This is a genomic window from Winogradskyella sp. SYSU M77433 (assembly GCF_029911945.1).
In the GTDB taxonomy this organism is placed as follows: Bacteria; Bacteroidota; Bacteroidia; order Flavobacteriales; family Flavobacteriaceae; genus Winogradskyella.
This window is the reverse complement of sequence record NZ_JARYTG010000005.1, coordinates 1-57,671: the sequence shown is the minus strand read 5'-3', so window position 1 is coordinate 57,671 and position 57,671 is coordinate 1. Positions and strand designations below refer to the sequence as shown.

Below are 57,671 nucleotides of genomic sequence, written 5' to 3'. Positions count from 1 at the left end.
GGTTTTCAAATTTTTTATGAGCTAGTTGCATAAAAAACAAGGCTTCAGGGACATCGCTCTGTACACTACCTGGATCTATATGTTGCATGGGGATTTCAAGCATATGTAATAAGTAAATTTCAGCATTATGTTTTTTAGCTAGCATAGCAGCAACCTTTAAGGCATTCTCTGCCTGCTCAGAAAAATCTGTAGGGACTAGTATTTTGTTCATTTGTTTTTATTTAGTATTAGTCTTATAAATTTAAGAAAATAATTCAATTTAGGATTGCTTTGAAAAGCAATATAATTATTGTATATTTGCAGCGAAGTTTACGGAAATGAATACTTGAGGGGACAAAAAAGTCCCCTCTTTTTATACTGAAAAATGTTTAAGAAAAAAGTAGAAGACTTATTACAAAATGCCTTAAATGAAAGAGAAGATCTTTTTCTTATAGATTTCACGGTATCAAATGATAACGCAATTAAAGTTGTTATAGATGGCGATGATGGTGTTTTGGTAGAAGATTGTATCTATGTAAGTAGAGCTATTGAGCACAATATTGATAGAGAAGAAGAGGATTTTTCTTTAGAAGTATTGTCGGCAGGAGCAGCATCCCCACTAACATTGCCTAGACAGTATAAAAAACATGTTGGGAGAGATTTGGAAGTGAAAACTTCAGAAGGCGAAAACATGGAAGGAAAACTTGACGGTGTTGATGAAGAAGGTATAGTGCTAAAGTGGAAAACTAGAGAACCAAAACCAGTAGGTAAAGGAAAAGTAACAGTAACTAAAGAAACAAAAGTTGCTTTCAATAATATTAAAGAAGCAAAAGTTAAAATAAAATTTTAATTCACATCAATTATGGAAAATGTAGCGTTAATTGAATCATTTTCAGAATTTAAGGACGATAAATTAATCGATAGAGTTACGCTGATGGCGATTCTTGAAGATGTATTGCGTAATGCATTAAAGAAAAAGTATGGTGATGATGATAATTTTGATATTATTATAAATCCAGATAAAGGTGATTTAGAAATATGGAGAAACCGTATTGTAGTTGCTGATGGTGAAGTAGAAGATGAAAATCAAGAAATAGAACTTTCTGAAGCTCAGAAAATTGAACCAGATTTTGAAGTTGGAGAAGATGTTGCTGAAGAAGTAAAGCTTATAGACTTAGGTCGTCGTTCAATTTTAGCATTAAGACAAAACTTAATTTCTAAGATTCACGAACACGATAATACTAATATTTACAAGCAGTTTAAAGAGCTTGAAGGTGAAATTTACACAGCAGAAGTACATCACATTCGTCACAGAGCAATTATACTTTTAGACGATGAGGGTAATGAAATAATCCTTCCAAAGGACAAACAAATTCCTTCAGATTTCTTTAGAAAAGGAGAAAATGTAAGAGGAATCATAGAAAGTGTAGAATTAAAAGGAAGCAAGCCGGCAATCATAATGTCGAGAACCTCTCCTATTTTCTTGGAAAAATTATTTGAACAAGAAATACCAGAAGTTTTCGATGGATTAATTACAGTTAAGAAAGTGGTTCGTATTCCAGGTGAAAAGGCCAAAGTAGCTGTAGATTCTTATGATGATAGAATCGATCCAGTTGGTGCTTGTGTTGGTATGAAAGGATCTAGAATTCACGGTATTGTACGTGAGTTAGGAAATGAAAATATTGATGTTATCAACTACACTAATAACATCCAACTTTTTGTAACCAGAGCTTTAAGTCCAGCAAGAGTTACCTCTTTAAAGTTAGACGAAGAAAATATGCGTGCTGAGGTTTTACTAAAGCCAGAAGAAGTTTCTAAAGCTATTGGTAGAGGTGGTCACAATATTCGTTTGGCTGGTCAACTTACAGGTTACGAGATAGATGTATTTAGAGAAGGAGCTGAGGAAGATGTAGAATTAAAAGAATTCTCTGATGAGATCGATGAGTGGATCATTGAAGAATTCAGTAAAGCAGGTCTAGATACGGCGAAAAGTATACTAGAGCAAGATGTAGATGATTTGGTGAAGCGTACAGATTTAGAAGAAGAAACAATTTTAGAAGTTATCAGAATTCTTAGGGAAGAATTCGAAGAATAATTACCATTTTAATTATTAAAATGTTATAATAGCATTTTGAGATTGAAGGTAAACTATATTTAAGTTATATTACAGGCAATTTATGGCTCAAACAACAAGATTAAACAAAGTACTAAGGGAATTGAACATTTCAATAGATCGTGCTGTGGATTTTTTAGAATCCAAAGGCATTGAGATTGAAAAAAGCCCTAATACTAAAATTTCGCAAGAGGTTTATAACACGCTATCTGATGAATTTCAGACGGATGCATCTAAGCGTGAAAAAGCTCAAGAGGTTAGTGAAGCAAAGCTTAAAGAAAAAGAAGAGCTTCGCGAACAGCGTGAACGCGAAATTGAAGCAAAGCAAAAACAAGAAGCTGCTAAGCAACCTGTAGTAAAAGCTAAGGCAGATTTAACTGGTCCAAAACAAGTTGGTAAAATAGACTTGGATAAACCTAAGGCTAAAGAGGAGAAAAAGGAAGAACCTAAAAAAGTTCAACCTGCTGAAGAGTCAAAAGCCAAAGAAGAGCCAAAGGTTAAAGAAGAACCTAAAGTTAAAGAAGAGCCAAAAGAAACTCCAAAGGTTACTAAGGAAGAGCCAAAACCAGAGAAACCTAAAGAAACTCCAAAGGTTACTAAAGAAGAAAAGCCAAAAGAGCAACCTAAAAAAGAAGAAGCAAAACCTTCAGAGCCTGTTGAAGAAACGCTTAAAACTCAGTATAAAAAGCTGACAGGACCTGTTACTACAGGCCAAAAAATAGATCTTTCTCAATTCAATAAGCCGAAAAAGAAGAAAGAAGATAACAAACAACAAAACACTTCTAACGATAAAAATAAACGCAAGAGACGTCGTATCAGCAAAGGCGGAAATGACAGCGGAGGTGGAAAGCCTAATTTCGATAATAGAAGAGGAAATAATAGAGGACGAGGTAATAATTCCAGACCTAAAGTGGTTAAGGAAGAGCCAAGTGAAGAAGAAGTTCAAAAGCAAATCCGTGAGACTTTAGAAAAACTTCAAGGAAAGTCTAATAAAGGTAAAGGAGCTAAGTATCGTAGAGAAAAAAGAGATCAGCATAGAGAGCAATCTGAAAAAGAACTTCAAGCTGAAGCAGCAGAAAGTAAAACACTTAAGGTTACAGAATTTGTAACAGTAAGTGAGGTTGCAACTATGATGGATGTTGGTGTAACGCAAGTAATTTCAGCATGTATGTCTTTAGGTATGATGGTTACCATGAACCAAAGATTAGATGCAGAGACCTTATCTATCGTTGCTGAGGAGTTTGGTTATGAAGTAGAATTTGTAACTGCAGATATTGAAGAATCTTTTGAAGTTAATGAAGATAGCCCTGAGGATTTAGAACCTCGTGCACCAATCGTAACAGTTATGGGTCACGTTGACCATGGTAAAACATCGTTACTAGATTACATTCGTGAAGAGAATGTAATTGCAGGTGAGTCGGGTGGAATTACACAGCATATTGGCGCTTATGGTGTAGAATTAGATAATGGACAAAAAATAGCGTTCTTAGATACACCAGGTCACGAGGCCTTTACAGCAATGCGTGCTCGTGGTGCTCAGGTTACAGATATAGCTATTATTGTTGTGGCAGCTGATGATGCCATAATGCCACAAACAAAAGAAGCCATTGCCCATGCTCAAGCAGCAGGTGTTCCAATAGTATTTGCTATCAACAAAATTGATAAGCAAGGAGCTAATCCAGATAAAGTAAAAGAAGGCTTAGCTAATATGAATTTATTGGTAGAAGATTGGGGTGGAAAAATACAGTCGCATGACATTTCTGCTAAATTCGGTACAGGAGTAAAAGAATTACTTGAAAAAGTACTTTTAGAAGCTGAATTATTAGAGTTAAAAGCTAACCCGAACAAACGTGCTAATGGAACTGTAGTAGAAGCTTTCTTAGATAAAGGACGTGGATATGTTTCAACAATCTTAGTACAAGCAGGTACGCTTAGAGTTGGAGATTATGTTTTAGCTGGTAAGAATAGTGGTAAGGTTAAAGCAATGCACGATGAACGTGGTAATGATATTGTTGAAGCAGGTCCATCAACACCTGTATCGATATTAGGTTTAGATGGTGCTCCTCAAGCAGGTGATAAGTTCAACGTATTCGAAGATGAACGTGAAGCGAAACAAATTGCAGCTAAGCGTACACAATTGCAACGTGAGCAATCTGTGAGAACACAACGTCATATTACCCTTGATGAAATCGGTAGACGTATTGCATTAGGTGACTTCCAAGAGTTAAATATTATCCTTAAAGGTGATGTGGATGGTTCTGTAGAAGCACTTACAGATTCGTTCCAAAAACTATCAACTGAAGAGATTCAAGTAAACATTATACATAAAGGAGTTGGTGCTATTACCGAAAGTGATGTGTTATTAGCTTCGGCATCAGATGCGATTATTGTTGGATTTAATGTGCGTCCTGTTGGAAATGCAAGACAAACAGCAGATCAGGAAGAAATAGATATTAGAACTTACTCGATTATCTATGATGCTATCAATGACCTGAAAGATGCAATGGAAGGTATGTTGTCACCAGAATTGAAAGAAGAGGTTACAGGTACTGCCGAAATTAGAGAAACATTCAAGATTTCTAAAATCGGAACTATTGCAGGATGTATGGTGACAAACGGTAAAATCTACAGAAATTCTGGAATTAGAATTATTAGAGATGGTGTTGTAGTTTACACTGGTGAGTTATCATCCTTAAAACGTTTCAAAGACGACGTTAAAGAAGTTTCTAAAGGATACGATTGTGGTATGCAAGTTAAAAACTATAATGATATTGCTGTAGGTGATGTCTTAGAAGCATTCCAAGAAGTAGAAGTAAAGAAGAAATTAAAGTAATTTACAACTTCAATAAAAATAAAAAAGCGACCAATTTTGGTCGCTTTTTTATTTTAGACTAATCGTTAATCACGTTTTTAGTTATCTGTTTTAGGCTTAAGAATAATAGCTTTCATATATTCTTTTTTAATTTTTGCCCAAGCTCTGTCAGCTTCTAATCTAGAGGCGAAATTACCAACCCAAATTTTGTAGTTTGGGGTATTCCATACAATTTCTACAGGCCATTCGTCAAAAGCTTCTAGAAATTCACTTTTAATACTTTCTGCTTTATCCGGATCGTTGCTCTGATCAATCTGAATTTTAAAAATTTCAGCAGAAGTCTTAACGTCTTTTTTGTATTCTAATAGCTTATCAATGTCACTATCTTGAGAAATTTTAACGGTTCCTTCTTGAGCGTTTAACGCAAAAGAGAAAATGGTCATTAAAAATATGAGGCTTAAATATTTGGCTTTAAATGTCATAATTCAGTGTTTAATGCAAAGATATAGTATTCAACGAAAATGGTTTTAAAATGTTATTTAGAATCGATATAAATTGATTATTATCGTATATCTTAGATTTCCAAAATCCACTTTAAATGTTACTTTTGCAAGAGTTTTTATAAACATGTTTTGTTCTCAAAAAGAATGAAAAAATCGTACCAAAGTTTAGAAGATAATTCAACTAACAATATGAAACAGGTGATCTACCGTAATTTAACCTCTAAGATTCTTCATCTCGGTTTTATTTTATTACTTACGTTTTCAACATCACTTTACGCTCAGGATGGTGATCCAGCAAATGGAAAATCGTTATTCAATACCAATTGTGCTGCTTGTCACAAATTAGATAAGCCAATGACTGGTCCTGCTCTACGTAATGTTGAGACAAGACTTAGTGAAGAGCAAGGTTTGGATAGAGCTTGGCTTAATGCTTGGATTCGTAACAGTGCTGCTGTTATAAAATCTGGTGATGCTTATGCAAACAAGATTTTTAACGAGTACAACCAAACAGCCATGACGGCTTTTCCAACGTTATCCGATCAAGATATTTCGGATATATTAGCTTACACAGCTCAAGAGAAGCAGGATCCAGTTGATCCTTGTGTTGCTAATCCAGGTGGTCCTGGTTGTGATCAAGTGCCTACAGGTAATGGTGGTGTTTCAAATGATTTAATTCTTGGTGCTTTAGCATTGTTGTTTGCTTTATTGGCAATGGCGTTGGTTTTAGTAAATCGTACTTTAAATCGTTTTGCTGAAGCGAAAGGAATTGATGTTGTTGCAGAAACAAAACGTAAACCGCTTTGGAAAGCATTTGTTGAAAATCAGTTCTTAATATTGGTAACAGCGATATTTTTCCTATTGGCAAGTGCGTATTTTGTATATGGATATTTTATGCAAGTTGGTGTGGATCAAGGATACGAACCTGTACAACCTATACATTACTCACATAGAATACATGCAGGTGATAATGGTATAGATTGTAAGTACTGTCACTCTTCTGCACGTGTTAGTAAGACTTCAGGTATACCATCATTAAATGTATGTATGAACTGTCATAAATCTATTTCAGAAGTTGCGCCAGAAACTTTGGCGGAAGGAAAAGATTATGGTGTAGATTACAATGCTGAAATTCAGAAATTATATGATGCAGTAGGTTGGGATGGTACTGGTTATACAGGTGATTCTAAACCAGTAAAATGGATAAGAATTCATAATCTTCCGGATTTTGCATATTTCAATCACTCTCAGCACGTTTCTGTTGCAGGTATAGAGTGTCAGACTTGTCACGGTCCAGTGGAAGAAATGGAAATTATGTCTCAACACGCTCCATTAACAATGGGTTGGTGTATTAACTGTCACAGAGAGACAAATGTAAAAGTACAGGATAACGAATACTATACTAAGATTCATGAAGAATTATCTAAAAAGTATGGTGTAGATCAGTTAACCGCGGCACAGATGGGTGGACTTGAGTGTGGTAAGTGTCATTATTAATAAAAATTAAGAAGTAATTCAGAATTATATGTCATCAAACAAGAAATACTGGAAAAGTGTTGAAGAGCTAAACGAAAATAGCTCTATTGTTGAGACGCTTAGACAAAACGAATTTGTGGAAGAAATTCCAACAGATGAATTTTTAGGAGACAAAGAATCTCTAGAGTCTTCATCTACAACGCGTCGTGATTTCTTAAAGTACGTTGGTTTTAGTACAGCTGCAGCTTCATTAGCTGCCTGTGAAGGGCCAGTTGTTAAATCTATTCCTTATGTAGTTCAGCCTACGGAAATTATTCCTGGTGTTGCTAACTACTATGCTACTACTATTGCTGATGGATATGATTTTGCTAGTGTTTTAGTAAAGACAAGAGAAGGAAGACCTATTAAAATCGAAAACAATACGGATGCTGCTACTAATGGTATGGCAAACGCTAGAGTTAATGCTTCGGTTTTAGGGTTGTATGATAATCTAAGAGTGAAAGCTCCAATGAAAGGCGGAAGCAAAATTTCTTGGGAAACTTTCATGTCTGAAACGACTTCTAAATTAAATGGATTAAGTGATGGAAAGGCAATTGTGTTTTTAACACAAACGATGCCTAGCCCATCTACAAATAAATTAATTGCTGAGTTTGCTCAAAAATTCGGCAATGTGCGTCATGTAACTTATGATGCAGTTTCAGAATCAGCAACTTTAGATGCTTATCAAGCTAAATATGGTTCTAGAGGAATGGCAAACTACGATTTCTCTAAAGCTAAAACTATTGTTTCTGTTGGTGCTGATTTTATTGGTGATTGGCAAGGTGGAGGATTTGAGTCTGCTTATGCTAAAAACCGTATTCCTGAGAATGGTAAAATGTCTAGACACATTCAGTTTGAGTCTAACATGACACTATCAGGTGCTAATGCAGATAAACGTGTGCCTTTAACACCAAGTCAACAAAAATTAGCTTTAGCTAAATTATATAGCTTAGTTGTTGGTGGTGCTGTTTCAGTAGATTTACCTGAAAACGTTGCAAAAGCAGTTCAGTCTGCTGCAAGCGAAATTTCAAAAGCTGGAAGTAACGCAGTAGTTGTTACTGGTATTCAAGATGTAAATGCTCAAACTGTGGCATTAGAAATCAATGAGTACTTAAATAGTAAGGCTTTTGATCCTAAGACTACGGTTAAAACAAGACAAGGTAGCGATAAAGCAGTAACACAACTTGTTGCTGATATGAAAGCTGGTAAAGTTGGTGCTGTTATTATGAACGGTGTTAACCCAATGTATACATTACCAAATGCTGTTGATTTTGCAGAAGGTCTTGATAAAACGGATTTATCTGTTGCATTTTCTATGAAAGAAGATGAGACATCAACAAAATGTGATTATATCGCTGCTGCTCCACACTACTTAGAGTCTTGGGGAGATTTTGAGCTGAAGTCTGGTCATTTTTCAATGATGCAACCAACAATCCGTCCTTTGTTTGATACAAAACAGTTTCAAGAAGTGTTAATGGCTTGGACAGGAAACACAGGAACTTATAGAGATTATATAAAAACATATTGGACTAGCAGTGTCCTTGGAGGAGCATCTTTCAACAAGGCAGTTCAAGATGGTATTTTTGTAGCAGGTGGTTCAGTAAATGGATCAGCTACTATAGAAAGTACAGAGACAACATTAAAAGATAAAAAGGATAGAACTTTTGTAGGTGGAATTATTCATGATGTAGCTGTAGGTGTTGGTATTAAAGAAGAAGATAAAGATGAGTACGAAACTACAACAACAACTACAACAGTAAATACTGGTGATGAGGCTTCTGCAACATTATCTGGTGGTGCTGCCGCTAGAGCATTAGCTAGCTCTACTTCATCAAATGCTATGGAATTATCACTTTATACTAAAACAGGTATGGGTGATGGTCAACAAGCAAATAACCCTTGGTTACAAGAGTTTCCAGATCCTATTACAAGAACTACTTGGGATAACTACGTTACAGTATCTAAAGCTGACGCTAAAGGATTAGGTCTAGAAAACTGGAATGTAGCTAATGGTGGATTAAACGGTAGCTATGCTGATGTAACTGTAAATGGTGTTACAGTTTCTAAAGTGCCAGTTATCATTCAACCAGGACAAGCAAAAGGTTCTGTAGGATTATCATTAGGTTACGGTAGAGATGGAAAAGGTCTTAAAGATGAAATGAAGACAGGTGTAAATGCCTACCCATTATACCAAAACTTTAATAATGTACAAGAAGTAAGCATAAGCAAGGCTGCTGGAGAGCATGAGTTTGCTTGTGTGCAATTACATAATACCTTAATGGGTCGTGGTGATATCATCAAAGAAACGACTTTAGAGGTATTCAATACAAAAGATAAACATTATTGGAATGCCGTTCCTGAAGTTTCTTTAAATCATGTTGAAACTCCAGTAACATCTCCAGATGTTGATTTATGGGATGAGTTTGATCGTTCAGTTGGTCACCATTTCAACTTATCAATAGATTTAAATGCTTGTACAGGTTGTGGTGCATGTGTTATTGCATGTCACGCAGAAAATAATGTACCAGTAGTTGGTAAGTCTGAAATGAGACGTAGTAGAGATATGCACTGGTTGCGTATCGATAGATATTATTCTTCAGAAGAGTCTTTTGAAGGTGATAACGAAAAGAAAGACAATATTTCTGGTTTAGGTAGTTCATTGAGTGAGTTTGGTGAGATGGAACATCCAGCAGATAATCCTCAAGTAGCTTTCCAACCTGTAATGTGTCAGCACTGTAACCACGCGCCTTGTGAAACAGTTTGTCCTGTAGCGGCAACGTCTCACGGTCGTCAAGGTCAAAACCATATGGCTTACAACAGATGTGTTGGTACACGTTACTGTGCTAACAACTGTCCTTACAAAGTGCGTCGTTTTAACTGGTTCTTATATGCTCAAAATGATGAGTTTGATTACTATATGAACGATGACTTAGGAAGAATGGTATTAAACCCAGACGTTACTGTACGTTCTCGTGGTGTGATGGAAAAATGTTCTTTCTGTATCCAAAAGACTCAGAAAACTATTTTAGATGCTAAGCGTGAAGGAAGACCAGTTAAAGATGGTGAATTCCAAACAGCTTGTTCTGCGGCTTGTGGTAATGGAGCTATGATTTTTGGTGATGTAAACGACAAGGAGAGCAAAATAGCAGAATTAAAAGACGATAAAAGAGCATATCACCTATTAGAGCACGTTGGTGTAAAACCAAATGTGGTTTATCAAACTAAGGTGAGAAACATAGCAAAAGAAGCATAAATAAAAATTAAAGAAACACGTATATAATTATGGCGTCTCATTACGAAGCACCTATTAGAAGACCTTTAGTTACTGGCGAGAAATCGTATCACGATGTTACTGTAGATGTAGCAAGACCAGTAGAAGGCAAAGCCAACAAAGCATGGTGGATTGTTTTCGGTATATCTTTGGTCGCATTCCTTTGGGGAATAGGTTGTATTATTTATACCGTATCAACAGGTATTGGAGTTTGGGGTCTTAACAAGACTGTAAACTGGGCTTGGGATATTACTAACTTCGTTTGGTGGGTTGGTATTGGTCACGCAGGAACGCTGATTTCGGCAGTACTTTTATTATTCCGTCAAAAATGGAGAATGGCAATTAACCGTTCTGCAGAAGCTATGACAATATTCTCTGTTGTTCAGGCAGGTTTATTCCCAATTATTCACATGGGTCGTCCATGGTTAGCTTACTGGGTATTACCAATTCCTAACCAATTTGGTTCGTTATGGGTTAACTTTAACTCACCATTACTTTGGGACGTATTCGCGATTTCAACTTATTTATCTGTATCATTAGTATTCTGGTGGACAGGTTTATTACCAGATTTTGCAATGCTTAGAGATAGAGCTATTAGACCTTTCCAAAAGAAAATTTATTCTTTAATAAGCTTTGGTTGGTCTGGTAGAGCAAAAGATTGGCAACGTTTTGAGGAGGTATCATTGGTACTTGCAGGTTTAGCAACACCACTTGTACTTTCTGTACATACTATTGTATCGTTTGACTTCGCAACATCAGTAATTCCAGGTTGGCATACTACGATTTTTCCACCTTACTTCGTTGCAGGTGCGATTTTCTCAGGATTCGCTATGGTAAATACGCTTCTTATTATTATGAGAAAAGTATGTAACCTTGAAGATTATATTACAGTACAACACATCGAGTTAATGAACATTGTAATCATGATTACAGGTTCAATCGTAGGTGTGGCTTATATCACTGAGTTATTTATTGCTTGGTACTCTGGTGTAGAGTACGAACAATATGCATTCTTAAACAGAGCAACCGGTCCTTACTGGTGGGCATATTGGGCAATGATGACTTGTAACGTGTTCTCTCCACAGTTTATGTGGTTCAAGAAACTTAGAACAAGTATTATGTTCTCGTTCTTTATATCTATTGTGGTAAACATAGGTATGTGGTTTGAGCGTTTCGTTATCATCGTTACATCATTACACAGAGATTACTTACCATCATCTTGGACAATGTTCTCTCCAACGTTTGTTGATATTGGAATTTTCATCGGAACAATAGGATTCTTCTTTGTATTATTCTTATTATATTCTAGAACATTCCCAGTAATTGCACAAGCCGAGGTAAAAACAATATTAAAGTCTTCAGGTGAGCGTTACAAGAGAATCAGAGAGAGTGGTGAGAGTTTAGTAGGTACTGGAGCAGATGAAAGAACATCAAACTTTAAATTACCAGAAGAAACTACAGCTTCTAAGCCTACTCAAGATGATGCTGAGAAACTAAGTAATTTACTAGAAGGCATAGGAAGATTCGATCCATCTGTTCAGACTGCGGATGATTTAAAAGTTATTAATGGTATAGGTCCAAAAATGGAAGAAGCACTTAATAACCTAGGAATTTATACTTATGCTCAGGTGAGCAAAATGACAAAAAGAGAATACGACTTGTTAGATGAAATCACTGGTTCTTTCCCAGGAAGAGCAGAGCGTGATGATTGGTCTGGACAAGCTAAAAATTTATTAAACAACTAATATAGTCTATGGAAGCTTCAAAAGTAATTCATGCTATTTATACTGATGATGACGTATTAATGTCAGCTGTTAAAAAGGTTAAGGCAGAAAAGCATCACATCGAAGAAATATACACACCATTTCCAGTTCACGGACTAGACAAGGCAATGGGTCTAGCGCCAACACGTTTAGCAATTACAGCATTTTTATATGGATGTGTAGGTTTATCTGTAGCTATAACAATGATGAACTTTATAATGATTAAAGATTGGCCACAAGATATAGGTGGTAAACCAAGCTTTAGTTATTTAGAAAACATGCCAGCATTTGTACCTATCATGTTTGAGTTAACGGTATTTTTCGCAGCGCATTTAATGGTAATAACGTTTTATTTAAGAAGTAGAATGTGGCCATTTAAGAAAGCTGAAAACCCAGATCCAAGAACAACTGATGACCATTTCTTAATGGAAATAGCAATTCATGATAACGAAAACGAATTGACTGATTTATTAAAAGAAACAGGTGCTGTTGAAATTAATATTATTGATAAAGACGAAGATGCACATTAATATGAAGACATCCTTAAAATATATCGTAGTACTAGTAATGTTGGTAAGTATAGTGTCTTGCCAAAAGAATTCGAGACCAAACTACCAATACATGCCAAACATGTATCAGTCTGTTGGTTATGAAACTTACCAAGAATCGGATGCATTCAATAATGGTAAAGAAGGTCAATTACCTGCTTTAGGTTCTATTCCTAGAGGTGATTTTATGCCTTACGAAATAGATAACACTAACGAAGGTTACGAATTAGCAAAAACTACACTAAAGAATCCTTTAGCACCAGCTATTCCATTAAATATGGTAGATTCTGTTGAAGTAGATCCTAATGTACCAAGAGTAGATTATACTGTTGGTGGTCCTCTTTACACTATCTATTGTGGTATTTGTCACGGTACAAAAGGTGATGGTAAAGGAAAGTTAGTACAACGTGAAAAAATATTAGGTGTACCAGCTTACAATGATGCTGGTAGAGCAATTACCGAAGGAAGTATTTACCATGTTATTTACTATGGTAAAAACACAATGGGTTCTTATGCTAACCAATTGAACGAAGAAGAACGTTGGCAAGTAGTTGCTTATGTTGAAAAACTAAAAGCAGATTTAAATAAATAAGATTTAGATAAAGATTTTATAAATGGAATATCAAATTTCAAGTCGATTAAAATTAGCTGCTATCATTATGGTAGTCTTAGGATTACTAGGTATAGCATATGGTTTTTATGATTCTAAAAGCTATACCGAAGAAAATATTGCTGAACGTCTAGCTGATGAATCTCATCATGGAGGTCATGGTGATGCTCATGCTACAGATGTACATTCAGAAGCAGAAGCAATGCATGATACTCATGCTGAAATGACTCATGGTGAAGATGTACATGGGGATGAGGCTCATGCTGAAGAAGGTCATGAAATGTCTCATGAAGAGCATGCTTTACACCAAATTCATAATAGACCTTATGCAGCACTCTATGTTGCAGCATTCTTTTTCTTTATGATTGCTTTAGGTGTGTTAGCATTTTATGGTATTCAATATGCAGCTCAGGCAGGTTGGTCTCCAGTACTGTTTAGAGTGATGGAAGGAATTACAGCTTATGTATTGCCTGGTGGTATTTTAGTGCTATTAGTAGCTTTCGTAGCAGGAGATCATATCTTTATTTGGATGGATCAAGATGTTGTTGCTCATGATGCTTTAATTCAAGGAAAAGCAGGCTGGTTAAATAAATTTGGATTCTTTATTAGAGGCATCATCTTTTTAGCTGGTTGGTCTACATACAGAATCTTCTCTCGTAAGTTTTCAGTAGCACAGGATAATGCTAACGATAACAGAAACTTTAAAAAGAACTTCAGAATATCTGCAGCATTCTTAGTATTCTATATCTATACAGAATCTATGATGTCTTGGGACTGGATTATGAGTGTAGATCCTCACTGGTTTAGTACATTATTTGGATGGTACGTTTTCGCAAGTATGTTCGTGAGTGGTATCACAGTAATTGCTTTAATCACTATCTATCTTAAATCAAAAGGTCTTTTAGAATTTGTAAATGATAGCCACATTCATGATTTAGCTAAATTCATGTTTGGTATCAGTATTTTCTGGACGTATCTATGGTTCTCTCAATTCATGTTAATATGGTACTCTAACATACCAGAAGAAGTAACTTACTTCGTAACACGTATTGAAGATTATAAATTACCATTCTTTGGTATGGTAGCTATGAATTTCATTTTCCCATTATTGTTATTAATGAATAGTGATTACAAACGTATTCCATGGTTTGTTGTTATGGCAGGTATCGTAATTCTTTGTGGACACTATTTAGATATCTTTAATATGATTATGCCAGCAACGGTTGGTGACAGATGGTTTATAGGAATTCCAGAGATAGGATCAATATTATTATTTGCAGGTATATTCTTGTTTGTTGTATTCACAGCTTTAGGCAAGTATCCACTGTTAGCAAAAGGAAACCCATTTATTAAGGAAAGTGAACACTTCCATTATTAATTTTTAAATAAGAACAGAAACGATAATGACTGCTTTATTAACAATTATAATTGTACTCTTTGTAGCTATTGCCATATGGCAAATGGTTAAGATTTTCGATTTAGCTCAAGTTGGTTCATCTAACTCACAAGTTGCAGATGATAAAGACAACAGAGTTAATGGGTATTTAATGATGGGATTCTTGGTGTTTATCTATGCCATTACTATAATCTGTTTTTGGTATATAGGTGACTTACCTTTATTATCTAATGCTGCATCAGAGCATGGATCTAATATTGATAACTTAATGATTATTTCATTAGTTATTATATTCATTGTTCAAACTATCACCCAATTCTTACTACACTATTTCGCTTTTAAATACAAAGGCGAAAAAGGAAGAAAAGCATTATTCTATGCTGATAACAATACACTAGAGTTTATCTGGACGGTTATACCAGTAATAACCTTAGCTGGTTTAATCATCTATGGATTATTCACTTGGAATGATATTATGAATATCGACGAAGATGAAGATCCTATGGTAGTTGAACTTTATGCACAACAATTTAACTGGAAAGCTAGATATAGTGGTGAAGACAACGTATTAGGTCAAGCAAATGTTAGATTAATTGACTTAGATAGAGCCAACATACTTGGTGTTGATGAAGACGACCCAAATGCACAAGATGATGTTATTGTAACTGAATTACACTTACCAGTTGGTAAGCCTGTTTTATTCAAAATGAGATCTCAAGATGTATTACACTCGGCTTACATGCCTCACTTTAGAGCTCAAATGAACTGTGTTCCTGGTATGGTAACTCAATTTGGCTTTACTCCAACGGTAACTACTGCAGAGATGCGTCAGAATCCAGATATTCAGGATAAAGTAAAAAACATTAACGAGTTAAGAATAGCAAATCAAGCAGAGATTGAAGAACGTGGTCAGGATTTAGCTTACGAGTTTGATTACCTATTATTATGTAATAAAATTTGTGGTAAATCACACTACAATATGCAGATGAAGATTATTGTAGAAACACAAGAAGAGTTTGATGCTTGGATGAAAGAGCAAAAAACATTTGCTAACTCATTAAATTAATTACAAATCATTTTAAGAAATAGATAAAGAGATTATGTCAGCAACAGTAGATACACACGGTCACGACGATCACGACGTACATCACCATAAAGAAACTTTTGTGACTAAATATATTTTTAGTCAAGATCATAAGATGATTTCTAAGCAATACCTGATTACTGGTTTAATCATGGGTATCATCGGTATTGGTATGTCACTTTTATTCAGAATGCAAATCGCATGGCCTGAAAAATCTAATGTAATTTTTGAAGCATTACTTGGAAAATGGGCACCAGATGGTGTTATGGATGCAGATATATACTTAGCATTGGTTACAATACACGGTACTTTAATGGTATTCTTTGTATTAACACAAGGTTTGAGTGGAACATTCAGTAACTTGTTAATTCCATTACAAATTGGAGCAAGAGATATGGCTTCAGGATTCTTAAACATGGTTTCCTATTGGTTATTTTTCTTATCAAGTGTAATAATGATTATCTCATTATTTGTACAAGCAGGACCAGCTGCTGCTGGATGGACAATATATCCTCCATTAAGTGCTTTACCAATGGCTCAACCAGGTTCTGGTATGGGTATGACATTATGGTTAGTGTCCATGGCAATATTTATTGCTTCATCACTTTTAGGATCACTTAACTATGTTGTTACGGTATTGAACTTAAGAACTAAAGGGATGTCAATGACAAGATTGCCATTAACTATCTGGACGTTCTTCGTGACAGCTATAATCGGTGTTATTTCATTCCCTGTTTTATTATCAGCAGCTTTATTACTGATAATGGATAGAAGTTTTGGAACATCATTTTTCTTGTCAGATATATTTTTACAAGGTGAAGTTTTACACTATCAAGGTGGTTCACCAGTATTATTTGAACATTTATTCTGGTTCTTAGGTCACCCTGAAGTATATATCGTGTTATTACCAGCATTAGGTATTACGTCTGAAGTTATAGCAACCAACTCTCGTAAACCAATTTTTGGATATAGAGCGATGATTGCTTCAATCTTAGCGATTGCGTTCTTATCAACGATTGTTTGGGGTCACCACATGTTCGTTTCAGGTATGAATCCATTCTTAGGTTCTGTATTTACCTTTACAACGTTATTGATTGCAATACCTTCTGCGGTAAAAGCCTTTAACTATATTACAACACTTTGGAAAGGTAACCTTCAAATGAATCCAGCAATGCTGTTTTCTATCGGTTTGGTTTCTACTTTCATTACTGGTGGTTTAACAGGTATTATCTTAGGTGATAGTGCTCTTGATATTAACGTACACGATACTTATTTCGTTGTAGCTCACTTCCACTTAGTAATGGGTATTTCTGCGCTATACGGAATGTTTGCAGGTATTTATCACTGGTATCCAAAAATGTTTGGTCGTATGATGAATAAGAACCTTGGATACTTACATTTTTGGGTTACTGCAATATGTGCTTATGGTGTATTCTTCCCAATGCACTTTATTGGGATGGCAGGTTTACCAAGACGTTATTATACAAATTCAAACTTCCCACTATTTGATGACTTAGCAGATACTAATGTTGTAATTACAATATTTGCTTTAGTTGGTGGTGTTTTCCAATTGGTATTCTTATATAACTTTATCAGTAGCATGTTCTACGGTAAAAAAGCTGAGCAAAACCCTTGGAAATCTAACACACTTGAATGGACTACACCAGTGGAGCATATTCACGGTAACTGGCCGGGTGAAATTCCTCACGTACACAGATGGGCTTACGATTATAGTAAACCAGGACATGATGAAGACTTCGTGCCTCAGAATGTACCTTTATATGATGGTGAAGAAGAATTACAGCACTAAAAAATAGTTATAATATTAAAGAGAGCCTTTCTAATAATTTAGAAAGGCTTTTTATTTATCTTTGTTTTAAGATGAACGAAAACCTAAACCCATATAAGGATAACTACTCTCCGGAAGAGATGGATGTAGAGAAAAAGCTCCGTCCATTATCGTTTCAAGACTTTACAGGTCAAGATCAGGTTTTAGAAAATCTTTTAGTTTTTGTTCAAGCTGCAAATCTTAGAGAAGAAGCTTTAGATCATACCTTATTTCATGGGCCTCCAGGACTTGGTAAAACAACCTTGGCGCATATTTTAGCCAATGAGCTTGATGTAGGTATTAAAGTGACTTCAGGACCAGTTTTAGATAAGCCAGGTGATCTTGCAGGATTACTTACTAATCTCGATGATAGAGACGTACTTTTTATAGATGAAATCCATCGTTTGAGTCCAATTGTAGAGGAGTATCTTTATTCAGCTATGGAGGATTATAAAATTGATATTATGATAGAGTCTGGTCCTAATGCTAGGACTGTCCAAATCAATTTAAATCCTTTTACATTAGTAGGTGCTACAACACGATCAGGATTACTTACAGCACCAATGCGTGCGCGTTTTGGAATTAGTAGTCGTCTTGAATATTATAAGACCGACTTATTAACCTCTATAGTTCAAAGAAGCGCATCAATTCTCAACGTTCCAATATCTATGGAAGCTGCTATAGAAATTGCAGGTCGTAGTCGTGGGACACCAAGAATTGCAAACGCTTTATTGAGACGTGTTAGGGATTTTGCACAAATAAAAGGTAACGGGAAAATTGATATTGCCATTGCTAAATTCGCTTTAGAAGCCTTAAATGTTGATGCACACGGACTAGACGAAATGGACAATAAAATACTTTCAACCATAATCGAAAAGTTCAAAGGTGGTCCAGTTGGTATCACAACTTTAGCTACAGCAGTTAGTGAAAGTGCAGAAACCATTGAGGAAGTTTATGAGCCGTTTCTAATTCAACAAGGCTTTATTATGAGAACACCTCGTGGTCGTGAAGTTACAGAGCAAGCCTATAAACATTTGGGTAAAATTAAAGGACCAACACAAGGAGGCTTATTTTAATGGTAGACAAAAATATGAAGCAACAAACAAGCATACCAGAAGTTTCTTTGCTTCAATTTGTCAAACATTCCTTTAAAATTCTTAAAAACCCATTACCCTTTCACCACAGGAATTTTGAAAAATACGGTGATATTTTCCGATTAAATATTGGTTTTAATAGGTACATTCATTTTTCTAGAAATGCTATTTTGGCAGAATATGTACTTCAAAAAAATCAAAGAAATTATACCAAGTCAAAGATACAGACTAAAGATTTGGCTAAATATGTTGGTCAGGGATTATTAACTTCAGAAGGAGAACATTGGAGAAAGCAACGAAAATTAATTCAACCAGCGTTTCACAAAAAACAGCTAACAAAGTTACTTGATACTATACAAAAGGCTATTGTTTCAGAATACAATAAGATTGAAACGGATAAAGTCATAGACATTTTTCCCATTTTTAATGATTTGGCGTTTCAAACCGTAGTGAAATCATTATTCAGTAGTGCAGCTAATGAAGAAGAAATTAATAGACTTCAATACATTACAGAAGCTGCCCAACGTATGTTGGTGAAAGAATTAAGACAACCGTATTTAGGTTGGTGGTTCAAAAGTAGTGGCACGCTACAAAAACATTTATATTTATCAGAGGAAGCCAGGAGTATTTTAAGAAGAATTGTCAACGAGCGTAAAGCATCAGCATCTAATTATGATGATTTGTTAGATATGCTGTTGTCTGCAAGATATGAAGATGGCTCTCCAATGGAAGAAAAACAATTGATAGATGAAATCTTAATCATGTTTACGGCAGGACATGAAACAACTTCAAATACGTTGACTTTCACCTTACAACTTTTAGCTTTGCATCCAGAATGGCAAGACAAAATCCATTCAGAAATTGTAGCAAATAGCGATAATGATGATGCCATGGCTGTAATTATGAACTCTAAAATTTGCCAGCAGGTTTTAGAGGAAAGTATGCGTTTGTATCCGCCAGTATATTTTATAGATAGAGTAAATATTGAGGAAGACCAATTTGAAGGTTACACCTTTAAACCCAATACAAATCTATTATTTTCAATTTTTGAAATACATAGACATCCAGAATTGTGGGAAAATCCAGAAGTCTTTTTACCAGAACGATTTGCTGAAGGAGGTAGAAAATATTCATCTCATTATTTTCCTTTTGGCGCAGGACCTAGAAAGTGCATAGGCAATAATTTTGCTATGTTTGAGATGATCATGGCAATTAATGAAATTGTATCCAAGTATAGAATTTCGCCAGAATTTACAACTATCGACATTACACCACTTATAACGCTTAAACCAAAAAATGCTTTTTTAAGATTCCAAAAAAGGTGATTAATTCAAAATCAAAATACACGCAACTAATAAAAGCCGAAGCTAAACGTCTCGGCTTTTTGTCTTGTGGTATAAGCAAAGCAGGATTTTTGGAAGAAGAAGCACCAAGACTAGAAGCATGGCTTAATAAGAATATGCATGGGGAAATGCGTTATATGGAAAACCATTTTGATATGCGTTTAGACCCAACAAAACTAGTTGAAGGCTCTAAAAGCGTCGTATCCTTGTTATTGAATTATTTTCCTGCTGAAGAACAAATAGATAAAAGTTATAAGTTGTCTAAGTATGCTTACGGAGCAGATTATCATTTTGTAATCAAAAACAAGCTGAAAACGCTGTTAAACTTCATGCGAGAAGAAATCGGTGATGTAGATGGACGTGCTTTTGTGGATTCTGCTCCAGTTTTAGATAAAGCTTGGGCTGCAAAATCTGGTTTGGGGTGGATTGGAAAGCATTCCAATTTATTAACCCAAAAAGTAGGTTCTTTCTATTTTATCGCAGAGCTCATTATAGATTTAGAACTAGACTACGATACACCTGTAACCGATCATTGTGGTACATGTACTGCTTGTATAGATGCGTGCCCAACAGAAGCCATTACAGAACCTTATGTTGTAGATGGTAGTAAATGCATATCTTATTTCACCATTGAATTGAAGGATAATATTCCATCAGATTTTAAAGGTAAACTAGACGATTGGATGTTTGGTTGCGATGTTTGCCAAGATGTGTGTCCTTGGAATCGGTTTTCTAAATCTCATAGCGAACCTTTATTCAACCCACATCCTGAATTATTATCAATGACCAAAAAAGATTGGGAAGAGATCACAGAAGATACGTTTAGAAAGGTGTTTAAAAAGTCCGCAGTAAAACGCACAAAGTTTTCAGGTCTAAAACGAAACATTAACTTCTTGAAAGACTAATTTTACTTAAACGTAAATCCAAATGAATACTTGAAAACAAAATTATCTTTTGAGTTTTCAAGATGATGATAACCATAGCGGTAAAAACCACCAACACCAATTCCAAAATAACCAATATCCATAAAAGGAAGTTTTAATATGTTTTGTAACTCTAAGCCAGATTCTAAAAACAATTCTTCTTTGGTTGAAAAATCAATTATTTGATGGTTGTCACTATCAGACAAACTTCCTATACCTAAGTTATTATGCAGTAAAACGTCAGGTTGAAAAAAGCCTTTATTGTTAAATAACCTTCCAAAATTATGGGTTGTAAAAAGACTAGCATATTTGTTAGATAAGAATTCGTATGGTGTAGCAGTTTGAAAATAATTTCTAACTACAAAAGGAATATCCTTATCATAGCTTCCTTCACCAGTAAACAATAATCCGTAAGGAATAGATTTATCAATGTAACCTAAATCTAATCTATACGTTGTTTTACCAAGACCTTTGGTTACGAAGCTGTGGTCTAAAGTCAGCCTAAATTTGTTATAGTTAAATTCGCCATCAAACACATCGTTCAGGCCTTTTGCATATAGGAAATTAATGATGGGTTTATCACTAATCTCTCTAATTTTAAGTCCAAACATATTCGTTATTTTTTCACTAGAGTGATAACTCAAACCAAATTGAAATTCAGAATTGGTATAATTGAAAACCGAAGCTCCATTATTATTAAATAAGTACGCATATCGAGGTGAAACTTTAGAATTATTGAAACCCAAAGACCAATCTACATTTCTAAATAGCTTCATGTTGGTAGTAATACTGTAGGATTCCACCGCATCCATTTGACTAGCAAGCCAAGTACGCTGATTGAGAATGTTATTTATACGGTTTCCTGTGAAATCTCCAGTTTCTACAACATCGTTTTTGTATTTCAAACTAATGGTAAAGTCTTTTTCTTTAGAAAAATCGAATAAAACTTCACCGCCATATTTCCAAGTATGATCTTTAAAACCATACGCTCCATAACCTCCAACAGATACCGTTTTCGAAATGTCTTCATTTGTATAAAGTCCTAATCCTAATCTGCTACCTTCATATTTGTTGTACTTATAAAGTTGATTCAAATCAATATCTACATACTTCAGAGGAATTCTACCTTCAGATAATTTTGGAATATAACTAAACACTTTATCCATTTTTATTAGCTCACCAATACTATCAATAAAAACATAAGTTCTCTTTTCTCTATAATCTAAGGTGTCTCTTCTGAACTCGTTCCAAAAACCATCATCTTTTTGAGCCAATTCTTTAGAAAAAATATTTGTTGTAAGCGAAAAATCCTTGGAAGTTAAAGGAGTAGAAAGATCAATGTCCGAAATATAACTTTTACCAACATAAGCCATACTGAAAGGACCAGTTCCAACCACCATTTCAAAATTCAATTGCTCAGGGAACCAATAGTTTTCTTTAGTTAAATTGTATTTCTGTTGAATTTTGAATGCTATTTTTCCTGAGTTTACAGTTTCTGCATCAACACTTTGTACAGCATATTTGTTAGAATTTATGGTTAGAATACCTTTTAAGGCTTCAAAGTTTCGATTAGCTTTTGGTTCAAAAGAAATAATGAAAAGTGTGTCATTATCTTTGATAATTTCTTCTTTCAAGCGGAATTTATATTTCCTAGTGCTTCCTTTAGAAATTGGATTGAGGTAATTAGTTTCAAAAAGTTCTATGTGTTCATCATAAAATGAAAAAGGTTGAAAACCGCTAGCTAATAATGCAAAATTAGGTTGTTTAAAACCCGAAGTCTTTGTAGCTATAATACTATCCTGAAATAATCTTGGCTTTAAATATTTGTGTTTAGCAATGGTTTCGGTTATGAAAAAGTAAGAGCCTTTCATTATTTTTTCGGCAGCAATCATCATAGAATCTTTTTCTTCAGTAGTACTTTTTGAAGTAAAAATGATTTTATCATAGGAATTATAAGAGTAAGATTCTAAGGTGTTTGGATTGTTGAAATCTTTGTTTTGAGCGGCAAGTTTTATAATTCTATGAGCAGGATTTTCACCATCCAAAACTACTTCATCTAAAGCGCTAACTTCTAATTTTAAAAGTATTTTTGAGCTCGTTATGTCATTCACATTCAAAATTTGAGTTTCAAACCCAACATAACTTATAGTGATATTTTGAACATTATTAGGAATATAAAATATACCATCTATATCTGAAGTTGTCCCTTTTTGATTCAAATTATTAAACAACACATTAGCAAATGCTACAGGTTTTTCGTTTTCAGCGTCTAAGAGTTGAAACCTTTTTTGGTTTTGCGAATGGGAATTCAGAAAAAAGCTAAAGACGAATAGAAAGAAAAGGTTTCTCATTGAGGAAATTAAAGTTTGATTGATTTTATAAATAAACAAAAAATAGAGGACTTTTCCACTTTAAGGCAAGTAAGCATTTACGTATATTTGTAGCTTAATCATTTTGAGATTATGAGCAAACAAAGTAAGAGAAGAGAAGCCCTTGTATATCATGCAAAACCAACACCAGGAAAGATTAAAGTGGTGCCATCAAAGAAATACGCTTCACAGCGTGATTTATCTTTGGCATATTCGCCAGGTGTTGCCGAACCATGTTTAGAGATAGATAAAGATGTAGACAATGTATACAAATACACGGCAAAAGGAAATTTAGTTGCTGTAATCTCAAACGGTACGGCAGTTTTAGGATTGGGTAATATTGGTCCTGAAGCTTCAAAACCAGTGATGGAAGGTAAGGGTTTGCTTTTCAAAATATTTGCGGATATTGATGTTTTTGATATTGAGGTGAATACAGAAAATGTTGATGAATTTATAGAAACAGTCAAAAACATTGCACCAACTTTTGGTGGTATTAATCTTGAAGATATAAAAGCTCCAGAAGCTTTTGAAATAGAACGTCGTTTAAAGGAAGAATTAGATATTCCTGTAATGCACGACGACCAGCATGGCACTGCAATCATATCTGCAGCAGCATTATTAAATGCTTTAGAACTTGCAGAAAAAAAGATTGAAGATGTGAAAATTGTAGTTAGTGGTGCTGGTGCAGCTGCAATATCTTGTACACGCCTTTATCAAGCATTTGGAGCTAAGAGTGAAAATATTGTGATGCTAGATAGCAAAGGAGTCATAAGAAAGGATAGAGATAATCTTACTTCTCAAAAGGCCGAATTTGCTACAGATCGTAAAATTGATACTCTCGAAGAAGCAATGAAAGATTCTGACGTATTTATTGGTTTGTCAATGGCAGACGTGGTATCTCCAGAAATGCTTTTGTCGATGTCTGCAAATCCTATTGTATTTGCTATGGCGAATCCAAATCCAGAGATAGATTACGATTTAGCAATTGATACTAGAGAAGATATCATTATGGCGACTGGCCGAAGTGATCATCCTAACCAAGTAAATAATGTACTTGGTTTCCCTTTTATTTTTAGAGGTGCTTTAGATGTTAGAGCAACTAAAATAAATGAAGAAATGAAGATGGCAGCGGTTGTAGCACTATCTGAATTAGCTAAAGAACCTGTACCAGAACAAGTGAATTTAGCTTATAATGAAACGCGACTTGCTTTCGGTAGAGATTACATCATTCCAAAGCCATTCGATCCACGATTAATTGCAGAGGTTCCACCAGCAGTGGCAAAAGCGGCTATGGAAAGCGGAGTAGCGAAAGAACCTATTGAGGATTGGGATCGTTATAAAAATGCTTTGTTAGAACGTTTAGGTTCGGATAATAAACTCGTTCGCCAATTGTTAGGTAGAGCAAGAACAAACCCAAAACGTGTAGTTTTTGCGGAAGCAGATCAACTTGATGTATTAAAAGCAGCTCAAATTGTATATGATGAAGGTGTTGCTCATCCCATCTTATTAGGGCGACGCGAAGTTATAGTAGACTTAATGTCCGAGATTGAATTCGATGCAGACGTTCCTATTATAGATCCAAAATCTGATGAAGAAACGGATCGAAAGAACCGATATGCTGAAGCCTATTGGAAAAAGCGTAAGCGCCAAGGAGTAACATTATATTCTGCACAAAAGAAAATGCGAGAACGTAATTACTTCGCGGCAATGATGGTGAATGTAGGTGATGCAGATGCTTTAGTAACAGGATATTCTCGTAATTATCCATCAGTAGTAACTCCGATGTTAGAATTAATTGGAAAAGATGATGGAGTCTCTAAAGTTGCGGCTACTAATGTAATGATGACAGAAAGAGGTCCTATGTTTCTTAGTGATACCTCTATAAACATAGATCCTTCAGCTAAGGATTTGGCGCGTATTGCTCGTATGACTTCAAAAATCACTAAAATGTTCGGTATAGAGCCAGTTACGGCAATGATTTCATATTCTAACTTTGGGTCATCAAAGAATCCTAGAGCTGATAAAGTTAGGGAAGCAGTAGAATATTTGCATAAAGCTTATCCAGAAATGATAGTCGATGGCGAATTGCAAACCGATTTTGCATTGAATTCAAAATTACTTCAGGATATATTTCCGTTTTCAAGATTAGCAGGTAGAAAGGTAAATACTTTAGTTTTTCCAAATCTAGATGCTGCAAACATAACTTACAAGTTGCTGAAAGAACTTAACAAAGCGGAATCTATTGGGCCAATTCTAATGGGAATGAAAAAGCCTGTACATGTCTTACAGCTAGGTGCTAGTGTAGACGAAATTGTAAACATGGCAGCTATTTCAGTTATAGATGCTCAAGAACGCGAAAAAAGACAGCTGAAGTAAAGTGTTTTTAGGTTTTGTCTAGTTTATTGTAATGTAAATAATTTTATTACATTTGGGCTTTTAACCTTAGGTAATAAATGATTACGCACTTAGAGGGAAAACTCGTTGAAAAAAATCCTACAGATATTGTTATAGATTGCAATGGTGTAGGGTATTTTGTCAATATTTCACTTCATACTTTTTCACAGATTCCAGATCAGGAAAATTTAAAAATATACACCTATTTACAAGTTAGGGAAGACTCGCATACGCTTTATGGTTTTGCATCAAAAACTGAACGAGAAATCTTTAAATTATTGATTTCCGTAAGTGGTATAGGTGCAAATACAGCGCGGACAATGTTGTCCTCATTAACACCAGAACAAGTTAAAGAAGGTATTGCAGGTGGTGATGTAGCTTTAATACAAAGTGTAAAAGGTATTGGAGCTAAAACAGCTCAACGTGTTATTATAGACCTTAAGGATAAAGTGTTAAAAGTTTATGGTATAGATGAACTTTCTTTAATACCGAACAATACTCACAAAGATGAGGCGTTATCTGCTTTAGATGTTTTAGGATTTAACAAAAAACAATCTGAAAAAGTTGTTGATAGAATTTTAAAAGCCCAACCAGACGCCCAAGTAGAGGAGATTATTAAAGAAGCTCTAAAAAACTTATAATACAATTGAACACTACTAAAGATACTAAACTGCAATCTTTCGGTTTTTCCTGCATAATGGCTATTATGCTCCTTTTTAGCTCTTTTGCTGATGCCCAAGAAACCGAACAAGAACAGGACTCTACAAAAACTACTGTAGCCTTTGGTAAAATATTAATGCCAAACCCAAATAGTATAGTATCTAAATATACTTATGACCCTATTTTAGACCGCTATATCTACACTGAGAAAATAGGTAATTTTAATGTTAATTATCCTTTAATTCTTACGCCAGATGAATTTCAAAAACTTGTTCTTCAAGAAAAAATAAAGGAATATTACAAAAGAATGGCTGATGCAGTTGCTGGCCAAAAAGAAGGTTCAGAGGAAGATCAGAAAAATTTATTACCTGAATTCTATATTAATTCCGGATTGTTTGAAACTATTTTTGGTAGCAATACCATTAGTATTGTGCCACAAGGTTCCGTAGAAGTAGATTTAGGAATATTGTATTCAAGACAAGATAATCCTGCTTTATCACCTCGAAATCGTTCAAATTTCACATTTGATTTTGACCAGAGAATCAGTTTAAGTTTACTTGGTAAAGTAGGTACAAGACTTCAGGTAACCGCTAATTATGATACCGAAGCGACTTTCGATTTTCAACAGGTCTTTAAAATGGAATATACTCCAACAGAAGACGATATTATCCGTAAGATTGAAGTGGGTAATGTTAATATGCCACTAAATAGTTCTCTGATTACTGGTGCTCAAAGTTTATTTGGTGTAAAAACCGAATTACAATTCGGGAAAACCAGAGTTACAGCAGTGTTTTCTGAGCAGCAATCCCAATCAAGATCGGTGACGGCTCAAGGAGGTGGAACTATAGAGGAATTTGAGTTTTTTGCAAGAGACTATGATGAAAACAGACACTTTTTCTTAGCACATCACTTTAGGGATACCTATAATGAGTCTTTAAGACAATACCCCTGGATTAACAACCAAGGATTACAAATCACAAGAGTTGAAGTTTGGGTGACCAATAGAAACAATCAAACCGAAAATGTTAGAAATATTGTAGCATTTCAGGATTTGGGTGAGTCAGAGTCAGAAAATATAGGGTTAGAACCATTAGGTGGTTTTGTTAATAATCCAGGTGCGCTTCCAAATAATGAGAACAATGCTTTTGATCCTACCAATATTGGTGGTGCAGGTTCCTACTTAACAAGTGCCGTTAGAGATGTTACAGTTGTTGAAAATGGAGTAACAGTATCTGTTGATGAAGGTTTTGATTATGGAAAACTAGAATCAGCAAGAAAACTTATTCAGAATCAAGACTATGTTTTAAATGAGGAATTAGGATATATTTCCTTAAACCAAAGATTGCTTAATGATGAAGTTTTAGCAGTGGCGTTTCAGTACACTGTTGGTGGTGAGGTTTATCAAGTTGGTGAATTTGCAAATGATGGTGTGGATGCTACAACTGTTGATAATACATCTGGAAATGAGGTCGTAAACAACCAGGCTTTAGTCTTAAAAATGTTGAAGAGTGCTGTAACATCAGTAGAGCAACCAATTTGGGACTTAATGATGAAAAACATCTATGATACTGGTGCTTATCAATTAAGTCAAGAAGATTTTAGATTAAATATCTTTTATAGAGAGGCTTCAGCTGTAAATTACATTAGGCCAGTCGAGGTTAATGGTGTTCCTGTGCCATTTCCTACCTATGATAATAATACACCAAATGATAATACAGACGATACAGAAATTCAAGAAACTCCTTTAATTCGACTGTTCCATTTAGATAGGTTGAATTCTAATAATGATCCACAAGAAGGAGGTGATGGATTCTTTGATTATGTTGAAGGTACGACGGTATTAACACAAAACGGCAAAATAATCTTTACCAAAGTTGAGCCTTTTGGACGCTATTTATTCGATGTATTAGATGATGATAGTAACCCGTCTGACAATGCTACAGATTACGAACAAGACACATATACCAATGCAAATCAAGAAAAGTATGTGTATGATTTGCTTTATAAATCCACAAAAACACAAGCATTAAACGAAGCTGAAAAAAACAAGTTCTTAATTAAAGGACGTTTTAAAAGTAGCGGAAGTGGAGGTGGAATACCATTAGGTGCTTTTAATGTGCCTAGAGGTTCGGTAACTGTAACTGCAGGTGGTCGTGTTTTAGTTGAGGGTATAGATTATACTGTAGACTATAATCTAGGTAGAGTTGAAATTTTAGATGAAGCCTTAAAGGCATCAAATACACCAATTAATGTTTCGGTAGAAAATAATGCCGTTTTTGGTCAGCAAACTAAACGTTTTATGGGTGTTAATGTAGAGCACCAATTTGATGAAAACTTTATTTTAGGTGGAACATTCTTAAACCTAAGTGAAAGACCAATTACCCAAAAAGCAAACTACAATGCAGAACCAATAAATAATACAATTTTTGGTCTTTATGGTAATTATTCCACAGAAGTCCCTTTCTTAACACGTTTAGCAAATAAGTTGCCAAATGTAGATACCGATGTGCCGTCTAACCTTTCTGTTAGAGGTGAATTTGCTTATTTGTTACCTGGAGCACCAAATGGAACGGACTTTAATGGTGAAGCTACATCATACATTGATGATTTTGAAGGAACCCAAGGAGCAATAGATTTGTTAAGTCCATTGTCTTGGTATTTATCTAGTAGACCTCAAGAGATGCCGTCTAATGTACCAGGAATAGATGGTCCTGGTATAGAGAATGGTTATGGTAGAGCTTTTCTGAATTGGTACACTATTGATCCAATTTTTTACAGTAACCAAAGACCTAGTGGAATTGATGATGATGATATATCTGACTTATATACAAGACGCGTTTTTATAGATGAAGTATTCCCTAATGTAGATATAGCACAAGGACAAACTTCGGTTATCAATACTTTGGATTTAGTATATTACCCTACAGAACGTGGGCCTTATAATTTTGACCCTAATGCAGCTAATGAAGCACCTCTAGATCCTAATGATTCTTGGGCAGGTATCACAAGACAGATAACATCAACAGATTTTGAACAAGCCAATGTAGAATATATTGAATTTTGGGTACAAGATCCGTTTTTAGATGACCCAACTAACCAAGGTGGTAAATTATATGTAAACCTTGGTAACATTTCTGAAGATATCCTTAAGGATGGTAAAAAACAATATGAAAATGGACTACCGCAGAATGGTGATATCTCTATACTAAATCCAACAGAATTTGGTGGTGTTGTGCCGCAAAATCAATCGTTGATTTATACATTTGATACAGAAGGAAATCAAAGAGCCAATCAAGATGTAGGTTATGACGGTTATGATGATACGGAAGAGATTAATGAATTTGGAGCCGAGTTTGGAGACGATCCTTCAAATGATAATTATGCTTATTACATCAATTCAGAAGGTAATATTTTTGAACGCTATAAAAGATATAATGGTGTAGAAGGTAATTCACCAGATACGTTTTCAGATACTAATAGAGGTTCAACAACTCAGCCAGATGTAGAGGATATCAATAGAGATAACACGATGAACACTATTGATAGTTATTTTGAATATGAGATAGAAATAACACCTTCAACACTGAACTTAAATAACCCTTATATTTATGATATTAAAGGAGATACTGATGATCCTATTGAGGTCACTTTACCAAATGGTGATGTTAGAAACGATGTTAAATGGTATCAGTTTAGAATCCCTATAAATGAAGAAACAAGAAGTATCGGCGGTATTTCAGACATAAGATCTATTCGTTTTGCGAGACTTTATTTAAGAGAGTTTAATCAAAATACAGTATTGCGTTTTGCGACCTTAGATTTAGTACGTAGTGACTGGAGACGTTATACTTTAGATTTAGATAATGACTCTACAAATGATAGTGCAGATGCAGATTTTTCAGTTGGTATTGTGGGTGTTCAAGAAAATAACGGTAGTTATGAAATTCCACCTGGTGTTGAGCGCGAAGAGCTTAATAATAATAACAATATTATAAGACAAAACGAGCAATCATTAGTGTTGCAGACTTGTAATTTAGAGCCAACAGATTCTAGAGGAGTTTTTAAGAATGTTAATGTAGACATGCGTCAGTATAAAAAACTACGTATGTTTCTTCATGCAGAGGCCCAAGAAAATCAATCTCTTGCAGAAGGAGAACTCATTGGTTTTATAAGAATGGGTAATGATTTTACAGACAACTTTTATCAAATAGAGATTCCTTTATTACCTTCAGAATATGCAGAAGGAAGCAATGCTGAGCAAATTTGGCCAGAAGTTAACGAGATTAATTTACCATTGGAAATCCTTCAGCAAATAAAGTCTTTAGGTATTTTTAACCAATCATTGAGTGATGAAAATCCAACATTTTATAATGTTAATGATGGGGCTTTAGATGAAACACCAGTAGGTCAATTTTCTAACTTGGAAATTGGACAGCAACGTGTCGGTATTAAGGGAAATCCAAATTTTGGTGACATTAGAGTTCTTATGGTTGGTGTTAAAAACTCAGGTTCAACAGGTGTGAATTCTTGTGGTGAAGTTTGGTTCAACGAACTTAGAATGTCTGATTTAGAAAATGAAGGAGGTTGGGCAGCAATATTGAGCATGGATACTAATATTGCAGACTTTGCTAATGTAAGTGCTACAGGGAGAAGAAGTACTATAGGTTTTGGGGGTATTGAAGAAGGTCCTAACGAAAGAAGCAGAGAAGACGTTAAGCAATACGATGTTGTTACTAATGTGCAGCTTGGGCAATTATTACCTAAAAAATGGGGAGTTCAAATCCCGTTTAATTATGCTCAAAGTGAAGAAACTATAACACCTCAATTTGATCAGTATTATCAAGATATAGAGTTGCAAACACAATTAGATAATACTACCAATCAAGATTCTATTCTAAAGGTCAATGAAAATTATACCAAAAGAAAGAGTATTAATTTTATTGGTGTTAAGAAACAGAAGACGGGAGATTCTAAAAAGCATTTTTATGATGTGGAAAATCTAACATTCAATTACTCATACAACAAAGTAGAGCACAGAGATTTTGAAATCGAAAGATCTTTAGATCAAACTGTAAGGGCAGGTGTAAACTACAATTACGCATTTGAGCCAGTTAAAGTAGAACCTTTCAAAAAGAATGATTCTTTATTTACCGGTAAGTATTGGAAAATCTTAAAAGACTTTAATTTTAATTTACTTCCAACTAGTTTTTCTGTAAATACTGATATTAATAGACAATTCAATAGCCAGAAATTTAGAGAAGTAGAGTTAGGAGGTGATAATATTGGGATAGAAGAACTATATAGAAGAAATTATACTTTCGATTTTCAGTATGCTATAAATTACAATTTAACTGATGCTTTAAGCTTAAATTTTACAGCTGCAAATTCTAACATCGTTAGAAATTACTTCATTGATGATCGTATTAATGGAAGGCAAGATCCTGAGCTTAATGTTTGGGATGGTTTTTTTGATTTTGGTGATCCAAACTTCCAAACACAACAGCTACAAGTTAATTATGAACTACCACTATATAAAATACCAGCGCTAAGTTTCTTAAGAACAACTTATGCTTATAACGGCACATTTCAGTGGCAAAAAGGTTCTGACTTAAATGAAAATTTAGTAACAGAGTTAGGGACATTTGATTTAGGGCATTCTATCCAAAACTCTGGCACTCATAATATCAATACCACACTTAATATGGAAACATTCTATAGAAGTATTGGATTGGTAAAAAAAGGAAATAGAAGAGGTAGAGGCAGAAATACAGCTGTAAAAAGAAGAAGTGCAACACCAAATGCATCATTAGATAAAAAAGGAGAAGCACAAGACAAAGACCCTAATAAACTTAGTACAGGTAAAAAAGCTTACAATACTTTTGTTGATATTGTAACGATGGTAAAACGTGTTCAATTTGGGTATACAGAAAATAGAGGAACATATCTCCCAGGTTACTTACCAACACCAGGTTTTGTTGGTACACTTAGACCAACTTTAGGTTATACTTTTGGTTCACAAAGAGACATTAGGGAATTAGTAGCACGTAATGGTTGGTTGACTACTTTTCCAAATTTTAGCGATCAATATTCGGAAATTGAAAACACAACTCTAGATTATTCTGCTACTGTTGAGCCAATGCAAGATTTAAAAATAGATTTGGTAGGTAATAGAACTTATGCCAACAATATATCGCAGACTTTTTACGGAGAAGATATTAACCAAGATGGTGTAAGTGACACATATAATGAGCTAATCACAAACTCTTTTGGTAATTTCAATATTTCCACAGCGATGATTAAAACGGCTTTTAGTAAAAGCGATGAAAATCAATCCGTAACATTTGATGATTTTAGAGCTAATAGACTTGTTATAGCCAACAGACTTGCATCTGCTAGGGGAATTGATGTTAATAACCCTGCTAATTTAGACGCTGAAGGGTATCCACTTGGTTTTGGAAAAAATAGTCAGAAAGTATTATTGCCAGCTTTCTTATCTGCTTATTTAGGTTCCGATCCGAATAAAATAAGTACAGGAGCTTTCAGAGATGTGCCAATTCCAAACTGGACACTGAAATATACAGGCTTAATGAAAATCGCTTGGTTTAAGAAAACCTTTAGACGTTTCTCAATACAACATGGTTATAGGTCTCGTTATACGATCAATCAGTTTAGGAACAATTTAGATTACGAATCTCCAAATTACGAACTTCCAGCTGATGACCCACAAAATGCTGATGCAGTTAATGCTGCTGGTAACTTTAAAAGTGAAACATTATTCAGCAACATAAACTTAGAAGAACAGTTTAGCCCGTTAATTCGTCTAGACTTTGAAATGAAAAACTCAATCAAAGTATTAGCAGAAATAGCAACTGATAGAACATTATCTCTAAGTTTTGATAATAACCTATTAACAGAAACTCTAGGAACAGAATATACTTTAGGATTAGGCTATAGAATTAAAGATTTAAGAATTCGCTCTCAGCTTGCAGGTCCGAAGCAGATTATTAAGAGTGATCTTAACATGCGTGCAGATGTATCTGTAAGAGACAATAAAACTATTGTAAGATATCTAGACTTAGATAATAATCAGATTACAGCAGGACAAACTATTTGGGGTTTGAAATATACAGCTGATTATGCTTTTAGTAAAAACCTTACCGGTATTTTCTATTTCGATTATACCTTCTCAGATTTTGCTATTTCAACATCATTCCCACAAACTTCAATAAGATCAGGTATTACCTTAAGATATAATTTTGGTAATTAATTTTGAATGGAAACAATTAAAAAATTACTTTTGTTTCATTAATTTTTTACACAATAGAGATGAACATACCATCAGAATTAAAGTACACCAAAGATCACGAATGGATAAAAATTGAAGGTGATATTGCTACAGTAGGTATTACTGATTTTGCCCAAAGCGAATTAGGTGATATTGTATATGTAGAAGTAGATACTCTAGATGAAACTTTAGACGCAGAAGAAGTTTTTGGTACAGTTGAAGCAGTAAAAACAGTTTCAGATTTATTCTTACCACTTTCAGGTGAAATAGTAGAGTTTAATGAAGGCTTGGAAGACGAACCAGAAAAAGTTAATTCAGATCCTTATGGTGAAGGTTGGATGATTAAACTAAAATTCTCTGAAGCTTCTCAAGTTGAGGGATTACTATCTGCAGAAGATTATAAAGCCTTAATTAGTGGTTAAAAAACTAATATTACCAGCAGCTATAATCTATACCATTTGGTTAACGATTGTCAGTCTGATTAATCTTAGTAATGTACCTAGTTTAGGATCGTCTTTTGATGATAAAATTTATCACTTTATAGCATACTTTGGATTAGGCTTTTTATGGGTTACTTATTTTAAGTATAACATAAAATCAACTAATATCCCTTTGGCCTTTGGGACAGTGTTGCTTTACGGTATAATTTTAGAGCTAGTACAACACAAAATAAATCCCAATAGAACTTTTGACTTATACGATTTATTAGCAAATTGTTTAGGTGTTATAGTTGGCACATTAATTGCAGCTAAACTCAATGTATTTAAGTTAAAATAACTCAAAGCCTTGTTTTTTTTACTATTATTTAGTTAAATTAGCGATGTTATAAAAAACAAAAATTTTTATGGAACCTAAAAAGAATCCAAAATCGGATGTAAGTCGCAATAGCTCAATATATTTTGCGGTTGGTTTAGCGTTAATGCTTGCTGTAACATACTTGTCGATTAACTATAAAACTTACGACAAAAGTGATATTGCATTAGATTCGCTTAACCTTGATGATGAACTAGAGGAAGAAATTCCAATTACAGAGCAAATCGTTACACCTCCACCGCCACCTCCACCGCCACCAGCAGCTCCTGAAGTTATTGAGGTAGTAGAAGATGAGGTTGAAGTAGAGGAAACAGTAATTGAGTCTACAGAAACTGAAATGGAAACAGAAATTGTTGAAGTAGAAGAAGTAGAGGTTGAAGAAGTAGAAGAAGATATTGAGGTTCCATTCTCAGTTATTGAAAATGTGGCTGTATTCCCTGGTTGTGAAAATGAAAAAGGAAATGCTGCTAAAAAAGCTTGTATGAACGAAAAAGTAAACAGGTTTATTAACAAGAAATTTAATGTAGATTTAGCAAGTGACTTAGGTCTTCCTCCAGGAAGAAAGAGAATCTTCGTTCAGTTTAAGGTAGATAAAACAGGAAATATTACAAGTATTGCTGCCCGTGGTCCACACCCAGGATTAGAAAAAGAAGCAAAAAGAGTAATAAGTCAGTTACCTAAAATGAAGCCAGGAAAGCAAAGAGGTAAAGCTGTGGTAATGCCGTTCTCTATTCCAATTGTATTTGCTGTGCAAGACTAGAAAAACATTTTTTTTAAATATTTAAAAATCCCGTTCAAAATTAATTGGACGGGATTTTTGTTTTGGTATGCTTATTGTGACTTTATCATAATATTAACATTTAAATAATACATATTATGAAAAACTCTAAAAGAGACTTCGGTACTGTTGGTCAGAACAGTGTTGAAGTAAAAAAATCACAAAAGCATGATGCAAATTTACAAAAAAACTCAACCCTATATTTTCAAATAGGGTTGATTCTTTGCTTGCTTGGTACTTATGCACTTTTTGAAATGAAGTTTGAGAAATCAACATTAAAATTATCTAATGATGACCAAGCAATGGTTGAAACTATTTCAATGGAGTATGTAGAGCCTTTTGAAGTAGAAGTTATGAAACCTAAAGATCCAGAGCCAATTCCAACTACTGAGCTAAACGATGTTTACAAAGAAGTTGAAGATGATACTCCAATCATAGAAACTGTGATTAAGACTCCAGAAGAGCCAGTAGTTTCGGATAAACCTGTAGCAAAAGTTGAAGATCTCAAGCCTATTGAAAAACCAATAGATGAAGATGTTTTCGTTCCTTTTGTTTTAATAGAAAAGGCTCCTGTGTATCCAGGTTGTGAAAAGTATGATACTAATGATGATCGCAAAAAGTGTATGTCAGATAAAATAAGTAAGCTTATTGGCAAAAAATTTAATGTTGATGTAGGTTCAGAATATGGAATCTACGGTAAGCAAAAGATTACAACACAATTCACCATCGATAAGAATGGAAATGTTTCTGATATTAAGGTAAGAGGTCCACATAAAGCTTTAGAAGATGAGGCAAAGCGTGTTATCAATAAAATACCAAAAATGCAACCAGGCTTGCAGCGCAATGAACCTGTTGGAGTCATTTATACGTTACCAATTACGTATCAGACAAGAAATTAATTAGAAAAGATTTTATTTTTCAAACCGTTACAATTTTGTAACGGTTTTTTTATGCTGTCGTGTTTTTACTGTTACTGAAAAATTTAAGTATCTTTCAAGCATCAAAAATTTATTGTTTTTCATGAAGCGTATTTTGCTTTTTGCCATTCTTTTACTTTCAGAGATTGGGTTTGCTCAAACACCAATAACTTACGAAAAACCACCAGTATTTCAAGATTGTGAATCAGAATCCTTAGATCAAATCAAAAGTTGTTTTAACTACACTTTGAATAACTATATCTATGAGAATTTTAAAATTCCAGAGATAGTTGTTAATGAAAATTATAAAGGGGAAGTTCAAGTATTGTTTGAAATCGATAAAGAAGGAAGTTTCAAGGTTATATATACAGATGCTATTTATGATGAACTAAAAGCGGAAAGCAAACGTGTTTTTGAATCATTACCCAAAATAAAACCGGCAACTTATAATGGTAACCCAACATTTGTGCAATACAGTATAAGTATTTCTATTCCTTTATTAGAACCTGTGAAGGAGATTTCATCTGAAGAAAAATTAACCAAAAAAGATAGTCTCAATGCAACGCTTTCGGATGAATTTGACGAAATAGAGAAATCACGCAAACCTTATGACGGTTCAGAGTATTCAAGTCAATTAAACATTCCCTTTACACATTCTTATTACGCTAGATTTGATGATGAAATGAATGCAATTGGCACTAACAGCCACACTGCTGCAAAGCCTTTTATGTATAATTATGTGGCGAAATATTACGATGTTAAAGCTGAAAAGGAAAGTTTGAAAAAAGATACAGATACTTGGTTTGGGAGAAAACTTTACAACGAGCACCTAGTACAACTACAAGGTAAAGATTATTGGTTTACGGTGGACCCAATAGTAGATTTACAGGTAGGAAAAGATACAGAAGCCGATTTTAATTCAACTTGGAATAATACAAGGGGAATTTTTATACAAGCAGGTTTAGGAAAACGATTTAATATTTCAACTTCGGTATATGAAAGTCAAGGTAGATTCGCCGATTATTTTAATAATTATGCGGAAAGTTTAAAAGCTTTTGGCCCAGATCCTGCAATTATTCCAGGTCGTGGTATTGCAAAACGTTTCAAAGAAAACTCATATGATTATCCTGTTGCAGAGGCCTATTTATCTTATACTCCTGCAGATTTTTTAAACATTCAATTTGGTCATGGTAAAAATTTTATTGGTGACGGTTACAGATCATTGTTTCAGAGTGATATTTCTAGTCCGTATCCTTACCTTAAATTGAACACTAGTTTTTGGAAGATAAAATATACTAGTACTTGGATGTGGTTAAAAGATGTTAGAGATGAGGTTGTGGTGGATGACGCTTTTTTAACCAAATACATGGCAAATCATTATTTGAGTTGGAATGTTTCTAAACGGTTGAATATAGGTTTGTTTGAATCTGTAATGTGGGCTGATACAAACGGAAGAGGTTTTGATCTTAATTATCTTAATCCTATTATATTTTTTAGAGCTATAGAGTTTCAGACTGGTCAAGGAGCTGGAAATGCTATTTTAGGATTGAGTTCAAAGTATAAACTGAATAATAAAGTGAATTTATATGGTCAATTCATTCTTGATGAATTTTCTTCAGAAGATGTTACAGCAGGTAATAAAAGCTGGAAAAACAAATTCGGCTATCAGTTAGGTGCTAAATATTTCAATGCTTTTGATGTTGAAAATCTATTACTCCAAGCAGAATACAATCAAGTAAGACCTTATACCTATTCACATAATACTCAGATATTGAATTATGGACATTTTAATCAACCAATGGCGCATCTTTGGGGAGCTAATTTTAGAGAATTGGTTTTAATAGGTAGATATAATTATAAACGATGGTTTGCTGATGCCAAGATTATTATGGGACAACGAGGATTTGACTTTAATACGGATGAAGATGACTTTTCTTATGGAGGTGATATCTATAGAGACTATAATGATCGTAATGCAGACACAGGTATAAAGATTGGGCAAGGAAATAAAACCAATAGCTTTATGACTGAAATTCAGGCTGGATATTTAATTAATCCCGTTACTAACTTAAAGCTCTTTACTAATATTATTTATCGCGATTTTAATCCTGAAACTGTAACTGCAAACACAACAGCTTCAAATACGTTTTGGTTTAGTATTGGTGTAAGAACCGATTTGTTCAATTGGTACAATGATTTCTAGCTATTAGTTAAAACTAAAGTTTTACGTTGGTCATAACTTTTTTTCAAACTATCTTTGCACTCGCTAAGAATACAACTAAATAGGACACTTTTGAGTAGCACAAAATCTTCGGTATCAACAGCTTCTGTGATCACAGATTTTAAGGAAATTACAAAAATAGGATTATCTATTAGTGTAGTTTTTTCTTCAATGGCAGGTTATTTGTTAGGTGCAGAAACTATAAGTTTCTCAACTTTAATGCTTTTGGCTCTTGGTGGTTATTTTATGGTTGGCGCTTCTAACGCTTATAATCAAATTATTGAGCGTGACTTGGATGCCTTAATGGATAGGACTAAAAACAGACCTATTCCTGCGGGACGCATGTCGGTGAATACGGCTTTTATTATTGCTACGGTGTTTACCATTTTGGGTATAATAACGCTTTATAATATCAATCAAAAAACTGCAATGTGGGGAGCAATCTCCATTTTTTTATACACAAGTGTTTATACACCTTTAAAGACTAAAACATCCTTATCCGTTTTTGTGGGAGCTTTACCAGGTGCTATTCCATTTATGTTAGGTTGGGTTGCTGCTCGAGGGGAATTCGGCATTGAACCAGGAACTTTATTTGCTATTCAATTCTTTTGGCAATTTCCGCACTTTTGGTCTATAGGTTGGTTTTTGTATGAAGATTATAAAAAAGGAGGCTTTTTTATGTTGCCAACAGGAAAACAAGACAAAGGAACAGCAGTGCAAATAATTATGTATAGTATTTGGACTATTATAGCATCCATAATTCCAGTTTTTGGATTTACAGGGGATTTAAAATTATCTATCGTAGGTGCTATTTTAGTTACGCTTTTAGGTTTGGTAATGTTGTTTTACGCTTTTAAGTTATTTAAGAAGCGTTCGGTAAAAGTTGCGAAACAATTAATGTTATCTAGCGTATTTTATATTACAATGTTGCAAATTATATATGTTGCAGATAAATTTTTGAGATAGATGGATTTAACAGAAGGAACAGCACAAGAAAAACTAGCTAGGTCAAAGAAGATGATGCTTTGGTTTGGTATTGGATCTTTAATAATGTCTTTTGCTGCTTTAATTAGTGCTTTTATAGTGAGCAGAACAAGAGAAGATTGGTTAACCGATTTTCAATTACCAAGAGCTTTCACTATAAGTGTTTTTATAATTTTAATAAGTAGTGTAAGCTTAATATTAGCAAAAACAGCCTTAAAGCAGAACAAATTAAAGCTAGTGACACTGTGGTTAGTGCTAACTTTAGTGCTAGGAATTATGTTTGTTTACAGCCAGCTAGCAGGATTTAGCGAGTTTATTCAATCTGGTCTTTACTTTACAGGACCAACAAGTAACGTTACAATATCATTTATTTATATTATTGCTATAGCTCACTTATTGCACGTCATTGCTGGGTTAATATGCTTAGTTGTTGTAATTTATAATCATTATAAACAAAAGTATAATGCCCACAATATGTTGGGTTTTGAACTAGCGGCCAATTTTTGGCATTTTGTAGATATACTTTGGCTTGCGCTCTTTTTGTTTTTATATTTTTTTAGATACATAATTTGATTATTTTTGTCAAATCTTAAAATTTAAACAATTTCTATGGATTCTACAGTAGTTAGTACTGGTACAGAAGGCAAAACTTGGGGAGGAGGTAATGAACCTCTAAAGGCAAGTTATGGAAAAATGATGATGTGGTTCTTCATTTTATCAGACGCATTAACATTTTCCGGCTTCTTAGCCGCTTATGGTTTTTCAAGATTTAAATTTATCAAAGAATGGCCAATCGCAGATGAGGTATTTACTCACGTACCTTTTCTACACGGTCAAGAGCTACCAATGATTTATGTAGCGTTCATGACCTTTATTCTTATCATGTCTTCTGTAACAATGGTCTTAGCTGTTGATGCAGGACACCATTTAAACAAAGCTAAGGTTACACTTTACATGTTTTTAACCATTATTGGTGGTTTAATATTCGTGGGATCTCAAGCTTGGGAATGGGCAACTTTCATTCAAGGTGATTATGGCGCTGTACAAACTAAAGGTGGAAACATTTTACAGTTTGGTGAATATGTTACTGTAGACGGTAAGGAAAAATTCAAAAGAATTTCAATTGATGATTTTGCAGCAGTTCAAGCTGGTGAAAGGGCACAACACGAACGCAAAAACGGACTTTGGTTTGTGGGTGAAGGATCATTACCACCTTACACTGTAGATGAAATATATAATGGTTTAGCAGCTAACGAAAATATTTTAGTTAGAACACAAATCATAAACGAAGAAGGTGAAAAGACAATACTAACTAGAGACGAGTCTTTAAAGCAAATTAAAGAAAATGGTAAGTTGGTAGTAAAAGGTGCTAACCTACAAGTTAATGAATATGGTACTTCACTATTTGCTGATTTCTTTTTCTTCATAACAGGTTTCCACGGTTTCCACGTATTTTCTGGTGTGGTTATCAATATCATAATTTTCTTCAACGTCGTATTAGGTACTTACGAGCGTAGAAAAAGTTATGAAATGGTTGAAAAAGTTGGTTTATACTGGCACTTTGTAGATTTAGTTTGGGTATTTGTATTTACATTCTTCTACTTAGTATAAAAGATTAATAAGATTTATAATTATGGCACACGAACATAAATTAGAAATATTCAGAGGACGTTGGAAGTTTAAATCTAATACTCAAAAAATTTGGGGAGTTTTAGCGTTCTTAACATTTGTTACGGCAATTGAAGTTGTTCTTGGTATTTACAAACCAGAATTCTTAATGAGTACTTGGATAGATCCTGTTGAGGGTGGCTTTTTTGCTACTCTAGCAAATATGATATTGTCACCTTTTGTATATATGAAACCTTTGAATCTCATCTTTATACTTTTAACAATAGTTAAAGCGTATTATATTACTTGGGATTTCATGCACATGAGAGATGAAACTGCAAACTTAAGACGTGCTGTAGTTTGGACAGGAGTATTTCTAATCTGTTATTTAATCTTCATCCTATTACAGGAAGGTGGTTACGTTTTTAGTGTATATAATGCTGAAGACGCGTTAATAAAAAGAGATTTTTAATCGTAATTTTTTACGTTAAATGATATTAAAAGGTGGTTTTTCTAAACCGCCTTTTTTATTTTTGCATTATGGAAGCAAGTCAAAGAAAGCGCAATATTGTATTAGGGATTTTATTCTTTTTACCAGTGGCTTTTTTGTTGATGCTTTATCCAGCAAAGCACAATTATGAACCCCTTAATATTGTGAATGAAAACGTTTCTGATATTGAAAGCTTTCAAACAATAGATTCAGAAGGGGTAATTCTAAAAGATCATATTACCATTCTAGGCTTTTTTGGTAATTCTCCATTAAAAAATAGTATAGCAGCTTCAAACCTTAAAGAATTAGTTTACGATAAATTCAAAGGTTTTAAAAAATTTCAGGTCATCATTGTGGTTCCTGAAGGAACTGAAGAGGAGGTGACTAAACTTCAAAAAGAAATAAGTTCTTATGAAGAACTAAAGTATTGGCATTATGTTTTCGGTACGGAAGGGGAAATAAAAATGTTGTACCATAGTCTAAAATTCAATAGTCAATTAGATGATGATTTGTCTACTGAAAATGTATTCATAATAGATAAAGATTTAAGTCAGCGAGGAAGGATAGATGGTAGAGAGGAAAAAGAAATAGAAGCTAATAAACCTCCATACAGTGTGTATTCTTATAACACCATAGAAGTTGCTCAAATTAAGAATATGATGAATGACGATATAAGAATCTTATTTACAGAATACCGCCAAAAGCGTAAAGGTAAATTTGAAGATTCTAGTACGAGGAGAGCTAACGATTTAAAACAAACCAATGAGTAAGAAAACAAATTATTCCTACGTAGGTATAGCCTTCATAATTCTAATTTTCGGGATTATTTTCATTCCTAAAATTATAGATAGAGTTAGTTCGGATGATGTAACAAGAGATGAAAGTCGAAGCGAGGATATTTCTAAAGATGCTAAAAAAGGTAAAAGTGATTTAGCCTATTTAGAGATTAATGGAAAGCCTAAAAAAGTACCTTCATTTAGTTTTACTAATCAAGATGGAGAAATAGTTACAAATGCCGATTATATTGGTAAAGTTTATGTGGTAGAGTTTTTCTTTACGACTTGCCCAACTATTTGTCCGATTATGAATAAAAATTTAGTTGAAGTTCAGAATCATTTTGAAGATTTTGAAAACTTCGGTGTAGCCTCATTTTCTATTACTCCAGATATTGATACTCCTGAAGTATTGAAAGCCTATGCAGACCATTATGGTATTAAAAATCCAAACTGGAACCTAATGACAGGTGATGAAGACGCTATATATAAATTAGCTAATGAAGGATTTAATCTCTACACAGCTAAAGACGAAACTGTTGAAGGTGGTTTTGAACATTCTGGTAACTTTGCATTGATTGATAAGGAAGGTTACATTCGTTCTCGTAGAGATGAGTTTGGAAACCCTTTAATCTTTTATAACGGATTAATTCCTGAAGCTATTGGTGTAGATGAAGACGGAATTCCTCAGGAAATTACAATCTTAAAAGAAGACATTGCTAAACTTTTAGAAGAATAATTATGAGTTCAGTAGATTTAGATAAAGAAAAAAAATACAACAAATGGATTGTTGCACTGTCTATTATTATTCCACTTGCTGTAGCGATATTGTTTGGAGTAAACCTTAGAAAACTAGGTTTTGATGTAGAACCATTAACTTTTTTGCCACCTATTTATGCTGCTATTAATGGATTAACAGCAGTGGTGTTAATTATTGCAGTTGTAGCTATCAAAAATAAAAAAGTACAACTTCATGAGCGGTTAATGAAGTTTGCTATTATGTTGTCCGTAGCTTTTTTAGTGATGTATGTAGCTTATCATATGACGAGCGATTCTACTAAATTTGGTGGTGAAGGTTTTGTAAAATACATTTATTACTTCATATTAATTACTCATATCTTGCTTTCTATAGTTATTATACCATTTGTACTTATCACTTATGTGAGAGCAATTACTAATAATATTGAGCGTCATAGAAAAATAGCTAAAATCACTTTTCCAATGTGGTTGTATGTGGCTATAACAGGTGTGGTTGTTTATCTCATGATTTCACCATATTATTCATAATATGAAAAAGCAGGTCCTCTTTATACTTTTTACATTCTACGTTGCTTTTCAGTCAGGTGCACAATGTGCTATGTGTAGGGCAGTTTTGGAAAGTGGAGAAAGTCAATCGCCTGCAAGAGGTATCAATGACGGTATTATGTTTTTAATGGCTGTTCCCTATATTTTAGTAGCGGTAATAGGGTATATAGTTTACAGATCTTACAACAAATCGAGAAAACCTAAAACTAACTAAATTTTAGCTGTAACAATTCTTCACTTTAAGAGTCTTATTTAGAGTTAATCAAGGAATCTATTAACACTTCCTTGGGATAAAAAAGGTTAATATTTTTTTAAAATTGTAGCCTCTAACGCTATTTTACTATGATTAAGATTAAAGATTTACACAAATCTTATCACATGGGCAGTAACTCGCTTCATGTACTTAAAGGTATTAATTTCGAAGTAGAAGAAGGTGAACTTGTGTCTATAATGGGGTCTTCAGGTTCTGGTAAATCTACATTACTTAATATTCTTGGTATGTTAGATGAGGCAGACGAAGGGCAATACATCTTAGATAATGTGCCAATCAAAAATCTTAATGAAAAAATAGCGGCAAAATACAGAAATGAATTTTTAGGCTTTATTTTTCAATCCTTCAATCTTATCAATTACAAGAGTGCGTTAGATAATGTTTCTATGCCATTATACTACAAAGGCATTAAAAGAAAAGAGCGTACAGAAAGAGCCATGCATTATCTTGAAAAAGTAGGGCTTGCAAACTGGTCACATCATTTACCGAGTGAATTATCTGGTGGTCAAAAACAGAGAGTTGCTATAGCAAGAGCTTTGGCAAGTGATCCAAAAGTATTGTTGGCAGATGAGCCAACGGGAGCTTTAGATACCAAAACATCGTATGAAGTTATGGAGCTTATTCAAGGAATTAATGACGAAGGTAAAACCATTCTGGTTGTAACTCATGAGGATGATATTGCGCATATGACTAAGCGTATTGTAAATCTAAAAGACGGTCTTATTATCGATGATAGTAAGGTGGAACAAGTAAGGGCATCAGCACATGTTTGATTTAGAGCGTTGGCAAGAAATATTCGAAACACTACGTAAAAACAAATTACGTACTTTCTTAACTGGCCTTTCAGTAGCTTCAGGGATATTTATTCTTGTAGCACTTCTTGGTATAAGTAAAGGTATAGAAAATGGTGTGAAGTCGGAATTTGAACAAGATGCTACAAATAAAATTTCAGTTTGGACAGGTGTAACCACCAAAGGTTATAAAGGCTTAAACCCAGGAAGATACATTCAGATGAAAAATTCAACATTTGAAGCTATCGAAAATCAATACGATGATTATTTTGAATACCGTTCCAAAGATTATATGATTTGGGGTGGAACTGTATCTTATAATAATGAAACTGGAGATTATCGCATTAGAGGTACCTTGCCAGATAACCAGTTTATTGAAAATGCAGATATAGGCTCTGGTCGTTTTATCAACGAATCTGATTTAGAGGAAAGCAAAAAGGTTGCTGTTATAGGTAACAAAATGAAAGTTGATCTTTTTAAAGGTGAAGATCCTATAAACAAGAACATTCAAATCTTTGGAATGAATTTCAAAGTTGTTGGTGTTTTTTATGATCCAGGTGGAGATCGCGAAGAAAGTCAGGTTTACATTCCTGTAAGTACAGCTCAAAAAATATTTAATGCGGGAGAGAATATTAGAAATATGTCTTTCACTGTGAAAATGGCTAAAAACTTTGATGAAGCTGTTGCAGTATCTAATGCTATTGCGCAAGGAATGGAGCAAAAGATTAAGGAAATTCATACTGTTTCGCCAGATGACACAAGTGCGGTCAGAGTAAATAATACTTTAGAACAGGCAGAAGAGATATATTCGTTAATCGCAATTATACAAGCGGTATTTTGGTTTATAGGAATATTTACTCTAGTTGCAGGAATTGTTGGCGTTGGTAATATTATGCTAATTATAGTTAAGGAGCGTACAAAAGAAATAGGAATAAGGAAAGCTTTAGGCGCATTACCAAGTTCTATTGTGAGTATGGTATTACAAGAAGCGGTTTTTGTGACTATGTTTGCAGGGCTCTTCGGTTTGATTTTTGGTTTGGCCACACTTGAGATTTTTGGTCCATATATAGAAGAAATGACAGACTTTATAAGATATCCTCAGGTAGATTTCAATACTGCATTGACTTCTGTTTTTTTACTTGTTTTAGCAGGAGGTATTGCAGGTTTTATTCCTGCCTACCGAGCAGCAAGAATTAAACCAATAATAGCTTTAAGGGATGAATAATATTTTTTCTAAAGACAGATGGAGCGAAATATTAGAGGCTTTAAATTCTAATAAGCTTAGAACTTTTTTAACAGCAATAGGAGTATCCTGGGGAATATTCATTTTTGTAGCATTATTAGCTCTTACCAATGGTTTAAAAAAAGGTGTGACTGCAGGTTTTGGTGATTTTGCAACTAATTCTATGTTCATGTGGACACAAGGTACTTCTAAACCCTATAAAGGGTTACCAAAAGGGCGCTATTTTAATTATAAAATAGATGATGTAGCCGCTATAAAATCCCAAATTCCAAATATTAAATATGTGTCACCTAGAAATCAATTAGGTGGATTTAGAGGTGCAAATAATGTTATCAGAGGTACAAAAACAGGTGCTTTTGAAATTTATGGTGACTATCCAGAATATATAAAACAACAACCAATGGATATTCTTCAAGGCCGTTTTATAAGTTATTCTGATATTCAAACAAAACGAAAAATTTGTGTCATAGGTACAGGTGTTGTCAAAGGGATGTATGATAAGGATGAAGATATACTAGGTACTTATATAAAAATTAATGGTGTTAACTTTATGGTAGTTGGTACTTTTAAAATGAGCAATAGTCAAGGTGATGACGAACAAGATGCTAGTACAATTTATATACCTTTTACAACTTTTGGTCAAGCATTTAATAGAGGTGATAATGTGGGTTGGATGGCTATAACTGCGGAAGATGATGTTACAATAACATCAATTAAACAACAGGTTTTTGACCTTATGAAGTTTAGACATAAAGTAGACCCAACAGATGAAAGGGCTATAGGTCATTTTGATTTGTCAGAAAGATTTGGTCGGATTAATGGATTGTTTACAATTTTATCCTTTGTGGGATATTTTGTAGGTGCCTTAGTATTATTGTCGGGTATTATAGGTATCAATAATATTATGCTCATAGTAGTAAAGGAACGAACAAAAGAAATAGGTGTACGGAGAGCATTAGGAGCGTCTCCTTGGATGATAAAAAGTCAAATTTTACAAGAGAGTTTAGTATTAACAATTTTATCAGGTATGTTAGGGGTTTCCTTTGCCTCCTTTTTTATATGGATACTGAATGTCATTTTAGACAATGCGGGTGAAGTAAAAAATTTTGCAAATCCAAGTGTAAGTATGCAAGTGGTATTTACAGCTTTAATAATATTAGTGGTCTCAGGTGTTTTAGCAGGTCTTATTCCTGCCAATAGTGCAACAAAAATGAAACCCGTAGACGCTTTACGAATCGAATAAATATTTTATATCAATCATAAATCATGAAAAGAACAACAACAATAATTATACTCATTTCCATAGTACTTGTATTTGGGGTGTCATTATTTTATCTGTGGCAAAAAAATCAGGAAGATCCTATAACTTATACTTCCGAGTCGCCAACTGAAGAAACCATTATGGTGAAAACTGTAGCAACTGGTAGTATTGTGCCAAAAGAGGAAATTTTGATCAAACCTAATATCTCAGGAGTTATTGAGGAAATCTTTATTGAAGCAGGAGAGTACGTTGAATCAGGTGATTTAATTGCACAGATTAGAGTAATACCAAATGTATCTAACCTTACTAGTGCAAAAAACAGTATTGCATCCAATCAAACTGCTTTGCAAACCGCAGAAATTAATTTCAAAACTCAAAAAGCTATTTACGATCGTCAAAAAGCATTATTTGATAAAGGTGTGATTTCAGCAAATGATTTCGATCAGGTAAGCAATACTTATTTACAAGCAAAGCAACAAGTAGAGCAATCTAGAATTAATCTTACTCAGTCGCGTCAAAATTATGATATCATAAAAACAGGAACGACTTCAGGCTTAGGTACTATAGCTCAAACACAAGTAAGAGCAACTGTATCAGGAATGGTTTTAGATGTTCCTGTAGAAGTTGGTAATCAGGTTATTGAAGCCAATAATTTTAATGAAGGAACATCAATTGCGTCACTTGCAGACGTTACTAAAATGATTTTTGAAGGTAAAGTTGATGAAAGCGAAGTAGGTAAAATTAAGGAAGGTTTACCTCTTGAAATTACTGTTGGTGCTATAGAAGACAAAAAATTTGATGCTACTTTAGATTACATCGCTCCAAAAGGTGTTGCCGAAAATGGTGCGATTCAATTTGAAATCAAAGGTTCACTTAAGAAAATGGATTCAACTTTTATTAGAGCTGGTCTAAGTGCTAATGCTTCCATTATTTTAGAAAAAGCAGAAAAGGTATTAGCTATTAAAGAGGCTTTAGTGCAATATGATGAAAAGACTAAAGAGCCTTTTGTAGAGGTTGTAGTAGGTGATCAAGAATTCAAAAGAAAAGAGGTTGAGTTAGGCATAAGCGATGGTATTTTCGTTGAAGTAAAAAATGGTATAACTAAAGACGATAAAATAAAGGTTTGGAACCAAGTTCAAGGTGTGCCAAAATATGCGCAACAGTAATTTTTTAAAATTTTGTAACACTTTGAAATTTATAAAGACATATAGTTTAGTTATGAAAAAAATAATTTGCATAGTATTAGTTTTTACAGCTATAAACCTGCACGCTCAAGATAAAAAATGGACGCTCTTAGAATGCGTTAATTATGCTCTAGAGAATAACATCTCCATAAAGCAGAGTGAGTTAGATTTACATTTGGCAGATATTGCTAAAAAAGATGCAATTGGTAACTTTTTGCCAACGCTGAATGCTAATGCCAGTTTGGGAAGTAATACAGGTGCTAACGTAAACCCAGCTACCAACCAATTTGAGAATAGTACTTTTGAATCTGCTAATGGTTCTATAAGTTCAGGTATCAATATTTTTAATGGATTGGCTAATTGGAAAACATTGCAAAGAACAAAGTTAAATCAGATAGCTTCGCAATATAGTCTGGATAAAATGAAAGATGATACCTCTCTTTTTGTAGCAAATTCATTTTTACAAATACTTGCTAATAGAGAGCAGTTAAGAGTCCTAAGAGCTCAAAATGCAGTTACCAAAGAAAACATAAAAAATACACAAGAGTTAGTTGATGCAGGCGTGTTGCCACGTGGTGACTTATTAGAAATTCAGGCAACAGATGCAACTCAGGAACAACAAATTATAAATGCTGAGAATGCATTAATAATTTCAAAAATAGGTTTGGCACAAACATTACAGCTAAAAGATTATCTCAATTTTGATATTGTTGATGAAGATTATGGTTTGATAGGTGCAGATATTTTAGATAAAACTCCATTTGAAATTGCTGAAAAAGCAAAAGAAGAAGTTAACGATGTTCGAATAGCTCAAGCAAATTTAGATATAGCACAAAAAGATTTAGAAATAAGCAGATCTAATTACTCACCTTCATTATCTGGTTTTGTTCAGTATAGCACACGTTGGGCAAGTACACAAACAAATCCTTTTACAGGTGAAGATATTGCATTTATTGATCAATTATACATATTTGACGGTACTTCTATCGGACTTCAATTAAGTGTACCTATATTTAATGGTTTTAGTGTAAGAAATAATGTTGAAAGAAGTAAAGTTGCCATAGAGCGTCAGAAATACCAATTAGAACAGACTCAGCTAGATTTAGAATCTACAGTGTATCAGGCCTATAATGATGCAAAGAATTCTAAGAAAGCTTATGAAGCTGCATTAAAAACGGAAGAAGCTAGGCGTTTAGCATTTGAATATGCTAAAGAACGTTATGATGTAGGTTTATCTAATGCATTTGACTTTAACCAATCTAGAACTGCGTACGAGAACTCTCAATCTGATGTGGTTCGTACCAAATATGATTATATTTTTAGACTGAAAATATTAGAATTCTACTTTGGGCTTCCAATTACAGATTTAAACTAATAAAAAAATGAGTAAAACAGTAAAAATTATTATCGGTGTCGTTGTTATAGTCCTTGTCCTTTTGGTGGCTGGATCTAAAATGGGATGGTTCGGCAAAAAAGGTAATTTTAAATCCGTTACTGTTAAAGAGGTAACACTTCAAGATATTGTAGAGACTGTTTCTGCTACAGGTAAAATTCAACCAGAGGTTGAGGTTAAAATATCATCAGAAGTATCTGGTGAAATTTTAGATTTACCATTCAAAGAAGGGCAAGAAGTTAAAGAAGGAGATTTGTTAGTTAGGATAAACCCAGATTTAATTCAGTCTGCTGTTAATCGTTCTCAAGCATCATATCAAAATGTTAGAGCTGGTTTAGAACAAGCCGAAGCAAATTTAAAACAAGCAAAAGCAGATTATGAAAGAAATAAATCACTTTTTGATAAGGGTGTAATCTCTAAGGCTGATTGGGACCGATCAATTGCGGCCTATGAAACTGCTGTAGCGAGTAAAAGTTCAGCGTATTACAATGTACAAAGTGCGGCAGCAACAGTTAATGAAGCAAAAGATAATTTAAGCCGAACTACAATCTATGCGCCAATGAGCGGAACCATCTCATTATTGAGTGTAGAAAAAGGTGAGCGTGTTGTTGGGACACAGCAAATGGCAGGTACGGAAATTTTACGTGTAGCTAACCTTAAAAATATGGAGGTTGAGGTAGATGTCAATGAAAATGATATTGTAAAAGTCGAAATTGGTGATTCTACAATAGTTGAAGTAGATGCTTACTTAAAGAAAGAGTTTAAAGGTGTTGTTACTGAAATTGCCAATTCTGCTGAAGGCTCTTTAACAGCAGATCAGGTAACAAACTTTAAAGTTAAAGTTAGAATTCTTGAAGAATCCTATAAAGACTTAACCGAAGGTAAACCTGAAACATATTCACCTTTTAGACCAGGTATGACTGCTACAGTAGATATTATTACAAACCAAAGAAAAAATGCTATTGCTGTGCCAATTAGTGCAATTGTTATTAAAACAGATACAAGCTCAGTTAAAAAACCTTTTGGTAAGTCTGAATTTGAAGATGATTCAATCAGTTCTGAAGAAGAAAAGTTTGAATGTGTTTTTGTAGAAGCTAATGGTAAGGCAAAATTAAAAGTGGTTAAGACAGGTATTCAGGACGATACAAATATTGAAATTACATCAGGCCTCACAGAGGATGATAAAATTATCACAGGACCTTACAATGTAGTTTCCAAAACATTAAATCCTGGTGATCTTTTGGAGGTTCAAAATAAATCATCCAGAGCATCAGAAAGTAAAGAAGAATAAATTTATAGAATGGCTATTATTCTAAATATAGAAACAGCAACCACAAATTGCTCAGTCTCTCTATCTAAAGATGGAGAGATTTTGGTTTTAAAAGAGGATAATTCTTCTGGTTATTCACATGCTGAAACGTTACACGTATTTATAGATAATGTTTTTAAAGAAGCTAAAATTGAACCTTCAGCTATAGATGCAATTGCCGTGAGTAAAGGTCCAGGCTCTTATACCGGATTACGAATTGGTGTGTCAACTGCCAAAGGGCTGTGTTTTGCTTTAAATAAACCATTAATAGCTACTGATACTTTAGAAGCTTTAGCCAATCAAATTACATCTAATGATGGCTTTATTGTGCCTATGCTAGACGCAAGAAGAATGGAGGTGTATTCGGCTATTTATAATTCGAATTTAAAATTAGCTAGAGAAATTAAAGCCGAAATTCTAAATAAAGAAAGTTTTAAGGAACTCTTAGAGAAGTCAAAAGTATATTTTATTGGTAATGGTGTAGAAAAGACAAAGACGCTTATTCAACATCCTAATGCAGTTTTTGTTGAAGGACAATTACCTTCAGCTAAAGAAATGGCAAAACTTTCTGAAATTAAATACAAAAAAAGCGACACCGAAGATGTCGCCTATTTTGAGCCTTATTATTTAAAGGATTTTGTTGCTTTAAAGAAAAAATCTTAGTCTTTTTTACCAGTTTCAAATTTCTCTAAATTGTAATGATGAACATCTCTTTGAGGGAATGGTATTGAGATTCCTGCAGCTTCTAATCTAGCTTTTCCTTCTTCAAGCGTATACCAACGTATAGCCCAAAAATCTTCATTCTTAGCCCAATATCTTAATATAATGTTTACAGAACTGTCGCCAAGTTCACCTACAGCTATCATTGGAAGTTTGTCTTCTTCTTTTATAACCGTTTCTTGTTCATTTATTAGGTTAAGTAAAATATCCTTTGCTTCTTTTATGTTGTCATCATAACCGATTCCAAAGGTCAGATTTTCACGTCTTATACCTTGAGATGTATAATTGATAATATTATCATTAGATAGTTTACCATTAGGTATTATGGCTTCTTGATTACCAAACGTAATAATCTTAGTGTTAAAAATTGAGATTTCCTTTACACTACCATCTACTCCCTGAGCAGAAATCCAGTCACCTACTTTAAATGGTTTTAGCAGTAATATTAATACACCACCTGCAAAATTAGCTAAAGAGCCTTGCAGGGCTAAGCCTATAGCTAAACCACCAGCAGCAATAACAGCAGCAAATGTGGTAGTCTCTATACCTAGAGTTCCTAACACTACAATAGTCAGCATAATTTTTAGTGACCATTTTATAAGGTTTGATAAAAACAATTTTAGGCTTATCTCATAATCAGCCTTGTTCATGGCTTTTACAATTATTTTTGAAAGAATTCCAATAAGCCAATTACCAATAATCCATATTAGTATTGCTGCAATAATCTTAGGTGTATATTCCACAACTAAATTATAGCCAGCATCAATCCATTTTTGTGTATCCATTTCTTATGTGTTTAATATAAAAATAAAACTCGGCTAAGTTTTGTTGGCCGAGTTATTAATATTTGTGATTATAAATCAATTAATTTGATATAAATCAGCTATAGTGTATTTATTTTAATGTAATTAAATACTGTGTTAATTTAACTAAATCTTCTTCATGTTTTAATTTAAGCTTATTGTCTTTGATGTAGCTTTTAAGTTTAGAAGAGTGTTCAGGAAATGTATCTAAAAAATCTTTCTTTTTCTGAGGTAATGAAACCACTTTGTTGTCATACTTTACAAAATATTGGTCATCTTCTCTTTTGAATTTAGCAGGAATTTCACTTTGATAAGAAGAGCGAGATTCTATTTTACTATAAAATTTTACGCTTTCCTTTTTTAAAATAGAGTAATTTTCAGTTTCCTCAAGTACAACTAAGAATGAACGCTTCGATATATCTTTATCATTGCTAATGTTGTATGTTTTATATGTCTTGTCATCAGAACTAAAAGTGACAACATACTCACTGTTATTGCCTAAAGAAACGATTTTGTCATCAGATAACTTTATTTCCATTTCGTCATAATAAGCATTATAACGACCTTGGAAAACAACATTGAAGCCATCGATTTTTAACATTTTAAAATCATCATTAACATATGGAGATCCTTCAGCATCAACAATTCTACTTCTAGATCTAGCTATAAGACCTTGTTCTGAAGCAAAATCCATATTCTGGCTGTAAATATTTTGAATTAATATTAGTAAAATTACACTAATCGTTGTTTTTAATTTTTGGTAAGTCATACGTTTTCAGTTTTTTATTAAAAATAATTTTATTAAGTACATCAAAAATTATGCCGAATAACACTTCCTAATGCTTAAAAGTCAAATATAAATAATTTGATTAAAAAAAAATATAACTAGCAGATAATTAAGGATTAATTAACCATTTATAGCGTCTACAGTTATAAAATTGTCATTAAGCATGTCCTTAAGCATGTTTTCTATACCATTTTTTAATGTAAAAGTAGAAGAAGGACATCCGCTACAGGCACCTTGAAGTAAAACTTCCACCTTTTTAGTGTTCTCATTATAAGATTTGAACTCTATATTTCCACCATCACTTTCAACGGCAGGTTTTACGTATTCTTCTAAAATGTTTACAATGTTTTTTGATGTGTCATCTAAAAGCTCAAATTTTTCTTCAATTGCAGCTTCTGTTTTATTGAGTTGCTTAGGTGCATCATCATTTAATATTGTTTTTCCTTCTTCAACATAAGATTTTAAAAATTCTCTGATTTGAAGTGTGACTTCTTCCCATTCAACAATATCATATTTAGTTACTGAAATAAAATTCTTTTCCATATAAACATTCTTTACAAATGGAAATTGAAATAAGGCAGTAGCTAATGGGGAAGGTTTAGCCTCTTCAATAGAAGTAAACTCGTATAGGTTAGGAACCAACACTTTATTGAAAACAAATTTTAACACACTTGGGTTAGGTGTACTTTCAGCATAGACGGTTACTGAGGCTTTTGGTTTGCTGGCTTCTTCAGTAACTACAATGCCACCTTTTGAGAGATAGTCTTCAATTTGTTTGGCGACTTCATCTTGAACATCTTTCCATTCAACTATATTATAACGTTCAATAGCAACAAAATTAGAGGCTATATAGACCTTTTTTACAAAAGGAAGATAAAATAATTGTTGTGCTAAGGGTGAATGCTTTGCTTCGTCTATATTGTTGAATTCAAAGCTGTTATGATTTGTAAGAAATTTGTCTGCTTCAAATTTTAAAATTGTGTTGTTTGAAGTAGGAACTATGGATATTTTCGTTAACATATTTTTTTATTTGCAAAAATATGAAATAAGGATTGGAAACTTTCATCCTTTTAATATGTTTTATATCAGAATTCTTAAAGCAATTCATTTTATTTCATTAAATTTCGTCCTTTGAAAAAAAAATCAATGGGGCACTGATTTGTATTCAAGGTTTCATTGGTGGTTTGATTGAAACTAACTAGCTATGAAAAAAGTCCTCTATATTTTAATTTTATTGGTGACATCTATGGGGTTTTCCCAAGATGTTTTAATGGAAAATGGAACGTTTAACCGTTGTGCTCCAGATATTTTTTATGATAGTGGAGGTGAGTTTGGCAATTATGCTAATGATGAAAACTATACAACGACCATTTGTCCTCAAAATGCAGATGAATTTATTATTCTTGATTTTTATGAGTTTAGTACACAGCTAAATCAGGATGTAATGACTATATATGATGGAGATGATACTTCAGCTCCGGTAATTGGTACATATACAGGGGCATTTGCTCCAGGTTTTATATCTTCAAGTGATAGTAATGCTTCTGGTTGTATAACAATATCGTTTACTTCAAATGACTCAGGAAATACGACAGGTTGGGCAGCAGAGATATTATGTGGATACCCATGTCAGGATATTGTAGCTTCAATAGACAGTACAACTCCAGAACCTAACGCTTCAGGGGTAGTAAGTGTTCTACCAGGAGATACCGTAGACTTCTCAGGAAGTGCAACTTTTTCTGATGATGATACAGATGCTACTTATAGCTGGAATTTTGGTGATGGAAATACAGCATCAGGAAATGATGTCTCTAATACTTTTACTGCATCTGGTACTTATTTTGTTACACTAACTGTTACGGATAACAATCCACAAGGATGTACAGCTACAGAAACTATAACAGTATTTGTTTTAGGTCCAAATATTGTTGTCGATGAAGATTCATATACAGCAGCACAATTAATTGAGGATATTCTTATTGATAGTCCATGTGCTACAGTATCTAATATAATATCGTCTACAGGTATTGATTTTGGAACACCTCATAACGGTATAGGGTATTTTATTAGTGATGGGGTTAATTTTCCTTTCGCAGAAGGTGTACTATTGGCTTCTAGCGATGCTAGTTCGGCTGAAGGGCCAAATTCAGGTGGTGTCGTAAGTGATGGTGCTTGGCCAGGTGATCCAGATTTGGATAATTTACCAGGGGTAACAAATACAAATGATGCAACATACATTCAGTTTGATTTTGTGCCATTAGCAAATAGTATAAGTTTTGATTTTTTAATGGCCTCAGAAGAATATAATGGTGGGTCTTTTGAATGTAATTATTCAGATGCTTTTGCTTTCTTCTTAACAGACTCTAATGGTGTAACTACCAATTTAGCTGTACTACCAGGAACAAATACACCAATAACAGTAACAAACATACATCAAGCGAATGGCTCTTGTGGTGCGGCAAATGCTCAATATTTCGGTGGTTATACTCCAAATAATGGACCACCTATTTCATATGATGGAAGAACTACTGTTTTTACCGCTCAATCTGCTGTAATTCCAGGAGAGCAATATACTATAAAGTTAGTTATAGCAGATGATAGAGATAGCTCTTGGGATAGTGGTGTGTTTTTAAAAGCTGGTAGTTTTGACTTAGGAGGTAACTTAGGTGATGACATAACTATAGCAAATGGAACAGCGGGATGTTTAGGAGATGATGTAATTTTAGATACAGGTTTAACTACGGCAGTTCATACTTGGTATAAAGATGATGTAGAAATTCCAGGAGAGACATCATCAATTTATACAGTAACAGAAAGCGGAATATATCGTGTTGATTTTGATTTATCGGGAGTTTGTCAAGGTTCGGCTGATCCAATAGAAATTGAATTTAGATCAAATCCAACTATAGGTACACCACAAAATTTATATTTATGCGAATTAGGAGGGAGTGATACAGCTGAATTTGATTTATCTCAAAACACTAGTCTTGTTCTTGATGGACAAAATCCAGGTGAGTTTGTAGTTAGTTACCATCCAACCCAACAAGATGCAATTGATAACTTAAATGAGTTATCAATAAATTATACAAATATATCGAACCCTCAAACTATATGGGTTCGTATAGCCGATACAACAGATTTTTGCTACGAAACCGGACAATTTGATATAGTAGTCACAGACCAACCAACGATTAATCCAGTAGCTAATTTGGAGTTATGTGATGACGATAGTAATGATGGGGTAGAGGAGTTTGATTTGAGCTTACAGGACTTGGGTATTTTGGGTGTTCAGCCATCGACTGATTTCAACGTCACCTACCACTTGAGTTTTGCCGATGCGGATGCTGGAACAGGAGTGCTTCCAGATCTCTATACCAATGTAGGTAACCCTGAGCCAATCTACGTAAGAGTAGAGAACGTCAACGACCCAGATTGTTATAATGCGACTGTAAATCCACTTTTCGAGCTTATAGTGAATCCAAGAGCGATAGCCAACGAGCCAGCAGGTATGGAGTTATGTGACGATATCAGCAACGATGGAGTTGCGGATTTTGACCTTAGCAGTCAAGAGGCAGATATATTGGGAGGTCAAGACCCAGCAATATATACTGTGAGTTTCCACGCGAGCCAGGCAGATGCAGAAGCTAACCAATCAGCATTACCGAGTAACTATACAGGATCAGACCAAGAGACTATCTATGTAAGGGTAGAAGATCCAGCTTATCCAGACTGTTACGGTACTACGAGCTTTGTGCTAACGGTAAACCCATTACCAGAGATAACTGTCGTTCCGCCATTACAAGTGTGTGACGACGACACGGATAACTATGTAAGTTTCCCATTGAGTACTAAGACTGATGAGTTATTGAACGGTCAAACAGGAGTTGAGCTATCCTACCATAGTACACCAGTAGGAGCGGATATAGACACCGACGAGATCTTCGACGGCTATATAGGAACCGACGAGACCATCTATGTGCGTTTAGTCAACACTACAACGAACTGTTACAATGTAGGGGTTTTGAATCTGGAAGTGTTAGAAAACCCGATAGCCAACCCTACGACACCATTAGAGGTCTGTGATGACGATAACGACGGCTTTGCAGAGTTCGATCTAACTTTACGTGACGCCGAAGTGATTGGTGCACAAACAGGAATGGTGGTGAGCTACCATGCCAATCCAGGTGATGCAGAGACAGGTGACGCACCATTACCAAGTAATTTCACCAATACAGATCCAGATGCTCAAGAAATATACGTACGTATAGAAAATGCGACAACAGGCTGTTACGCAACGACAACACTTCAATTGATCGTGAACCCAATACCAACAACGGTAACGGTAACACCATATGAGCTTTGTGACTATGATAATCCAGGAGACGAGATAGAGCTTTTCGACCTACCGACCAAGGACGCCGAGATTCTTAATGGACAAGTAAACGTTACGGTAGCGTACTATGAGAGCCAAGCCGATGTAGATGCGGGCAATGCCATAACAGCATTGTATCCTAATAATACAGGCAACCCACA

44 protein-coding genes (1 of these 44 running past the window's edge) are annotated in these 57,671 nt (G+C 34.2%); 38 read left to right on the top strand and 6 right to left on the bottom strand.

Annotation, left to right across the window (positions count from 1 at the left end; translation table 11 throughout):
• On the bottom strand, window positions 1-211 hold the 5' end (the start) of the coding sequence (locus QGM60_RS11170) for a universal stress protein (protein WP_281140327.1). Its footprint begins 614 nt before the window's first position; 211 of the gene's 825 nt are visible here — the first part of the coding sequence; its start codon is at window positions 209-211; its stop codon lies beyond the left edge, outside the window.
• 153 nt (window positions 212-364) lie between these two features.
• Here QGM60_RS11170 and rimP point away from each other — a divergent pair, with 153 nt between their 5' ends.
• The 3 genes from rimP (at window position 365) to infB (ending at window position 4,925) form a co-directional block, all read left to right on the top strand.
• Window positions 365-829, top strand: coding sequence for a ribosome assembly cofactor RimP (gene rimP / locus QGM60_RS11165; RefSeq protein WP_281140326.1), 465 nt, complete (start codon window positions 365-367; stop codon window positions 827-829).
• Between the two features lie 12 nt (window positions 830-841).
• Window positions 842-2,074, top strand: coding sequence for a transcription termination factor NusA (gene nusA, locus QGM60_RS11160; protein WP_281140325.1), 1,233 nt, complete (start codon window positions 842-844; stop codon window positions 2,072-2,074).
• 82 nt (window positions 2,075-2,156) lie between these two features.
• Window positions 2,157-4,925: a translation initiation factor IF-2 gene (infB, locus tag QGM60_RS11155; protein ID WP_281140324.1), complete on the top strand. Its 2,769-nt coding sequence runs from the start codon at window positions 2,157-2,159 to the stop codon at window positions 4,923-4,925.
• Between the two features lie 77 nt (window positions 4,926-5,002).
• Here infB and QGM60_RS11150 read toward each other — a convergent pair whose 3' ends face one another.
• A complete protein-coding gene (locus tag QGM60_RS11150; protein WP_281140323.1) occupies window positions 5,003-5,386 on the bottom strand; it encodes an SPOR domain-containing protein in 384 nt (127 codons plus the stop codon).
• Between the two features lie 210 nt (window positions 5,387-5,596).
• On the opposite strand from QGM60_RS11150, the gene QGM60_RS11145 reads away from it, so the two are divergent.
• From QGM60_RS11145 to queG, 11 genes are all read left to right on the top strand, one after another.
• Entirely contained in the window at window positions 5,597-6,901 is a 1,305-nt protein-coding gene (locus tag QGM60_RS11145) for a c-type cytochrome (protein ID WP_281140570.1), read from the top strand.
• Window positions 6,902-6,929: 28 nt separating this feature from the next.
• The gene (locus QGM60_RS11140; RefSeq protein ID WP_281140322.1) at window positions 6,930-10,172 is read left to right on the top strand and encodes a TAT-variant-translocated molybdopterin oxidoreductase; all 3,243 of its coding nucleotides are present in this window, start codon (window positions 6,930-6,932) and stop codon (window positions 10,170-10,172) included.
• A 29-nt stretch (window positions 10,173-10,201) separates the two neighbouring features.
• Window positions 10,202-11,935: an NrfD/PsrC family molybdoenzyme membrane anchor subunit gene (gene nrfD / locus QGM60_RS11135; protein WP_281140321.1), complete on the top strand. Its 1,734-nt coding sequence runs from the start codon at window positions 10,202-10,204 to the stop codon at window positions 11,933-11,935.
• An 8-nt stretch (window positions 11,936-11,943) separates the two neighbouring features.
• Window positions 11,944-12,483 (top strand): DUF3341 domain-containing protein, encoded by a 540-nt coding sequence (locus QGM60_RS11130; protein WP_281140320.1) that lies wholly within the window; start codon window positions 11,944-11,946, stop codon window positions 12,481-12,483.
• A gap of 1 nt (window position 12,484) precedes the next feature.
• A complete protein-coding gene (locus QGM60_RS11125) occupies window positions 12,485-13,093 on the top strand; it encodes a cytochrome c (RefSeq protein ID WP_281140319.1) in 609 nt (202 codons plus the stop codon).
• Window positions 13,094-13,115: 22 nt separating this feature from the next.
• Window positions 13,116-14,489: a quinol:cytochrome C oxidoreductase gene (locus QGM60_RS11120; RefSeq protein ID WP_281140318.1), complete on the top strand. Its 1,374-nt coding sequence runs from the start codon at window positions 13,116-13,118 to the stop codon at window positions 14,487-14,489.
• A gap of 25 nt (window positions 14,490-14,514) precedes the next feature.
• Window positions 14,515-15,573: a cytochrome c oxidase subunit II gene (locus tag QGM60_RS11115; RefSeq protein WP_281140317.1), complete on the top strand. Its 1,059-nt coding sequence runs from the start codon at window positions 14,515-14,517 to the stop codon at window positions 15,571-15,573.
• 34 nt (window positions 15,574-15,607) lie between these two features.
• On the top strand, window positions 15,608-17,401 hold the full coding sequence (locus QGM60_RS11110) for a cbb3-type cytochrome c oxidase subunit I (protein WP_281140316.1): 1,794 nt from the start codon (window positions 15,608-15,610) through the stop codon (window positions 17,399-17,401).
• A 71-nt stretch (window positions 17,402-17,472) separates the two neighbouring features.
• The gene (gene ruvB / locus QGM60_RS11105) at window positions 17,473-18,495 is read left to right on the top strand and encodes a Holliday junction branch migration DNA helicase RuvB (RefSeq protein WP_281140315.1); all 1,023 of its coding nucleotides are present in this window, start codon (window positions 17,473-17,475) and stop codon (window positions 18,493-18,495) included.
• 14 nt (window positions 18,496-18,509) lie between these two features.
• Window positions 18,510-19,838: a cytochrome P450 gene (locus QGM60_RS11100; protein ID WP_281140314.1), complete on the top strand. Its 1,329-nt coding sequence runs from the start codon at window positions 18,510-18,512 to the stop codon at window positions 19,836-19,838.
• Entirely contained in the window at window positions 19,838-20,761 is a 924-nt protein-coding gene (queG, locus tag QGM60_RS11095; protein WP_281140569.1) for a tRNA epoxyqueuosine(34) reductase QueG, read from the top strand. Before QGM60_RS11100 ends, queG begins: the two co-directional genes overlap by 1 nt.
• A 2-nt stretch (window positions 20,762-20,763) precedes the next feature.
• On the opposite strand, the gene QGM60_RS11090 is transcribed toward queG, so the two are convergent.
• Window positions 20,764-23,130: a DUF5686 family protein gene (locus tag QGM60_RS11090; RefSeq protein WP_281140313.1), complete on the bottom strand. Its 2,367-nt coding sequence runs from the start codon at window positions 23,128-23,130 to the stop codon at window positions 20,764-20,766.
• Between the two features lie 111 nt (window positions 23,131-23,241).
• Here QGM60_RS11090 and QGM60_RS11085 point away from each other — a divergent pair, with 111 nt between their 5' ends.
• The 23 genes from QGM60_RS11085 to tsaB all read left to right on the top strand — a co-directional run bounded on the left by QGM60_RS11085 (window position 23,242) and on the right by tsaB (window position 51,491).
• Entirely contained in the window at window positions 23,242-25,524 is a 2,283-nt protein-coding gene (locus QGM60_RS11085; protein ID WP_281140312.1) for an NADP-dependent malic enzyme, read from the top strand.
• Between the two features lie 77 nt (window positions 25,525-25,601).
• Window positions 25,602-26,183, top strand: a complete 582-nt coding sequence (ruvA, locus tag QGM60_RS11080) for a Holliday junction branch migration protein RuvA (protein ID WP_281140311.1) — start codon at window positions 25,602-25,604, stop codon at window positions 26,181-26,183.
• Window positions 26,184-26,188: 5 nt separating this feature from the next.
• Window positions 26,189-33,469, top strand: coding sequence for a cell surface protein SprA (gene sprA, locus QGM60_RS11075; RefSeq protein WP_348634907.1), 7,281 nt, complete (start codon window positions 26,189-26,191; stop codon window positions 33,467-33,469).
• A gap of 59 nt (window positions 33,470-33,528) precedes the next feature.
• Entirely contained in the window at window positions 33,529-33,909 is a 381-nt protein-coding gene (gene gcvH, locus QGM60_RS11070) for a glycine cleavage system protein GcvH (RefSeq protein ID WP_281140310.1), read from the top strand.
• Window positions 33,902-34,264 carry a VanZ family protein gene (locus QGM60_RS11065; protein ID WP_281140309.1) on the top strand — a complete coding sequence of 121 codons (363 nt, stop codon included), beginning with the start codon at window positions 33,902-33,904 and terminating at the stop codon, window positions 34,262-34,264. Before gcvH ends, QGM60_RS11065 begins: the two co-directional genes overlap by 8 nt.
• Window positions 34,265-34,331: 67 nt before the next feature.
• Complete coding sequence (locus QGM60_RS11060) at window positions 34,332-35,060, top strand: energy transducer TonB (RefSeq protein WP_281140308.1); 729 nt, start codon at window positions 34,332-34,334, stop codon at window positions 35,058-35,060.
• A gap of 116 nt (window positions 35,061-35,176) precedes the next feature.
• Window positions 35,177-35,977, top strand: a complete 801-nt coding sequence (locus tag QGM60_RS11055; protein ID WP_281140307.1) for an energy transducer TonB — start codon at window positions 35,177-35,179, stop codon at window positions 35,975-35,977.
• A 121-nt stretch (window positions 35,978-36,098) separates the two neighbouring features.
• Window positions 36,099-38,198: a gliding motility protein RemB gene (locus tag QGM60_RS11050; RefSeq protein ID WP_281140306.1), complete on the top strand. Its 2,100-nt coding sequence runs from the start codon at window positions 36,099-36,101 to the stop codon at window positions 38,196-38,198.
• Window positions 38,199-38,288: 90 nt separating this feature from the next.
• Entirely contained in the window at window positions 38,289-39,182 is an 894-nt protein-coding gene (gene cyoE / locus QGM60_RS11045) for a heme o synthase (protein WP_281140305.1), read from the top strand.
• A complete protein-coding gene (locus QGM60_RS11040; RefSeq protein WP_281140304.1) occupies window positions 39,183-39,773 on the top strand; it encodes a cytochrome c oxidase subunit 3 in 591 nt (196 codons plus the stop codon).
• 36 nt (window positions 39,774-39,809) lie between these two features.
• A complete protein-coding gene (locus tag QGM60_RS11035) occupies window positions 39,810-40,811 on the top strand; it encodes a cytochrome c oxidase subunit 3 (RefSeq protein ID WP_281140303.1) in 1,002 nt (333 codons plus the stop codon).
• A gap of 22 nt (window positions 40,812-40,833) precedes the next feature.
• Entirely contained in the window at window positions 40,834-41,280 is a 447-nt protein-coding gene (locus QGM60_RS11030; RefSeq protein ID WP_281140302.1) for a cytochrome C oxidase subunit IV family protein, read from the top strand.
• Between the two features lie 68 nt (window positions 41,281-41,348).
• Window positions 41,349-42,068, top strand: a complete 720-nt coding sequence (locus tag QGM60_RS11025; protein WP_281140301.1) for a hypothetical protein — start codon at window positions 41,349-41,351, stop codon at window positions 42,066-42,068.
• Window positions 42,061-42,810 (top strand): SCO family protein, encoded by a 750-nt coding sequence (locus tag QGM60_RS11020; protein ID WP_281140300.1) that lies wholly within the window; start codon window positions 42,061-42,063, stop codon window positions 42,808-42,810. Before QGM60_RS11025 ends, QGM60_RS11020 begins: the two co-directional genes overlap by 8 nt.
• A 2-nt stretch (window positions 42,811-42,812) precedes the next feature.
• Window positions 42,813-43,358 (top strand): DUF420 domain-containing protein, encoded by a 546-nt coding sequence (locus tag QGM60_RS11015; protein ID WP_281140299.1) that lies wholly within the window; start codon window positions 42,813-42,815, stop codon window positions 43,356-43,358.
• 1 nt (window position 43,359) lies between these two features.
• Complete coding sequence (locus QGM60_RS11010; protein WP_281140298.1) at window positions 43,360-43,590, top strand: hypothetical protein; 231 nt, start codon at window positions 43,360-43,362, stop codon at window positions 43,588-43,590.
• Between the two features lie 128 nt (window positions 43,591-43,718).
• Window positions 43,719-44,420 (top strand): ABC transporter ATP-binding protein, encoded by a 702-nt coding sequence (locus tag QGM60_RS11005; RefSeq protein WP_281140297.1) that lies wholly within the window; start codon window positions 43,719-43,721, stop codon window positions 44,418-44,420.
• Window positions 44,413-45,663 carry an ABC transporter permease gene (locus QGM60_RS11000; RefSeq protein ID WP_281140296.1) on the top strand — a complete coding sequence of 417 codons (1,251 nt, stop codon included), beginning with the start codon at window positions 44,413-44,415 and terminating at the stop codon, window positions 45,661-45,663. The genes QGM60_RS11005 and QGM60_RS11000 overlap by 8 nt, the downstream gene beginning before the upstream one ends.
• A 1-nt stretch (window position 45,664) precedes the next feature.
• Entirely contained in the window at window positions 45,665-46,924 is a 1,260-nt protein-coding gene (locus QGM60_RS10995) for an ABC transporter permease (protein WP_281140567.1), read from the top strand.
• 23 nt (window positions 46,925-46,947) lie between these two features.
• Window positions 46,948-48,108 carry an efflux RND transporter periplasmic adaptor subunit gene (locus tag QGM60_RS10990; protein ID WP_281140295.1) on the top strand — a complete coding sequence of 387 codons (1,161 nt, stop codon included), beginning with the start codon at window positions 46,948-46,950 and terminating at the stop codon, window positions 48,106-48,108.
• A gap of 52 nt (window positions 48,109-48,160) precedes the next feature.
• Complete coding sequence (locus QGM60_RS10985; protein WP_281140294.1) at window positions 48,161-49,501, top strand: TolC family protein; 1,341 nt, start codon at window positions 48,161-48,163, stop codon at window positions 49,499-49,501.
• A 7-nt stretch (window positions 49,502-49,508) separates the two neighbouring features.
• Window positions 49,509-50,810: an efflux RND transporter periplasmic adaptor subunit gene (locus tag QGM60_RS10980; RefSeq protein ID WP_281140293.1), complete on the top strand. Its 1,302-nt coding sequence runs from the start codon at window positions 49,509-49,511 to the stop codon at window positions 50,808-50,810.
• A 9-nt stretch (window positions 50,811-50,819) separates the two neighbouring features.
• Window positions 50,820-51,491, top strand: a complete 672-nt coding sequence (gene tsaB / locus QGM60_RS10975; protein WP_281140292.1) for a tRNA (adenosine(37)-N6)-threonylcarbamoyltransferase complex dimerization subunit type 1 TsaB — start codon at window positions 50,820-50,822, stop codon at window positions 51,489-51,491.
• Here tsaB and QGM60_RS10970 read toward each other — a convergent pair.
• The 3 genes from QGM60_RS10970 to QGM60_RS10960 all read right to left on the bottom strand — a co-directional run bounded on the left by QGM60_RS10970 (window position 51,488) and on the right by QGM60_RS10960 (window position 54,158).
• The gene (locus QGM60_RS10970; RefSeq protein ID WP_281140291.1) at window positions 51,488-52,333 is read right to left on the bottom strand and encodes a mechanosensitive ion channel domain-containing protein; all 846 of its coding nucleotides are present in this window, start codon (window positions 52,331-52,333) and stop codon (window positions 51,488-51,490) included. The genes tsaB and QGM60_RS10970 overlap by 4 nt on opposite strands.
• A 109-nt stretch (window positions 52,334-52,442) precedes the next feature.
• Window positions 52,443-53,120, bottom strand: coding sequence for a hypothetical protein (locus tag QGM60_RS10965; RefSeq protein ID WP_281140290.1), 678 nt, complete (start codon window positions 53,118-53,120; stop codon window positions 52,443-52,445).
• A 138-nt stretch (window positions 53,121-53,258) separates the two neighbouring features.
• Complete coding sequence (locus tag QGM60_RS10960) at window positions 53,259-54,158, bottom strand: NifU family protein (protein ID WP_281140289.1); 900 nt, start codon at window positions 54,156-54,158, stop codon at window positions 53,259-53,261.
• 184 nt (window positions 54,159-54,342) lie between these two features.
• Between QGM60_RS10960 and QGM60_RS10955 the strand changes: the two genes are divergently transcribed.
• A partial coding sequence (locus tag QGM60_RS10955) for a choice-of-anchor L domain-containing protein (protein WP_281140288.1) occupies window positions 54,343-57,671 on the top strand: 3,329 nt, incomplete at its 3' end.

Bases quoted from the DNA above. Each gene is read 5' to 3' on its own strand.
- rimP (WP_281140326.1), top strand. From the start codon at position 365: ATGTTTAAGAAAAAAGTAGAAGACTTATTACAAAATGCCTTAAATGAA.
- nusA (WP_281140325.1), top strand. From the start codon at position 842: ATGGAAAATGTAGCGTTAATTGAATCATTTTCAGAATTTAAGGACGAT.
- infB (WP_281140324.1), top strand. From the start codon at position 2,157: ATGGCTCAAACAACAAGATTAAACAAAGTACTAAGGGAATTGAACATT.
- QGM60_RS11150 (WP_281140323.1), bottom strand. From the start codon at position 5,386: ATGACATTTAAAGCCAAATATTTAAGCCTCATATTTTTAATGACCATT.
- QGM60_RS11145 (WP_281140570.1), top strand. From the start codon at position 5,597: ATGAAACAGGTGATCTACCGTAATTTAACCTCTAAGATTCTTCATCTC.
- QGM60_RS11140 (WP_281140322.1), top strand. From the start codon at position 6,930: ATGTCATCAAACAAGAAATACTGGAAAAGTGTTGAAGAGCTAAACGAA.
- nrfD (WP_281140321.1), top strand. From the start codon at position 10,202: ATGGCGTCTCATTACGAAGCACCTATTAGAAGACCTTTAGTTACTGGC.
- QGM60_RS11130 (WP_281140320.1), top strand. From the start codon at position 11,944: ATGGAAGCTTCAAAAGTAATTCATGCTATTTATACTGATGATGACGTA.
- QGM60_RS11125 (WP_281140319.1), top strand. From the start codon at position 12,485: ATGAAGACATCCTTAAAATATATCGTAGTACTAGTAATGTTGGTAAGT.
- QGM60_RS11120 (WP_281140318.1), top strand. From the start codon at position 13,116: ATGGAATATCAAATTTCAAGTCGATTAAAATTAGCTGCTATCATTATG.
- QGM60_RS11115 (WP_281140317.1), top strand. From the start codon at position 14,515: ATGACTGCTTTATTAACAATTATAATTGTACTCTTTGTAGCTATTGCC.
- QGM60_RS11110 (WP_281140316.1), top strand. From the start codon at position 15,608: ATGTCAGCAACAGTAGATACACACGGTCACGACGATCACGACGTACAT.
- ruvB (WP_281140315.1), top strand. From the start codon at position 17,473: ATGAACGAAAACCTAAACCCATATAAGGATAACTACTCTCCGGAAGAG.
- QGM60_RS11100 (WP_281140314.1), top strand. From the start codon at position 18,510: ATGAAGCAACAAACAAGCATACCAGAAGTTTCTTTGCTTCAATTTGTC.
- QGM60_RS11090 (WP_281140313.1), bottom strand. From the start codon at position 23,130: ATGAGAAACCTTTTCTTTCTATTCGTCTTTAGCTTTTTTCTGAATTCC.
- QGM60_RS11085 (WP_281140312.1), top strand. From the start codon at position 23,242: ATGAGCAAACAAAGTAAGAGAAGAGAAGCCCTTGTATATCATGCAAAA.
- ruvA (WP_281140311.1), top strand. From the start codon at position 25,602: ATGATTACGCACTTAGAGGGAAAACTCGTTGAAAAAAATCCTACAGAT.
- gcvH (WP_281140310.1), top strand. From the start codon at position 33,529: ATGAACATACCATCAGAATTAAAGTACACCAAAGATCACGAATGGATA.
- QGM60_RS11060 (WP_281140308.1), top strand. From the start codon at position 34,332: ATGGAACCTAAAAAGAATCCAAAATCGGATGTAAGTCGCAATAGCTCA.
- QGM60_RS11055 (WP_281140307.1), top strand. From the start codon at position 35,177: ATGAAAAACTCTAAAAGAGACTTCGGTACTGTTGGTCAGAACAGTGTT.
- QGM60_RS11050 (WP_281140306.1), top strand. From the start codon at position 36,099: ATGAAGCGTATTTTGCTTTTTGCCATTCTTTTACTTTCAGAGATTGGG.
- QGM60_RS11040 (WP_281140304.1), top strand. From the start codon at position 39,183: ATGGATTTAACAGAAGGAACAGCACAAGAAAAACTAGCTAGGTCAAAG.
- QGM60_RS11035 (WP_281140303.1), top strand. From the start codon at position 39,810: ATGGATTCTACAGTAGTTAGTACTGGTACAGAAGGCAAAACTTGGGGA.
- QGM60_RS11030 (WP_281140302.1), top strand. From the start codon at position 40,834: ATGGCACACGAACATAAATTAGAAATATTCAGAGGACGTTGGAAGTTT.
- QGM60_RS11025 (WP_281140301.1), top strand. From the start codon at position 41,349: ATGGAAGCAAGTCAAAGAAAGCGCAATATTGTATTAGGGATTTTATTC.
- QGM60_RS11020 (WP_281140300.1), top strand. From the start codon at position 42,061: ATGAGTAAGAAAACAAATTATTCCTACGTAGGTATAGCCTTCATAATT.
- QGM60_RS11015 (WP_281140299.1), top strand. From the start codon at position 42,813: ATGAGTTCAGTAGATTTAGATAAAGAAAAAAAATACAACAAATGGATT.
- QGM60_RS11010 (WP_281140298.1), top strand. From the start codon at position 43,360: ATGAAAAAGCAGGTCCTCTTTATACTTTTTACATTCTACGTTGCTTTT.
- QGM60_RS11005 (WP_281140297.1), top strand. From the start codon at position 43,719: ATGATTAAGATTAAAGATTTACACAAATCTTATCACATGGGCAGTAAC.
- QGM60_RS11000 (WP_281140296.1), top strand. From the start codon at position 44,413: ATGTTTGATTTAGAGCGTTGGCAAGAAATATTCGAAACACTACGTAAA.
- QGM60_RS10990 (WP_281140295.1), top strand. From the start codon at position 46,948: ATGAAAAGAACAACAACAATAATTATACTCATTTCCATAGTACTTGTA.
- QGM60_RS10985 (WP_281140294.1), top strand. From the start codon at position 48,161: ATGAAAAAAATAATTTGCATAGTATTAGTTTTTACAGCTATAAACCTG.
- QGM60_RS10980 (WP_281140293.1), top strand. From the start codon at position 49,509: ATGAGTAAAACAGTAAAAATTATTATCGGTGTCGTTGTTATAGTCCTT.
- tsaB (WP_281140292.1), top strand. From the start codon at position 50,820: ATGGCTATTATTCTAAATATAGAAACAGCAACCACAAATTGCTCAGTC.
- QGM60_RS10970 (WP_281140291.1), bottom strand. From the start codon at position 52,333: ATGGATACACAAAAATGGATTGATGCTGGCTATAATTTAGTTGTGGAA.
- QGM60_RS10965 (WP_281140290.1), bottom strand. From the start codon at position 53,120: ATGACTTACCAAAAATTAAAAACAACGATTAGTGTAATTTTACTAATA.
- QGM60_RS10960 (WP_281140289.1), bottom strand. From the start codon at position 54,158: ATGTTAACGAAAATATCCATAGTTCCTACTTCAAACAACACAATTTTA.